The organism is Flavisolibacter ginsengisoli DSM 18119 (genome assembly GCF_900129295.1).
In the GTDB taxonomy this organism is placed as follows: domain Bacteria; phylum Bacteroidota; class Bacteroidia; order Chitinophagales; family Chitinophagaceae; genus Flavisolibacter; species Flavisolibacter ginsengisoli.
Genome location: NZ_FQUU01000004.1, coordinates 115343 through 173013, shown reverse-complemented (window position 1 = coordinate 173013; position 57671 = coordinate 115343). Strand labels below are relative to the sequence as shown.

49 protein-coding genes (2 of these 49 running past the window's edge) are annotated in these 57671 nt (G+C 40.3%); 29 read left to right on the top strand and 20 right to left on the bottom strand.

Going from position 1 to position 57671, the window contains the following annotated elements:
* The 3 genes from BUA53_RS06285 to BUA53_RS06275 all read left to right on the top strand — a co-directional run.
* A protein-coding gene (locus BUA53_RS06285) for a L,D-transpeptidase family protein (RefSeq protein ID WP_072834507.1) crosses the window boundary here: on the top strand, positions 1–16 show its final stretch. The gene continues 1673 nt to the left of window position 1, outside the view; the window shows 16 of its 1689 coding nt (coding positions 1674–1689); its start codon lies off the left edge, out of view; its stop codon occupies positions 14–16.
* 5 nt (positions 17–21) lie between these two features.
* The gene (locus BUA53_RS06280; protein ID WP_072834506.1) at positions 22–417 is read left to right on the top strand and encodes a septal ring lytic transglycosylase RlpA family protein; all 396 of its coding nucleotides are present in this window, start codon (positions 22–24) and stop codon (positions 415–417) included.
* A gap of 84 nt (positions 418–501) precedes the next feature.
* Positions 502–1839, top strand: coding sequence for an OmpA family protein (locus tag BUA53_RS06275; protein WP_072834505.1), 1338 nt, complete (start codon positions 502–504; stop codon positions 1837–1839).
* A gap of 56 nt (positions 1840–1895) precedes the next feature.
* Here BUA53_RS06275 and BUA53_RS06270 read toward each other — a convergent pair whose 3' ends face one another.
* Positions 1896–2783 (bottom strand): 3-hydroxyacyl-CoA dehydrogenase family protein, encoded by an 888-nt coding sequence (locus BUA53_RS06270; RefSeq protein WP_072834504.1) that lies wholly within the window; start codon positions 2781–2783, stop codon positions 1896–1898.
* A 93-nt stretch (positions 2784–2876) separates the two neighbouring features.
* On the opposite strand from BUA53_RS06270, the gene BUA53_RS06265 reads away from it, so the two are divergent.
* A complete protein-coding gene (locus BUA53_RS06265) occupies positions 2877–3767 on the top strand; it encodes an SDR family oxidoreductase (RefSeq protein ID WP_072834503.1) in 891 nt (296 codons plus the stop codon).
* Positions 3768–3812: 45 nt separating this feature from the next.
* Here BUA53_RS06265 and BUA53_RS06260 read toward each other — a convergent pair whose 3' ends face one another.
* From BUA53_RS06260 to BUA53_RS06245, 4 genes are all read right to left on the bottom strand, one after another.
* Complete coding sequence (locus BUA53_RS06260) at positions 3813–4403, bottom strand: DUF1684 domain-containing protein (protein ID WP_072834502.1); 591 nt, start codon at positions 4401–4403, stop codon at positions 3813–3815.
* Between the two features lie 5 nt (positions 4404–4408).
* Positions 4409–4813 (bottom strand): hypothetical protein, encoded by a 405-nt coding sequence (locus BUA53_RS06255; protein WP_072834501.1) that lies wholly within the window; start codon positions 4811–4813, stop codon positions 4409–4411.
* Entirely contained in the window at positions 4813–5760 is a 948-nt protein-coding gene (locus BUA53_RS06250; protein ID WP_072834500.1) for an arginase, read from the bottom strand. Before BUA53_RS06250 ends, BUA53_RS06255 begins: the two co-directional genes overlap by 1 nt.
* Positions 5761–5909: 149 nt before the next feature.
* Complete coding sequence (locus BUA53_RS06245; RefSeq protein ID WP_072834499.1) at positions 5910–6692, bottom strand: universal stress protein; 783 nt, start codon at positions 6690–6692, stop codon at positions 5910–5912.
* A 205-nt stretch (positions 6693–6897) separates the two neighbouring features.
* On the opposite strand from BUA53_RS06245, the gene smc reads away from it, so the two are divergent.
* Together smc and BUA53_RS06235 are read left to right on the top strand one after the other, a co-directional pair.
* The gene (smc, locus tag BUA53_RS06240; protein ID WP_072834498.1) at positions 6898–10422 is read left to right on the top strand and encodes a chromosome segregation protein SMC; all 3525 of its coding nucleotides are present in this window, start codon (positions 6898–6900) and stop codon (positions 10420–10422) included.
* Between the two features lie 138 nt (positions 10423–10560).
* Positions 10561–10893, top strand: a complete 333-nt coding sequence (locus BUA53_RS06235) for a DMT family protein (RefSeq protein WP_072834497.1) — start codon at positions 10561–10563, stop codon at positions 10891–10893.
* Positions 10894–10896: 3 nt separating this feature from the next.
* Here the strand turns inward: BUA53_RS06235 and BUA53_RS06230 are convergent, their stop codons facing one another.
* A complete protein-coding gene (locus BUA53_RS06230) occupies positions 10897–11688 on the bottom strand; it encodes a hypothetical protein (RefSeq protein WP_072834496.1) in 792 nt (263 codons plus the stop codon).
* Between the two features lie 744 nt (positions 11689–12432).
* Between BUA53_RS06230 and BUA53_RS06220 the strand changes: the two genes are divergently transcribed.
* From BUA53_RS06220 to BUA53_RS06180, 8 genes are all read left to right on the top strand, one after another.
* Positions 12433–12972 carry an SRPBCC family protein gene (locus tag BUA53_RS06220; RefSeq protein WP_072834495.1) on the top strand — a complete coding sequence of 180 codons (540 nt, stop codon included), beginning with the start codon at positions 12433–12435 and terminating at the stop codon, positions 12970–12972.
* A gap of 128 nt (positions 12973–13100) precedes the next feature.
* Complete coding sequence (locus BUA53_RS06215) at positions 13101–13712, top strand: dihydrofolate reductase family protein (protein WP_072834494.1); 612 nt, start codon at positions 13101–13103, stop codon at positions 13710–13712.
* 183 nt (positions 13713–13895) lie between these two features.
* Positions 13896–14273 (top strand): cupin domain-containing protein, encoded by a 378-nt coding sequence (locus BUA53_RS06210; protein WP_072834493.1) that lies wholly within the window; start codon positions 13896–13898, stop codon positions 14271–14273.
* Between the two features lie 412 nt (positions 14274–14685).
* The gene (locus BUA53_RS06205) at positions 14686–15285 is read left to right on the top strand and encodes a porin family protein (RefSeq protein WP_175546025.1); all 600 of its coding nucleotides are present in this window, start codon (positions 14686–14688) and stop codon (positions 15283–15285) included.
* A 295-nt stretch (positions 15286–15580) separates the two neighbouring features.
* Entirely contained in the window at positions 15581–15814 is a 234-nt protein-coding gene (locus BUA53_RS06200) for a hypothetical protein (RefSeq protein WP_072834491.1), read from the top strand.
* Positions 15815–16002: 188 nt separating this feature from the next.
* Positions 16003–16653, top strand: coding sequence for a DUF4919 domain-containing protein (locus BUA53_RS06195; RefSeq protein WP_072834490.1), 651 nt, complete (start codon positions 16003–16005; stop codon positions 16651–16653).
* A gap of 84 nt (positions 16654–16737) precedes the next feature.
* The gene (locus tag BUA53_RS06190) at positions 16738–17106 is read left to right on the top strand and encodes a hypothetical protein (protein WP_072834489.1); all 369 of its coding nucleotides are present in this window, start codon (positions 16738–16740) and stop codon (positions 17104–17106) included.
* 398 nt (positions 17107–17504) lie between these two features.
* Positions 17505–18089 carry a peroxiredoxin-like family protein gene (locus BUA53_RS06180; protein WP_072834487.1) on the top strand — a complete coding sequence of 195 codons (585 nt, stop codon included), beginning with the start codon at positions 17505–17507 and terminating at the stop codon, positions 18087–18089.
* A 99-nt stretch (positions 18090–18188) separates the two neighbouring features.
* On the opposite strand, the gene BUA53_RS06175 is transcribed toward BUA53_RS06180, so the two are convergent.
* Positions 18189–18725 carry a hypothetical protein gene (locus BUA53_RS06175; RefSeq protein ID WP_072834486.1) on the bottom strand — a complete coding sequence of 179 codons (537 nt, stop codon included), beginning with the start codon at positions 18723–18725 and terminating at the stop codon, positions 18189–18191.
* 44 nt (positions 18726–18769) lie between these two features.
* Entirely contained in the window at positions 18770–19348 is a 579-nt protein-coding gene (locus tag BUA53_RS06170) for an RNA polymerase sigma factor (protein WP_072834485.1), read from the bottom strand.
* Between the two features lie 498 nt (positions 19349–19846).
* Here BUA53_RS06170 and BUA53_RS06165 point away from each other — a divergent pair, with 498 nt between their 5' ends.
* On the top strand, positions 19847–20203 hold the full coding sequence (locus BUA53_RS06165) for a DUF6249 domain-containing protein (protein ID WP_072834484.1): 357 nt from the start codon (positions 19847–19849) through the stop codon (positions 20201–20203).
* A 53-nt stretch (positions 20204–20256) separates the two neighbouring features.
* Here the strand turns inward: BUA53_RS06165 and BUA53_RS06160 are convergent, their stop codons facing one another.
* A complete protein-coding gene (locus BUA53_RS06160; protein WP_072834483.1) occupies positions 20257–21849 on the bottom strand; it encodes a S41 family peptidase in 1593 nt (530 codons plus the stop codon).
* Between the two features lie 89 nt (positions 21850–21938).
* On the opposite strand from BUA53_RS06160, the gene BUA53_RS06155 reads away from it, so the two are divergent.
* The 7 genes from BUA53_RS06155 to BUA53_RS06125 all read left to right on the top strand — a co-directional run bounded on the left by BUA53_RS06155 (position 21939) and on the right by BUA53_RS06125 (position 31650).
* On the top strand, positions 21939–22790 hold the full coding sequence (locus tag BUA53_RS06155) for an N-acetylglucosamine kinase (protein WP_072834482.1): 852 nt from the start codon (positions 21939–21941) through the stop codon (positions 22788–22790).
* A gap of 76 nt (positions 22791–22866) precedes the next feature.
* Entirely contained in the window at positions 22867–23691 is an 825-nt protein-coding gene (locus tag BUA53_RS06150; protein WP_072834481.1) for an N-acetylmuramic acid 6-phosphate etherase, read from the top strand.
* The gene (locus BUA53_RS06145; RefSeq protein ID WP_072834480.1) at positions 23692–24258 is read left to right on the top strand and encodes a hypothetical protein; all 567 of its coding nucleotides are present in this window, start codon (positions 23692–23694) and stop codon (positions 24256–24258) included.
* An 86-nt stretch (positions 24259–24344) separates the two neighbouring features.
* Positions 24345–25061 carry a succinate dehydrogenase cytochrome b subunit gene (locus tag BUA53_RS06140; RefSeq protein ID WP_072834479.1) on the top strand — a complete coding sequence of 239 codons (717 nt, stop codon included), beginning with the start codon at positions 24345–24347 and terminating at the stop codon, positions 25059–25061.
* Between the two features lie 112 nt (positions 25062–25173).
* On the top strand, positions 25174–27147 hold the full coding sequence (locus BUA53_RS06135) for a fumarate reductase/succinate dehydrogenase flavoprotein subunit (RefSeq protein WP_072834478.1): 1974 nt from the start codon (positions 25174–25176) through the stop codon (positions 27145–27147).
* Between the two features lie 72 nt (positions 27148–27219).
* The gene (locus BUA53_RS06130) at positions 27220–27984 is read left to right on the top strand and encodes a succinate dehydrogenase/fumarate reductase iron-sulfur subunit (protein ID WP_072834477.1); all 765 of its coding nucleotides are present in this window, start codon (positions 27220–27222) and stop codon (positions 27982–27984) included.
* A 180-nt stretch (positions 27985–28164) separates the two neighbouring features.
* Entirely contained in the window at positions 28165–31650 is a 3486-nt protein-coding gene (locus BUA53_RS06125) for a hypothetical protein (RefSeq protein WP_245793022.1), read from the top strand.
* Between the two features lie 122 nt (positions 31651–31772).
* Here the strand turns inward: BUA53_RS06125 and ychF are convergent, their stop codons facing one another.
* Positions 31773–32870 (bottom strand): redox-regulated ATPase YchF, encoded by a 1098-nt coding sequence (gene ychF / locus BUA53_RS06120; RefSeq protein ID WP_072834476.1) that lies wholly within the window; start codon positions 32868–32870, stop codon positions 31773–31775.
* Between the two features lie 226 nt (positions 32871–33096).
* On the opposite strand from ychF, the gene BUA53_RS06115 reads away from it, so the two are divergent.
* Positions 33097–34497, top strand: a complete 1401-nt coding sequence (locus BUA53_RS06115; RefSeq protein ID WP_072834475.1) for a nucleoside recognition domain-containing protein — start codon at positions 33097–33099, stop codon at positions 34495–34497.
* Between the two features lie 67 nt (positions 34498–34564).
* Here BUA53_RS06115 and BUA53_RS06110 read toward each other — a convergent pair whose 3' ends face one another.
* From BUA53_RS06110 to BUA53_RS06095, 4 genes are all read right to left on the bottom strand, one after another.
* The gene (locus BUA53_RS06110; RefSeq protein ID WP_072834474.1) at positions 34565–36412 is read right to left on the bottom strand and encodes an outer membrane protein assembly factor BamB family protein; all 1848 of its coding nucleotides are present in this window, start codon (positions 36410–36412) and stop codon (positions 34565–34567) included.
* Positions 36413–36483: 71 nt separating this feature from the next.
* Complete coding sequence (locus tag BUA53_RS06105; protein ID WP_245793021.1) at positions 36484–38322, bottom strand: RagB/SusD family nutrient uptake outer membrane protein; 1839 nt, start codon at positions 38320–38322, stop codon at positions 36484–36486.
* Between the two features lie 8 nt (positions 38323–38330).
* Complete coding sequence (locus BUA53_RS06100) at positions 38331–41756, bottom strand: SusC/RagA family TonB-linked outer membrane protein (protein WP_072834680.1); 3426 nt, start codon at positions 41754–41756, stop codon at positions 38331–38333.
* Between the two features lie 85 nt (positions 41757–41841).
* Complete coding sequence (locus BUA53_RS06095) at positions 41842–42591, bottom strand: DeoR/GlpR family DNA-binding transcription regulator (protein ID WP_072834472.1); 750 nt, start codon at positions 42589–42591, stop codon at positions 41842–41844.
* Between the two features lie 275 nt (positions 42592–42866).
* Here BUA53_RS06095 and nhaD point away from each other — a divergent pair, with 275 nt between their 5' ends.
* Positions 42867–44150 carry a sodium:proton antiporter NhaD gene (nhaD, locus tag BUA53_RS06090; protein ID WP_072834471.1) on the top strand — a complete coding sequence of 428 codons (1284 nt, stop codon included), beginning with the start codon at positions 42867–42869 and terminating at the stop codon, positions 44148–44150.
* 32 nt (positions 44151–44182) lie between these two features.
* Here the strand turns inward: nhaD and BUA53_RS06085 are convergent, their stop codons facing one another.
* From BUA53_RS06085 to BUA53_RS06075, 3 genes are all read right to left on the bottom strand, one after another.
* Positions 44183–45748 carry an OstA-like protein gene (locus BUA53_RS06085; protein WP_072834470.1) on the bottom strand — a complete coding sequence of 522 codons (1566 nt, stop codon included), beginning with the start codon at positions 45746–45748 and terminating at the stop codon, positions 44183–44185.
* 1 nt (position 45749) lies between these two features.
* Positions 45750–46760: an MlaD family protein gene (locus tag BUA53_RS06080; protein ID WP_072834469.1), complete on the bottom strand. Its 1011-nt coding sequence runs from the start codon at positions 46758–46760 to the stop codon at positions 45750–45752.
* A gap of 287 nt (positions 46761–47047) precedes the next feature.
* Positions 47048–48067, bottom strand: a complete 1020-nt coding sequence (locus BUA53_RS06075) for an N-acetylmuramoyl-L-alanine amidase family protein (RefSeq protein WP_072834468.1) — start codon at positions 48065–48067, stop codon at positions 47048–47050.
* Positions 48068–48142: 75 nt separating this feature from the next.
* Between BUA53_RS06075 and BUA53_RS06070 the strand changes: the two genes are divergently transcribed.
* Complete coding sequence (locus tag BUA53_RS06070; protein WP_072834467.1) at positions 48143–50890, top strand: putative LPS assembly protein LptD; 2748 nt, start codon at positions 48143–48145, stop codon at positions 50888–50890.
* Here BUA53_RS06070 and BUA53_RS06065 read toward each other — a convergent pair.
* From BUA53_RS06065 to BUA53_RS21180, 3 genes are all read right to left on the bottom strand, one after another.
* Positions 50884–51618: a lysophospholipid acyltransferase family protein gene (locus BUA53_RS06065; RefSeq protein ID WP_072834466.1), complete on the bottom strand. Its 735-nt coding sequence runs from the start codon at positions 51616–51618 to the stop codon at positions 50884–50886. The two genes, BUA53_RS06070 and BUA53_RS06065, sit on opposite strands and share 7 nt — an antisense overlap.
* A 9-nt stretch (positions 51619–51627) precedes the next feature.
* The gene (ung, locus tag BUA53_RS06060; protein ID WP_072834465.1) at positions 51628–52299 is read right to left on the bottom strand and encodes a uracil-DNA glycosylase; all 672 of its coding nucleotides are present in this window, start codon (positions 52297–52299) and stop codon (positions 51628–51630) included.
* Positions 52300–52482: 183 nt separating this feature from the next.
* Positions 52483–52644: a hypothetical protein gene (locus BUA53_RS21180; protein WP_217652942.1), complete on the bottom strand. Its 162-nt coding sequence runs from the start codon at positions 52642–52644 to the stop codon at positions 52483–52485.
* Positions 52645–52984: 340 nt separating this feature from the next.
* Here BUA53_RS21180 and BUA53_RS06055 point away from each other — a divergent pair, with 340 nt between their 5' ends.
* The 4 genes from BUA53_RS06055 to BUA53_RS06040 all read left to right on the top strand — a co-directional run.
* On the top strand, positions 52985–54208 hold the full coding sequence (locus BUA53_RS06055) for a rhodanese-like domain-containing protein (protein WP_072834464.1): 1224 nt from the start codon (positions 52985–52987) through the stop codon (positions 54206–54208).
* Between the two features lie 125 nt (positions 54209–54333).
* Complete coding sequence (gene porG, locus BUA53_RS06050) at positions 54334–55167, top strand: type IX secretion system protein PorG (protein ID WP_072834463.1); 834 nt, start codon at positions 54334–54336, stop codon at positions 55165–55167.
* A gap of 51 nt (positions 55168–55218) precedes the next feature.
* Positions 55219–57147 (top strand): menaquinone biosynthesis decarboxylase, encoded by a 1929-nt coding sequence (locus BUA53_RS06045; protein WP_072834462.1) that lies wholly within the window; start codon positions 55219–55221, stop codon positions 57145–57147.
* A 14-nt stretch (positions 57148–57161) separates the two neighbouring features.
* Positions 57162–57671: the 5' portion of an ATP-grasp domain-containing protein gene (locus BUA53_RS06040; RefSeq protein WP_072834461.1), read on the top strand. The gene runs 531 nt beyond the window's last position; 510 of the gene's 1041 nt are visible here — the first part of the coding sequence; its start codon is at positions 57162–57164; the stop codon falls past the right edge of the window.

The window sequence follows — 57671 nt, the reverse complement described above, 5'->3', positions numbered from 1 at the left end:
TTTTTCAAATAAATAATTCCTATGAGATATGTTATACTGTTTTATTACATCTTTCATTTTTCCTTTGGTCTGAATTCAGAAGCCTGGCAATCTAACTCCCCCGGTCCAAAGCCCAAAGTGTATTATGGCATTGCCAGTTATTATGCCGATAAATTCAATGGACGCCCAACAGCAAATGGCGAGATATACGATCATAATAAATTAACAGCTGCCTGTAACATCCTCCCTTTAGGTACATGGATAAGGGTGACTAACCTGAAAAATAACAAATCAGTTATTGTAAAGACCAACGATAGACTTCACCCCAGGATGAAACGGATAGTAGATCTTAGCAAATCAGCAGCTAAAATTTTGGCTTATACAGGCAGGGGATTAACCCAGGTAAAAGTGGAAGTGCTGGAAAAAGATCCCGGTTGAGACCTTCCTTTAGTTTAAGGTTAAATATTTTCCTATTTTTATTGCAATGCTTTTATTTTTGTTCCGGATAAACCAAACTACTTTATGAAGAAAGTCGCGGCTTCGTTGCTTATAATTGGTTCTCTTTTTCAGTCCGTATCTGCCCAGGAAAATAATATCAGGCCTAAAGCCATAGGCGTCAGTTTCTTTTTTAATGATTTTGTAACTCCACAACGTATACGCCAGGGAAGTCTTTCCAGTGTATTTACCCATAATGAATGGGCTAAATTCAGTGAAATGTCTCCTGGTATTGCTGTTACCTACTTTAACGGGTTAAGAAAATATATAGATTTTGCAGGCACTATAGGCATTTCTTTCCCTACTATATCTCTTCCTGCCAAAAACACTACTACAAATAGCGCGGCTTTGTTCGAAGGTGATGCCTCTTTTAATTTTAAGCTGCTTCCGGAAAAGTACATCCTGACTCCTTATTTAATTGCCGGCGTTGGGGCCAGCAAGTATAAAAGTTATTATGGTGCATTTATACCGTTGGGCCTGGGTTTTAAAATAAACTTCTTTGATGAAGCCTCTTTATTCATCTCTTCCCAATATCGGGTGCCTGTTACAACTGAAACCAATAACTACCATTTTGTCAACAGCATTGGTATTTCAGGTGTTATTGCTAATAAAAAAGAGCCAGAGGTAAAAGCTACTGTTCCCCCTCCTCCAATTGATACAGATGGGGATGGCATTCCTGATAATTCAGACAAATGCCCAACAGTTGCCGGAACCCTTAAATATAACGGTTGCCCTGTTCCTGACACTGATAATGATGGCGTAAATGATGAAGAAGACGCTTGTCCTACAGTGGCCGGACTTGCAAAGTACAAAGGCTGCCCTGTTCCTGATACTGATAATGATGGCATCAATGATGAAGAGGATAAATGCCCTTCAGTGCCGGGCGTTGCACGTTATAATGGTTGTCCTGTTCCTGATACTGATAATGATGGTGTAAATGATGAAGAAGATAAATGTCCTACAGTACCAGGCTTGAAAGAAAACAATGGCTGCCCGGAAGTAAAACAGGAAGTTATTGCTAAAGTAAATTATGCTGCTAAGAATATATTCTTTATAACAGGCAGTGCAAAGCTCTCTTCTAAATCAAACAAGGCCCTGGATGATATAGTTAAAATATTAAGCGATGATAATAATCTAAAGCTTTCTATTGAAGGCCATACAGATAATGTTGGTAACGCTGATTATAATCAAAACCTTAGTGAAAAGAGGGCTGCAAGCGTAAAAGAATATTTAGTCTCCAAAGGTATAGATGAAGCCAGGCTCAACTCTGTTGGGTATGGTATGAATCGCCCTATAGCAGATAATAAAACTGCTGCCGGCCGGTCGAAGAACAGGAGGGTGGAATTGAAATTGGGTTACCAGTAAATTATACTTTGTACATTAATAAAAGAGGCTGTCTACATGGACAGCCTCTTTTATTATTACTTAAACCTGGGGCTTACCACCAGTTCTTTACTATTTGATTGGTATTGATAAAAACCTTCTCCTGTTTTTATACCAAGCTTTTTGGCAGTGACCATGTTAACAAGCAAAGGACAAGGCGCATATTTGGGATTGCCAAATCCATCATGTAGGACAGTTAAAATACTTAGGCATACATCCAGGCCAATGAAGTCAGCCAGTTGCAATGGCCCCATTGGATGTGCCATACCCAACTTCATCACGGTGTCTATAGCTTCAACGCTTGCCACTCCTTCATACAGGCTGTAAATAGCCTCATTGATCATAGGCATCAGTATCCGGTTGGCAATAAACCCTGGATAATCATTGACAATACAGGGTACTTTATTTAATTGTTTACTTAGGTTAACAATTGCATCAGTTACTTCTTTTGTGGTTGCATAGCCGTTGATGATCTCTACAAGCTTCATTACCGGAACAGGATTCATGAAGTGCATGCCAATTACCTGCCCTGGACGCGAGGTCACTGAAGCTATCTTAGTAATGGAGATAGAAGAAGTGTTGGAAGCTAGTATGCAGCCTGCCGGAGCATGTGTATCCAGGTTTTTAAAAATGTTCAGTTTTAATTCAATATTCTCTGTAGCAGCTTCTACCACCAGTTCTGCAAATTTTACACCTTCTTCCAGTGAAGTATGCGTAGTTATATTTTTCAAGGTATCTTCTTTAGCGCCCTGTGTAATTGTTCCTTTTGCTACCTGGCGATCCAGGTTTTTTGTAATGGTGGCAACGGCAGTATTGAGTTGATCTTTTGAAACATCAACCAGGTTCACAGAAAAACCATTCTGGGCAAATACGTGAGCTATACCATTTCCCATTGTTCCGGCACCTATTACGGATACTCTATTCATATATTCTGATTTATGGAAGGCAAACCTAAGCAAATTTGACTTCCATTATCATTTCTCACTTGCAGGCAGGAAGGTTGCAGTTAATTTTGAAAGATGAACAAAGTATTGATCACCGGGGCAAACGGTTTCCTTGGCTATTATCTTACAAAGCTGTTGTTGGAAAGTGCTTACACAGTTATTGCATCAGGAAGGGGCGAATGCCGTTTGCCATTTACAGGAGAAGGTTTTCAATATACCTCGCTTGATTTTACTCAAAAGGAAGAAGTGGACAGTGCAATTGCAAGATATCAACCGGGAATTGTGGTTCACTGCGGGGCCATCTCAAAGCCAGATGAATGTGAAAAAGACAGGGAAAATGCTTTTCAAAATAATGTAGTGGCCACCATTCATTTATTAAATGCCTGTGAAAGGATAGGAGCCAGGTTCATTTTTCTATCTACAGATTTCGTTTTTGATGGTAATAAAGGTATGTATGCAGAAGCAGAGGAAAGAAAGGCCGTAAATTATTATGGCCATACAAAGATCCTTGCTGAAGATGAGGTGATGCAGTATCCACATCCCTGGGCAATTGTGCGCACTGTGTTAGTGTATGGAAAACCTGTTGCCAGCAGGGATAATCTATTGACAGTAGTGGCAAAAGCTTTGGAAAAAGGTAAACAGCTCAGTATTTTCTCAGACCAAATTAGAACTCCCACTTATGTGGAAGACCTTGCTGCGGGCATCCTCCAGATCATAGAAAAACAAGTTACCGGCGTTTATCATTTGTCAGGCCCGGATATTATGTCGCCTTATCAAATGGCTGTTGCTGTAGCTGATTATTTACACCTCGATGCCAGCTTAATTAAATCTATCACTGAAAAGGATTTGAAAGAACCTGCAAAAAGACCTCAAAAAACAGGATTTAATATTTCAAAAGCGAAAGAGGAACTTGGCTACCAGCCTTTAAGTTTTGCTGATGGATTAGCCAAAACCTTCAGTACTTAGTACTTTGGAATACTATTCCCGCAGAGATGCATTATTCCTGTTTGATTATTCCTTGTTATAACTCATTTCGCCAGCCTTCACAGCAATGTGTAAATGGTTATCTGGCGGAGGAATAGGGCAATTATACCTGCCTGTTACATAGGCACAATATGGATTGTAAGCCTTATTAAAATCCAGTACCACCTCATTTCCTTGTATATCATCAAATGTGAGGTCAAGGTAACGGCCACCATGGTAGCTTTCGTATCCCGAGGTACTATCGGTAAATGGCAGAAATAAATAATCTTTATACTTTTCGCTTTGTAAAAGATCCTGGGATTGGTACACATTAAGCTGGAGCGGAGCTCCATCTATTTTAAAGTGCAGTACTCCATATAGCCTGTATGTTTTTTTAAGTGTACCTGAAGTAGGCATCAGGAACCATGAATTAGAAGTAGTTTTCTCGAATTTTGCTTTTACCCGGTATTTCTCGTTTACAGGAAAAAAACTCAGTTTTTTTCTGTCATCTCTATTTATCACTTCATGGGTATCCCTGTATTGATTTATGAACGATTGAATGGAATCTTTATAACTATGCTGGGCAGTAGATGCCAGGCATGAAAAACATAAACTAACAACGAAAAGTATTGTACGCATATCTTTTATTCTTCTGAAAGGTCTTGCACTTCCAGGTGATGGGGTGCTAAGTTAGATGAGAAACAGTACGGTCCCTTATCTGTCCACAATGAAAATTTCACTTTTTTGCCTACTTGTGCCATGCTGGCAGGCATAGAAAGAATATACACTGCATTGCCGCAATGGTAAATGGCCGAAGATATTATAGAAGTTTCTTTATTACACAGGAAGGAAAATCTTTTCGGGTCCGGATCTGTGAGTTTAATTAACCAGGCGCCTGGTGCACAACCTTGTTGCATTATAACAGTGCCTCTGACCAATTTCCTTTTTTCTTTTGAGCAGCCCTGGAAAAGAAAGGTAATGAGCAAAAGGAGGATGAACTTTCCCATTGTTTTTCTTTCCTGACAACCATAGGTTGCCGTGCGTTGCATTAACTCATTAATAAAACATTCACGCTTCGCTGCAATATGTTGAATGCTATTTCTGCCATCAGGTTTTCCTTATCAAGGGTGGGGTTCACCTCAGTTATTTCAAAACAGCATACTTTCCTGTTTTGCATGAATTTGCTGATCAGGTCTTCTGCCTCTCTTTCCTTTAAACCATTGCTTACCGGTGTGCCGGTCCCTTTGCTGATGGAAGAATCAAGGCTATCCACGTCCAGGGAAATATAGATATCCGAACAGTCGCTGAAATACCGTGTCACGGCTCTAACAATGTTCTCAGGTCCTTTACTGCGTACTTCCTTGGTAGTGATCACCTTCATCCCATATTTATCAATAAGGTTCTTTTCTTCTTTTTCGTAGTCTCTCAGGGAAATATATACTACATCTTCAGGCAGCACCTTGGGAGCTATCTTACCTATGGTTTTCAGGTAGTTCCATTGTTTCACTGTTTCAGCATCTGGTTCATGCACCGCACTTTCACTGTTATCTTCATTAATTGCCGTGGCCACTGACATACCATGCAGGTTTCCCGATGGCGTGGTAAAAGGTGTATGCAGATCAGCATGAGCGTCTATCCAGATTACCCCAAGTTTACTTTTGGGTTTTGCCATTTTTATACCGGCTATGGTGGCTCCCGCTATGGAATGATCCCCGCTTAATATTACCGGGAAGAAGTTGTTCTTTATGGAATCTGAAACAGCCTTGCTTACCTTATCGTACATGGATACAATGCCTTTGATACGTTTGGCATATGGCGATTCAATGGCCTCATACAATAGCTTATTCTCTGTAGGTATTTTTTCAGAAGGAAAATGAATAAAGAAATTACTCATAAAATCCAGTGCAGCGATCTTAATCGCCTCAATACCAAGGCTGGCACCTCTTGTTCCTGCACCAATTTCTGATGGAACTTCTATCAGTTTTATGTTCTTCATAAAAGCAAACAAACGTTAATAAAAAACCTCCAGGCCGAAATTAGGCCAGGAGGTTCGTAAAAAAAAGTTACCCGCCCTATAAAGACTGCCTGTTTCCAGGATTTGGGCATGCGCAATACAATTCCTTAAAACCAGGAAATTACCATGTATTACTCGTGTGCAGCCAGAACCGGGATGGCACTCTCCAATACCAATTTCTTCGTGTTATTACCTTTTATCAGGTTGTTGATAAATGAATGCTTACGCGGAAAAGTAAGTACCAGGTCTATATTTTTATCATCAATGAATTGGCGCAGGGTTTCATGAAAATCATAAGTGGTGATAAAATAAAACTCAGGATGAAATTCATGAAACATTTCCAGCATCATTCTACGCTGTTCCAGGTATTCTTCACTTAAAGAAACATAGATTTCACTGTTGATATTTACAATATGCAGGTTAGGCCCAAACAGGTTCAAAACCTTTTTCACCGGCACCAGGGGTATAGAATTCTGAACATCCTTGAAATCAGATGCTAAGGCTACATTTTTGATCTGGTTGAATTTTGCATTTTGAGGAATAACCAAAACAGGACATAAGTTCTTTTCAATCATCCTCAGGGAATTACTGCTGGAGATTACCTGCTCCAGTTTGTTCTTGTCGTTTATAGACATCACAAGAAGTACGGCATCCATATAGCGTACTTTACGATCAAGGCATTCAATGAAATCATCACCTTCTTCAGCAATAGTTTCAATTTTCACTACACCATCAGCTAAAAGTTGGGTTTTTAACTCCTGTAGTTTATTATTAGCATCTACGGCTTCTTTAGAATTACTGTAAACATGGTACAATACAAGGGTCGATTCATATTGACCCGCAAGCATTTTGGCTGCAAACTGGGCGGCATTCAGGGAAATTGGGCTAAAATCGGTAGGAACAATAATGTTCATAGTCGTTGGAATATTTGTTTCTATACAAAAGAAGGCAAAAAATTCTGAGAATAAAAACCGTCCGATCACTTAAACTCAAATTAAGCGACAGAATTGCAGTCCTTCCTGTGTAAAAATTGGGTATAAAGCACCGGCGCCTACTGTTAAATTGACTGATATTATACATTCATTCCGTTATATTTGCCGGTCATAAAATTGCTGAAGAGTGCGACTAAAATCACTGGAAATCAAGGGTTTTAAAAGCTTTGCTGATAAAACCCTGGTTAGTTTCGATGAAAACATCACTGGTATCGTAGGTCCCAACGGGTGCGGTAAAAGCAACATTGTGGACAGTATTCGCTGGGTTATTGGCGAACAAAAGATATCTCATCTGAGGTCTGAAAACCTGGAAAGCCTTGTTTTCAATGGCTCCAAAACCAGGAGCGCCAGTGGACTGGCCGAAGTAAGCTTGACATTTGAAAACACCAAGAATCTTCTCCCTACTGAATTTACCACTATCACCATAACGCGTAAATTTTATAAGAACGGTGAAAGTGAATACCGCCTGAATGATGTGCAATGCCGGCTAAAGGATATCCAGAATCTTTTCATGGATACCGGTATTTCTACCGATAGTTATGCCATTATTGAATTGGGAATGGTGGATGACCTGATCAAGGATAAGGAAAATAGCCGTCGCAGAATGCTGGAGCAGGCTGCCGGCATCTCCATCTATAAGACCCGTAAAAAAGAAGCGAAGCAAAAACTGGATGCCACAGAGCAGGACCTTGCCCGTATTGAAGATTTGTTATTCGAGATCAACAACCAGTTGAAAACACTTGAAAACCAGGCAAAGAAGGCCCAGAAATATTACGAGATCAAAAAAGATTACAGGGAGATAAGCATAGAATTGGCCAAGGCTGCCCTGGAAGGCTTCAACCTGACCTTCAGAGCACTTAATGAGCAACACGATACAGAAACCGATAAACGCATCGCTTTAGAGGCCCTGGTGGCAGGCGAAGAAGCCAGCCTGGAACAGGAAAGGGTAGGATTCATCACCAGGGAAAAGGAACTACACACACTGCAGCAGGGCTTTAATGAATTGGTTCAAACCGTACGAACCAGGGAAAATGAAAAGAACCTGGCAGCCCAGCGACTTGAATACCTGAAAGAAAGGGAAACAAACCTTACACAATTTTTAGGTAAGGCAGAAGGCCAGATAACGGGTATTGATGAAAGCATCAATTTTACAAAGCAGCAGTTGGGTGAAGAAGAGCAGACACTGGAATCTTTAACGGGCCAGTTGGAAGAATTGCGTTCACAGGTAGATGCCCGTAGAAATATCCTGGATGAGAACAGGAATAAACTAAATAACCTGCGTTCTTCTTACCAGCAGGTGCAACGCAGCCAGTTTGATGCGGAGAAAAAGGTGGCGGTTGCCGATACTTCCATACAAAACCTGCAAAGGACCATATTCCAGTTGGAAGAAGAGAAAGCCAACAGGCAGGACCAGATACAGCAATTGGAGATAGAAAAAGAGGAAAAGCAAAAGGCCCTCGAAGCCCGGCAGGTAGATTTGGAACAATTGCAACAGCACCATAATAATACCAAAGAACAGATATTACAAACACAGGCAGTTCTTGAAGGATTAAGATCCAAACTGGCCGAAGAAACAAGAAAGCTTGACTCCAAAAGGAATGAGCATGATCTTTTAAAGAGTCTTATAGATTCAATGGAAGGTTATCCTGAAAGCGTGAAATTCCTTCATAACAATAATGGCTGGAATCATAAGGCGCCTATTCTTTCTGATATCATCTATGTAAAAGAAGAATTCAGGGCGGCTGTTGAAAATGTACTGGAGCCTTACCTGAACTATTACGTGGTCAATGATTTGAAAGAAGGTTTACAGGCAGTTCATTTGCTGGATGATAACAAAAAAGGAAAAGCAAATTTCTTTTTGCTGGACAAGGTCAATGACGCGACACCCGTATCACCGGCCCATTTGCCTGGTGATACCATACCCGCGCTTGATGTCATAGAAGTAGATGAACAATACCGGAAGTTAGCGGAGCAATTATTAAGTAATGTATTTATTGCCAATGACGATTCAGCACTGGTAAATAGCAATGGATTTGTGATCCTGGAAAAGCATGGCAAATATGTAAAAGGTAGTTATACATTGTCTGGTGGTAGTGTTGGTTTGTTTGAAGGAAAAAAGATCGGTAGGGCAAAGAATCTTGAAAAATTAAGGGAACAGATAGCCTCGCAAAAACTGATCGTTGATGAACTGAATAGCCAGATACAGGCCCGTCATAATGAGGTGATCACCTTCAATGCAGATTTGAAAGAAAACGTGATCCGTCAAACCGAGCAGGAGATCCAGCAATTGAATAACCAATTGTATGGACAGCAGAATAAACTGGAGAACCTGAATCATTCACAGGCTACTGCACAAAACCGCATTGAGGACCTGCAATCCCAATTGGACAGTACACATGGTTCCATCGAGAATGTTCGTAATGAACTTACCCAATTAAATCAAACACTTTCTGAGTATACTGCTCAATTACAGGAAGCAGAAACAGCTTACCGGAATATTGAGCTGGAATACAACGAGATCAATACGCAGTATAACAACCTGAACCTCCAGGTGACCCGTGAGCAAAGCAAGATCACGGCATTAAAGCAGGAGCTTAATTTTAAAAGCAACCAGCTGAATGACCTCAAAAGCCAGGTCGAATTAAACACGGTACAACTCAAGGAAACAACAGAAAATATTACATCCTCCCAGGACAACCTGAAACAGGTGGAGGAAGGGCTTTTTGAATTGATGCGCCGGAAGGAAGACCAGGAGCATATTCTGAATGAAGCTGACCAGGCATATTACAACCTGAGAAATCAATTGGCAGCCAAGGAAAGTGAACTAAGACATAAGGTCAAGGAAAAAGAACAAATAGAACATTTGCTTTCTGAAATAAAAGATAAGCTCACGGATGTCAAGCTTCAGTTGGCCGGAATGAAAGAACGTTTGAATGTAGAATTTAGAATTGTCCTGGAAGATATTTTAGATGAGCCGCGAAACTCCGAAACGCCTGTGGAAGAATTGCAGGAAAAGAGTGACCGCATGAAAAAGCGCCTGGAAAACCTGGGCGAGGTGAATCCTACAGCTATCGAAGCTTTTGAAGAAATGAAAAAGCGTTACGAGTTTATCGTTGAGCAAAAAGATGACCTGGTAAACGCCAAGCAAAGTTTATTGCAAACCATTGCCGAAGTGGAAACTACAGCCAACCAGAAGTTCCTCGAAACCTTTAACCAGGTAAGGGAAAATTTCCGCCGTGTATTCAAAAGCCTGTTTACGGAAGATGATCAGTGCGATCTGATCCTGGACAACCCGGACAACCTGGCCGAAACTGGTATCGATATAATGGCTAAGCCAAAGGGTAAACGCCCCAGCAGCATTGGGCAGTTAAGCGGGGGAGAAAGGACATTGACCGCTACGGCCTTATTATTTGCCATTTACCTGATCAAGCCAGCACCATTCTGTATCCTTGACGAGGTGGATGCCCCGCTCGATGATGCCAACGTAGGTAAGTTCACCAATATGATCCGTGAATTCAGTAACAACTCGCAGTTCATTATTGTTACCCACAATAAAACTACCATGAGCACGGTGGATGTTATCTATGGAGTGACCATGCAGGAGCCGGGAGTGAGTAAACTGGTTCCAGTGGATTTCAGGAGCCTGAATTAAACAGAAAGAACTTTCATTATTTTAATAAAAGTCTTCCCCGGAAGACTTTTTTATTTTGGTCAATCGTAAGCAGAACTTAAACAATTACTGCATTCAGTAGTTTTATATAATATCGTATTCATTTCAATCATTCATTCCATGCTCAAAACCATTAGTCTATTAACGGCATCCAATATATTCATGACCACAGCCTGGTACTATCATTTGAAACATACAGGCTGGCCGCTTTGGAAAGCCATCGTCTTAAGCTGGCTCATAGCCTTGTTTGAATATATGCTGATGGTGCCCGCCAACCGCATTGGTTTTGCAGATGGCTACAGCGCCTTCCAGTTAAAGATCGTACAGGAAGTGATCACCCTGGTGGTCTTCAGCTTTTTTGCCGTGCTGGTTTTAAAAGAGCCATTCCAATTAAAATACCTGGTTAGTTTTTGTTTCCTGTTAGGGGCCGTTTATTTCATGTTCAGGAATTAATGGTCATGCTGTTACAAGTATCTTTCCACAGCCCGTGTGCTTTATGGTTTCAATGGCACCTGCAATGCCTGCTGCTCCCATCTCTATGCCAACAGACAGCACCAGGCTATAGCTATTGAAGGAGGGAGCAGCAGGAAGTTGAAGGTCCAGTTGTATGGCCTCAGACCCTGTCTTTACAACCAGCCATTCACTTACAACCTTTTCAGGAAAGATGGAAAATTCATCCTTCGGACCATAATCTTCCCCTTTGAAAAAAAGGTCGGGCAACACGGCCAGCACCGCGGCTATCCTGAAATAGGAATGGGAGCCGGGAGGAAAGAAATTCACCCTTGGTACCAGGGCTGGAAATAGTACAGAAGCAGATAAACTGTTCTTGTCTATGACAACTTGCGGCTGATGGCGCACCATGGTATCAAAAGGATTTCTTTGATTGATGTTAAAGCCTTCCAGTAAGTAAAGGGCATTGGAAATAAGTACACTTCGTTTACCATATTCACTGGATGTGTCCAGGGGCTGTATATGGTTCATGATGGAACAAATGGAAGGGCCGGGGTTGAAATCAGAAACTGACATCAATGGTTTAAAGCACCCTCGTACAAATTTGCCTGCCCTGGAGCGGCCTCCAAATTCATAATTGATCCTTCTTACGATATCACAGCTAGGTTTTGTCCTGATATCCTCCCTGGAAGGGCCACCAGGTTTTCTGATGATTGATTTTTTGACTCCTTTCATTTTATAGGCGGAAATACCACCCAGGCTACCCACAAAATCAAGGGGGCCGTTTAGCTTGGCCATAAGTACGTTTTACTAATGAATGCTAAATATAATAGCAATTTGCTAAAAAAGCAAGGGGTAAACCGAATATTTTCTGTACATCAGCCATAGATGACCCGGGGATATCCCGACCCTATAAGAGTCGGCTTATCGTCGGGATATCCTCGGGATATCTTCGGGATATCTATGGGATATCCGTAGGGTTGGTAGGGCTTGGGTTAGGTGTAAAATCAACAAAAAGTGGGTGAATCGGAAATTGTTGTTTGGAGTTGCTTTTGACAGAAGTAAGTAAAGTTTGGGGTGAATTTACAAGATGGTTGAAAAACCCGATTCACAGGATGAGTATAGGTTCATAGAGGGAGGAATATTAAAATAGTCATCACCTAAATTTTAAAATAAGCCAGGAATAAATTGCGAAACCAATAAGTTGCGCATATATTTGCAACTGAATAGTTTCATATTTAAAATTGCAGCAGTTGCGGGAAGAGATTTCTCCAGGCCATTGCAGGCAGGACAAGAAGGGCTAAGCTATATACCATTGCCGAACATTTTGACACGACCCGTCATGTTATTTACAGGCATTCCGGCGATTTAATGGAGTGTGAAACTGGTATATCAAGCGCACAAAGGCAAGGAAATATATTAACAGGCTGAAATAAACAAAATGAAAGAAATAGACAAATGGCTGGAGCAGCTCCGCAAAATCTGTGAAACACGTTTCAGCCAGTTGGACAAATTATTATCAACCATTAAAAAACAGAAAAAATGTTGAACAAAGAGAAATCCCGCCAGGCAGAGATCAACAATTTATTATTTGATTTCACCGTTGACAAAACAACAAGTATTGTATTCGTAAACAGGGAATTTGATGCCAGCCAATCGCTGGTTTGGGATGCTTTCACCAAACCTGAAATTCTTGACCAATGGTGGGCACCTAAACCATGGGAATCAAAAACAAAAGTTATGGATTTCAAAGTTGGTGGACGAAGATTCTATGCTATGGTAAGCCCGGAAGGACAGGAGCATTGGTCGATACAGGAATTTACTTCCATTAGCCCGATAACCAATTTCAAAATGTTGTCTGCTTTTGCTGACAAGGATGAAAACATCAATACTGAGTTGCCCACATCAGATTGGGATTTGAATTTTAATGAGCAAAACGGCACTACAACAGTAAGCATTATCATTAAACATAAAGAACTTGCCGACCTGGAGAAGATGATTGAAATGGGCTTCAAGGAAGGATTTACCATGACATTGAACTACCTGGATGATCTTTTAAATACTATTGCTAAACAGCAGTAAAATGAAAGATTGTTTTCCAAATTACTCAATACTGTCGCAGGACGAACATCCAGGTGGCTAATAGAAAATTTACATTCACTGTGGTTGAAAACCAAACCGTGTAAGCATTAAAAATTAAAACAAGTAAAATGAGGAAAATAGTTGTTTTATCGATGATCACATTGGATGGAGTGATGCAGGCACCTGGTGCTCCAAAGGAAGATACATCAGGTGGTTTTAAATATGGCGGCTGGACGGCAACCTATGGTGATGAAATGTATGGTAAGGTTGTTCAGGAAGAGTTAAGTCAACCTGCCGATTATCTTTTGGGCAGAAAAACATTTGAGATTTGGGCCGCCTACTGGCCTGAACATGGAGATTTTTGGCCGCGTATTAATGAAGGTGCAAAATATGTGTTTTCCAAAGGCATGAAAAAGTCAGATCCGCGGGTGACCGGGTGGAAAAACTCGGTGGTTGTAAAAACCTTATCAGATATTAAAAAGCTCAAGGCATCAAAAGGTCCTGATATCCAGGTTTGGGGTAGCAGTGAACTCATTCAGCTGCTGTTGAAAAATGATCTTGTAGATGAACTCAGGCTTAAAATTCACCCTCTCACATTAGGTAAGGGAAAAAAGCTTTTTGGCAATGGAGCAGTTGCTGCAGCTTTTACATTAACGGAAAGTATGGTTACAACGAAGGGAGTTATCATCACTCATTACAAGAGGGATGGAAAAGTGAAAACGGGTACTGTTGGCGTTTAAGGAGAAATAACGGGAAAAAATAATTGTTTCGTCCTGGCTTTTATCTGTAAAAACGTTTTAATAGTGTTTTATTTTTGCAATAGCAAGAAAGCCTTAAACCAATATCTCTATATTATTTGGTAGGATCATTCAATTCTAAATAGCTATTAGCTGTTGTCTTTCATAACTATTAAAACAGATTTTATGAAAGTAAAAAAAGAAGACATTCCTGTTACAATGGAAGCTCCTGGTACAGTAATGAGAGGACTTCCTGGTTGGGGAGGAATGACAGTCGCTTGTAATGAGATGCCTGCAGGCACAGACATTTCTCCTTTGTTGCAGGGATTAAAAAATAATAGTTGTCAGTGTCCGCATTGGGGATATGTTTTGGAAGGAGAGTTGTTGATGAAATATGATGATGGAAAAGAAGAAAAACTACAGGGAGGCGATGTTTTCTATATGCAGCCTGGACATACAGCTATCGTGGAGAAAGATGCAAAAGTTATTGATTTTAGTCCCGAAAGTGAATTGAAAGAAGTAATGGATCATATTGCCAAAAAAATGGCGGAGTTCAATCAATAATTTTCTGCTAACTCTAATTACGGTTCGACACATCCCGGTTACTTTGTGGTTCAAGCAAATAGCTGTTTTGTTTGAACTGGTGATTATTTCATTTTGATGTGCAAAAAACACTTTGGGATCTTGAGCCCAAAAATTAAGGACTCCATGGTCTTTTATCTAGGGGTAAATTATTACTGATTACAAATAGTAGTAGGAATTTTCCACAACTAGTAAAAAACAACAACATTTCTAACCCCGGTAGTTGCCATTTAAAGAAACAACTAGTTTCTTTAGGCCCATAATATTTTTTTCAAATACATTTTTGAGAAAATGTGTACCAGGCTAACCTGGGTATATTCCCAATACTTTGGGAACAAATCCAAACTGACATATGATCAATCATTTTTTTACAAATTCAAAAACCAAAAACTTTATGAGAACGAGATCTTTGTTTTTTTCAATTGCCGCATTTCTTTGCTGCAGCTTTACACTCCAGGCACAGGTGAATGTGAACTTTGGCTTAAAGGGTGGTGCTAATTTTTCTACATTCATCGGCAGTGAGGCTTTGACGGAAGAGACTTTAATAGCACCCCACCTTGGAGCACTTGCCCAGATCACCATTGGCGAGGATAATGAGGGGTTTCTTTCCTATGCGCTGCAACCAGAAATAGTATATTCTATGCAAGGTGCTAAAATAGACAATCAGAAAACGGTGCTATCGTATGTAAACATCCCTATTATGATCCAGCGCTATGTGGCCTCTTCTGGATTTTACATTGAATCTGGCCCGCAGGTTGGTTTCCTGGTTTCAGCCAAAGCAAAAGCAGATGGCATATCTGCAGATATTAAAAGCGAATTGAAGCCTGTGGACTTTGCCTTGAACGTGGGACTGGGGTATAAATTTGGTTCAGGATTTGGCATCAATGCCCGCTATAATATAGGATTGACATCTATTGATAAAAACGGTTCTGATGTCAAAAATGCTACAATTTCTGCAGGTTTATTTTATGTATTGGGTAGCGGCGGGGAGTGATAATTTACCAGGTAAAAATGATTATCGTTTTTTAACCCGCGAGTGAATTGCAAGGATGCAAATGAGACACGCGGAGGAAGAATATTTCCTTTTCCGATGAGTCACCGCAGGAGTATCTCACACTTTATGATATCCAGAGCGGGACTCATCTTGCAGAATCACTAGTACCTTTTATTCCATTTTACTATCTTTTCTCCTATGCGCAGTGTACAAATCTGTTACAAGAGCAAAAGCTAGATTACATGGACCAGAATCTGCGTGTTTCGATTAGGGTATAGCCATAATACCTATAACTATGTTTATGTATCTGGGGATTCTATTAAAGGGGCCAGGGGAACATATCGCTGCTTCGGGATTACCTGGAGTTCATTGGAGTGTTGCTGAATTGGAAGAAGGGGGAGCGGGAGGAACAGAATCGATGAGTCCCGCCGAAGAGTTTGGAGACGCAAGTTACTGCTGCGGTGACTCATCGGGCAAGGAAGAAGTAATGGATCATATTGCCAAAAAAATGGCGGAGTTCAATCAATAATATTCTGCTACACCTAATTGTCGTTTAACACAAGCTTTGTAAAATAGCACTTAACTAACTACATTTAAGCTGCAAAGTAAAAATCAACTACAGCAAGCAAGTGATTGTGCATATTTTTAAAAACAGCTACTTCACGAAGTCTCGTTCTGTTGGTTGCTATTTGCCCAACACAAAAAAATAACAACAGAATGACAGGCTTCAAAATGCTTCTACTTGCTATTTTAGCATTGCAATTAACACCAGTCGTTTTTGGACAAGACAGCAAAATTGAAATTCCATCTTTTAACGACAAGTACTCAAAGTATGTTAGCCAACTTGAAAGCGGGGAACTGGGTATTGACTATACCGATTTCCGGAACAGCTTTTTGGATAGCAGGCAGTTTAGTAAAAAAGGAACTAATTACAACAACCTGAAAAAACAAGTCTACGCAGAAATAAAAAGCAAAAATTATCTTGGCGTAGTGAGTTTATCGAAAGCAATGCTAAGCATTGACTATACAAGCATGTTTGCGCATAAGTACCTGCAGCAGACTTATAAAATTCTCGGGGACACAGTAAACCAAAAGAAATATCATGACATTGAATTTGGGCTATTGTATTCCATTACAACAAGCGGTGATGGAAAAACGTGTGAAACAGGATGGCATATCACTCAGATTGAGGAAGAGTATTTTATTATAAATATGATAGGTGCGGAGTTACAAAGTCAAAGTATCAGTAACGGTGGCAAAAATGCCTGTGACAAAATGGTTGTTAAGACCGAAGAAGGCGAGACGAAAACCTTATACTTTGAGGCTAACAAAGTATTTGAACAAGAGCAGAAGCTCTTTGGTAAATGAACTGCCACCAATAGGACTAATAATGTCAGGTGCTAAACTACATTAGGGCTATGAATACGATTAAACAGCAAAGCAAAGACTAAGATGAAATTTTTTTTATTAGTAGCCTTAATATTAGTTTATCAAAACGGTTTTGGACAAGGTGCCGACACTTCGGATATTTTTGAAGAAGACAAAAACTATGATTTGATCCTTAAGCCTGAGGTGGAGAAAAATATAAATAAAGCCATTTCCTTAGTTGTCAATAAAAAGCTTCAAGACTTTAAGGTTCGCAATAATAGTGATCTTAAATATTTAACGGATCGACTCAAAGAAGACGAAATCAAATTTGCTGAAGACACCATCCGTATTCAAGAGTTCTTATCTGAATATTATGGTTATTCTATGGCAAATACAACGATGGGTATGAATTGGGGCGAAAGCAAGCGTTTAGATGCATATGATAAACTTTAAAATAAGTATTACCTAAAGGCTCAATCTATCCTATTGCCGGAAATGAAAAGCAAGCTTGTAAATTCTCAAAAGAGATGGTTGGATTATTACATTAAAGAGAAAGAGTTTATTTATAACTTAAACGATTTTGGTAATCATAATTCCAGTCTCTATAATTGGGGATACTACTTTGAGATTTTGGAAAAACGAGTCCTTTTTTTGAAGGACATATATCATCAGAACTTCAATGGCTCAAAAACTTATAAAGAATAATCTACTTTCTAATAAACATACTTCAAATGGTTGGGCTGGAGGTGAGAGGTTTTCTGATCCAATCGTTCACCAAGATTGTGTTAATAATTCTTTCTTTTCTTTTATTTAAATAAAACAGCCAATAATTTTATAGTACAACCTATGATATGAAGAATCGGTTTTTGTGCTTTTTTATAATGGCTTCGGGAATGGTGGTGAATGCCCAGGAAAAGCCTGAAGGTCTGTTTATCAATTCCAAAGCTGCCGACTTCCAGGCTGTAGATCAGAACGGATCCCCGGTAGTATTAAAGGACCTCAGGAAAAAAGGGCCGGTGGTGGTTATGTTTTACCGTGGATACTGGTGTCCCTATTGCAATAAGGCCTTAAAGCGCATGAACGATTCTCTGCAATTGATAAAAGATAAGGGTGCAACACTCATTGCTATTACTCCTGAAGGAAAACAAGGTATAGATTCAACCGTTGCTAAAACGGGGGCTGCCTTTTCCATAATCAGCGATGAGGGCATGAAGATCAGTAATAATTATGGCGTTAGTTTTAAAGTTGATGACAGGACGGTGGGTCGTTATAAAAATGCTGGCATAGACCTGTTGGCGTTGAACCATCAAAAAGAAGCCTCCTTGCCTGTGCCAGCCGTTTATATCATCAACAGGGATGGAGCTGTCACCTTCAGGTATTTCAATGAGGATTACCGCAAAAGGATTTCAGTGAAAGAGATACTGGAAGCACTATAAGACCTAAATATTTTTACCTGCATTAAAAAGCCCTCCTGGAAACAGAAGGGCGTTACCGAACCTGAGATAGGCACCAGCTATTGAAAGCCGGCGAATCACTCAAGCTTCTTTCATTAATTTTTTCTTTTTATCATTCAGGTACCTGTCAAATAGCATCAGGCCCAATACCACATTAAGCATTATAAAGACATTCACAAAGGTGTTGTTAAATACTTTGGTGTAATCTGCATCCGTTATTTTATCAAGCACACCTGTGTTCACACTTTGCGATGTTGACCAGTCTATTTGTGCCAGGCCATACACCAGGAAGCTTACAATTACAGTGATAAAAAATCCCCCGATACCCCAAATGATCTTGCTGTTGATATATTGCTTCGCTGCGGGGGCTATCTGCAACCTGGCAATTTCTTCCATTACGTTTTTGGTAAAACGCAGTGAAGGTTGTTCCAGTTCAACAAGGTTCAATGATTCATGGACCTCCAGCAATTCCTGGTATTTAGCTTTCCATTCGGCATTTTCCTGCACCAGCTTTTCTATGGCAGACATTTCATCTGCTTTAGCCAGGCCATCAATATATTCCCAAAGCTTTACCTCTATTTCATCCTCTTCTAAAGGAATGTTGAACGTATCTTTCATATCTGTACCGTTTTACGGTTATCTAATTATTTTTAGCCTCATGATCAGATGTCTCTGACCTCGGCGCTGAAATATTTTTCCATTTTTTCTTTCAACCTGCCTCTTGCCCGGTGCAACTGTACTTTAACTGCATTGGGTTCTTTTCCCATTATCTGAGCTATCTCTTCCAGCGTTTGTTCTCCTTTATAAAACAAGGTGATCACCTGTGCGTCATCCGGGCTAAGCATCTTAATGGCTTCATTCACCATATTCACCTTGCTCTTTTGTTCTATCTGGTTAGCACTCATCCCACTGTCCACGCTATCAGCCACCTCGAATACTCTTTCATTATCAAGCGAATGCACCTCCAGTTTTTTCTTTCTCAAAAATGTGATGCAGGTGGTTGTTGTCACGGTATACAACCAGGTGCTGAACTTGGAATCTCCTTTAAATGCGGCTAAAGAACGATACGCCTTAATAAATACATCCTGTGCCACTTCCTCCGCATCCTCACGGCTTTTAATATACCGCAGCACTATGGTAAAAACATAGTTCTTGTAACGGTCTACCAGTATTGAATAGGCGTTTTGGTCACCTTTTAACACCAGGGAGATGATGTCCATATCAGCAGGCTCGGTATGCATTCTGAAGTATATGACTCTATTATATGCAGTTAGGTTACAGCTGCAAGTTAAGTTTAATAGGCTGCTTTTAAAATACTGGTCTATTCAATTATTCCCTGGAACCTTACCGTACGAATCGAAAGATCAGACTACTCCAGCGCTCCATCCTGGTGAACCTGGTTCGGGGCCAAAGGTTCCACTTCATTATTATAGAGTGGTTATAGGCATTATTATAAATTATTATATCTTCAATGCTTATCCTATATAGCCTGGGTTTACTCGCACCAATTGGGAGACTATATATAATAACCAGGTGGGGGATATTTCCTGATTTTTTTAAAATATCTTCCCAAAGCCTGTAACCGGGCAATAAAAGCTGTAGTCCTATATCTTGTAAACCAGTTCTTTAAAAAATATTTTGAATTACCTGTAACCTGGGTCGACAAGTTGTAGTCAGATAGTTCAAATGCCTTAAAAGGCTGGCAATCAAAATTTAATAAAAACTATAAATCTTATTTTATGCATGACGCTGGAATATTAGTACCAATCTTAATTTGCTTAGGAGCTTTCGCTATGATCTTTGGCATTTATTATTTGCGCACCCGGGAAAACCTTTCCATGTTGGAAAAAGGTATCAATCCAAAAGAATACAATAACCGCCCCGCACCATACCGTAGTTTGAAAACAGGATTATTGTTCATGGGTGCAGGTCTTGGATTATTACTGGCATACATTATCGATATCAATATGACCAATAGCCATCACGATAACCCTGCCATTTACTTCTCCCTGATCGCTATAGGCGGTGGACTGGGTTTGATCAGCTCCTATGCAGTAGAAAAGAAAGAGTGGCTCAACAAAAGAAGTGATATCTAAGCCTGATTGCTTATAAGTTTAATGGTTATCTCCTTAAAAAGAGATAGCCTTTTTTATTTCTCCAGGACTTCTTTGGCCTTTAATACGACAGGATCAGACATATTATAAACCTGGTAAAAACCTTGTGTTCTCCACTTTAGCCTGGCCAGGTAGGCCTTTATCCGGTCTTGCAAGATCTTTTTATCTTCCTCAGGAATCTTTGAAAGATTAATGCTGTCCTTCATCGCATAATTCACCAATTGAGCCCAGGCATCAGAAGTATTCTGGTATTTAGTGGCCAGGTCTGCCGGTACTTTATATTGTTCAAACTGGGGGATATGACTGATATAATATTGATAAACAAAATTATTAAAACGTCCATCCAGGTAAAGCCTGGTTACACTCTTTGTATACAGGCTTGTATCTATTGGCACAAACACATCAGGCATGATGCCGCCTCCACCATATACTGTTTTACCACCATTGGTCTTATAGGGATGGTCTTTAGATAAATGAATGGAATCCGCGGTGAGTAATTCGCCATTTTCATAGCGGTTATACAATTCTTCCATGTAAATCTTTTTGCCATGATCGTAAGGTCGCTGAATACAACGACCTGAGGGAGTATAATACCTGGCAACCGTTAATCGTATAGCCGAACCATCTGCCAATCCGTATTGTTCCTGCACCAGGCCCTTGCCAAATGTGCGTCTTCCTATAATAGTAGCACGGTCCCAATCCTGTAAAGCTCCTGCAAGGATCTCGCTTGCACTGGCTGTTAATTCATCTACTAATACTACCAGTTTGCCTTTTTCAAAAACTCCTTCTTTGCTGGCTCTATAATCCTGTCTTTTAATATTGGTACCCTCGGTATATACAATAAGCTTATTGCCATCCAGGAATTCATCGGCTATGTTGGTAGCCTGTGTTATAAAGCCACCTCCGTTGCCACGCAGATCAAGGACCAGTTTCTGCATGCCTTTTTTCTGAAGGTCTTCCATAGCCCTCATGAACTCCACATAAGTGGTCTCTGAAAACTTATTGAGTTTGATATAGCCGGTACCAGGCTCCAGCATATAGGATGCATCCAAAGATGGCAAGGGAATGGTGCCTCTGACCACATCATAATATTGAACTGTATTACCCCTTAACACAGTGAGTTTTACCTTTGAGCCGCTTTCGCCCCTGATCATCTTCCTGATATCCTCACTGGGAAGTGTTTTGCTTACAATAGAGGAGTCATTCACTTTAAGGATCTTATCGCCAATATGCAGACCTGCTTTATCACTGGGCCCATTAGGCACAACATAGAGCACATGTACCGTATCCTTAAAGATATTGAATTCAATGCCTATACCCTGGAAATTGCCTACCAGGTCCTCGGTCATTTCACCGAGGTTAGAAGCAGGTATATATATGGAATGAGGATCCAAATGATTCATGACATCGTTAATGGCGTCATTTTGCAGGGAGTCCATTTTTACAGAATCCACATACCTGTCTTGTATCAGGTCGAGCGCTTCCTGTAAGGAGGTCTTTTTAGCATTCTTAAAAAAGCCATCCCTGCTCCCGGTTTCCTGGTGCAATTTGAAACCGAAGAACATACCACTGATCATCACAATTGAAAAAATCAATGGAAGCCAAACCTGTAATTTTTTATTCCTCATCGTCTGCTGTTACTTTGTAAATTGTTGCAAAATAGCTGATTTGCAAGAATGATAGGCGATTCATAAATATTTCAACAATACTTTAAGCGATGTCAGTAACTCTAATAGCGGATAGCGGGGCCACAAAAGCAGAATGGGTGTTGATAGGCAATGGAAAGAAAAAAACCATATTTACCCAGGGCATAAGTCCTTACTTTCTGGATACAGTACAGGTTGGTGAACTTGTAGACCAGGAACTGAAGCAAAAGATCAAAAATATTGATGTAGATAGTGTTTACTATTACGGAACGGGTTGTTCGAACCCAGATAATGCCAAAAGCATAAAAAAGGCATTGAAGAAACTCTTTAAAGACGCAAAAATAGAAGTCAATACAGACCTGATGGCTGCAGCCAGAGCAGTTTGCGGAGACCAGAAAGGCATTGCCAGTATTTTGGGTACAGGATCAAATAGTTGCTTTTTCAATGGAAAGAATATTATAAAGAACAGCCCCGGGCTGGGGTATGTTTTGGGAGACGAAGGCAGTGGCGCCTATCTCGGTAAAAAGGTCATTCAGTATTATTTATACAACACCTTCGACGATGAACTGCGTGCTTTATTTGATGCAAAATTTGTTACCACCCAGGTAGAGATACTGGATAATGTATATAAGAAGCCATTACCTAACCGTTACCTGGCAGGATTTACCATGTTCCTGGCAGAGAACCGCGGCCATTATATGATAGAGAATATTATTGAAGATGGTTTGAATGACTTTTTCTTTCAACACCTGTGTAAGTATAATGAAGTTTGGAAATATCCTGTCAATTTTGTGGGGAGTGTTGCATATGGCTTTAAAGATGTAATACAGCAATTATGTAATTCCTATGAATTTGAATTAGGGAACATTTTGAAAAATCCCATGCAGGGATTGGTGAAATACCATGAAGTAACAACTGTGTAAATTTGAACAATTTATGGCATCCTGATGTTAGAATGAATCTATTACCCTAAATATTAAAACAATCTTGAACTTTTTGATGAACAATTTTGAAAAAATTACCGAGCAACCAAGCAGGTATAGGCATTTGGAAAAAATGTCTATCAGCGAATTGTTGACGAATATTAATAAAGAAGACAAAACTGTTCCTTTAGCAGTAGAGAAAGCAATTCCACAAATAAAAAGACTGGTGAATGCAGTGGCAGATAAAATGCTGGCAGGTGGGCGCCTGTTTTATATTGGAGCTGGCACCAGTGGAAGACTGGCTGTGGTAGACGCCAGCGAGTGCCCACCCACCTATGGGGTTCCCTATGGATTGGTCATTGCTGTTATTGCGGGTGGTGAGGATGCTATTACGAAGGCCATTGAAAATGCAGAAGATAATGAAGAGCAGGGCTGGCTGGACCTGAAAAAACATGCTGTTAACAGTAAGGATGTTGTGGTAGGCATTGCTGCCAGCGGCACCACGCCCTATGTCATAGAAGCTTTGAGGGAATGCCAAAAACGAGAGATCGTTACAGGCTGTATTACCAACAATCCCGGGTCTCCGCTAACTGATGTTTCAGATTTTCCAATTGAAGTGGAAGTAGGTCCTGAATTTGTTACTGGCAGCACACGGATGAAAAGTGGTACTTCTCAAAAACTCATCCTTAACATGATCTCTACAACTGTGATGATACAATTGGGAAGAGTGGAAGATAACAAGATGGTGAACATGCAGCTTACTAACGAGAAGTTGATTGACCGTGGCACGAAAATGATAATGGATAACTTAAGCCTTTCCGATTATGAGCAGGCTAAAAACCTATTGTTGAAATATGGCAGCGTGAAAAAAGCAGTAGATAATTTTAAACTAAAGGAATAAGTGCACGATATAGAGCCATTTTATAATTGGAGACATATATATGTCAGCGAGGAGGATGAAAGGTCGCCATTCTTCCAAAGGGAATATTCTGAGTTTGAATTTACTGCTACTGTATACAATTACTATATACATCCACAGTGGGATGAATTTGGCAGCCGCACATTGTATTTAAAAGTGTTGCAGGCCAACTATGAAGAAAATTACGTGATTATTGAACTGATTGGTGAATGGAATGATGCCATAGAAAATGATATCATGACTTTAAAACGGGATGTCATTGACCAGTTTGAACATGAGGGCATCAGCAAGTTCATTCTCATTGCTGAAAACGTGCTTAATTTTCACAGCGGTGATAAAGATTATTACGAAGAGTGGTATGAAGAAGCGAGCGAGGAAAATGGCTGGATCGTATGCCTGAACATGCCCGAAGCCACACAGTATGATTTTAAAAAAGCAAAGCTCAATTACTTTGTTGAACTAATGGATATCTCTAACTGGAGAATTTATAGTCCTTTCCATTTATACAAAAAAATAGATACAGAGTTGAATAACAGGCTGCCACTTTAGAACCTTTTATTTTATTTAATTGTTATAAATTTTAATAATCGGCACTTACCTTTGCGTCAAATTTTTTCAACCCCTTTTGTCATAATATGAAATGGTCCCACTTCTTTACATCTGCTGTTGGTAGAAAAATAGTGATGGCGTTAACGGGTTTATTCTTGATCTCTTTTTTGATTGTTCACGTCGGGCTAAATTCCTGCATCTTTAATGACCTTCCTTACTTTGATCATAATGATAATGGATCCATGTTTAACCGTGCAGCCCATTTTATGGGAGCTTCGTTAGTCATTCGGATCATGGAGATCGGCCTTTTAGCCGGCATTCTTTTACACATTATCCAGGGTTATGCTGTTGAAGTGAAGAACAGGAGTATGCGCAGTAAAGGTTACCAGGTTAATCTTGGTAGCAGGGGAAGTACCTGGATGAGCCGAAGTATGGCATTACTTGGAACACTTGTTTTTTTATACCTCGTTATTCACGTCGCCCAGTTCTGGTGGCCTTCAAGAGTGTCCCATGACCTTGAAAAAGTAACCTATAATGGTATAGAAATGCATAACCTGTACCTGAGAATGTACGAGGTGTTTCAACACGGCTGGGTAGTAATTCTATATTTAGTTGGTGTGGCTGCACTTGGTTTTCATTTACTACATGGTTTTCATAGTGCCTTCCGCTCTATTGGAGTGCACAATAAAAAATACCTGTTCATGCTGAAGAGCCTTGGATATGGATTTTCTATAGTGGTATGCCTGTTATTTGCCTTAATGCCTGTGAGCATGTATTTAAATTGGGTAAGTCCTTTTAATTAGCTTTTGACTGGTACGATGTGTTGTACCAGGATAAGAAAAGTGAAAGAAAAATAGAATTTATGACCGGTAATATCTTAACATTTCCGGCCATTTAAAAACAGAAATACGAATTATGCTTGACGCAAAAATCCCTGCAGGAAATTTAGAAAAGAAATGGGATGATTATAAAAGCCATGTAAAGCTGGTTAATCCTGCCAATAAGCGCAAACTTGAGATCATCATTGTAGGTACAGGTCTCGCTGGTGCATCTGCAGCAGCAGCTTTAGGAGAACTGGGTTATAAAGTGAAAGCATTTTGTTTCCAGGATTCTCCACGTCGTGCACACTCAATAGCTGCACAGGGTGGCATCAATGCAGCCAAAAATTATCAAAATGACGGAGACTCTGTGTTCCGTCTTTTTTATGATACCATAAAAGGTGGTGATTACCGTTCAAGGGAAGCCAATGTGCATCGCCTTGCCGAGGTAAGTGCTAATATCATTGACCAGTGTGTGGCACAGGGTGTACCATTCGCCCGTGAATATGGTGGCTTATTAAGTAACCGTTCTTTTGGGGGCACACAGGTGCAAAGAACATTTTATGCTGCAGGTCAAACTGGCCAGCAATTATTGATCGGCGCCTACCAGGCACTGGAAAGACAGGTTGCCCTGGGTAACGTTGATATGTATACCCGCCACGAAATGCTTGAACTGGTGACCATTGATGGAAAGGCTAGAGGCATTATCACCCGCAACCTGGTGTCAGGTGAACTGGAAAGGCATTTTGGACATGCTGTTTTGTTATGCAGTGGTGGATACGGAAATGTATTCTACCTGTCTACCAATGCCATGGGAAGCAATACAACAGCCATCTGGAAAGCACATAAGAAAGGGGCTTATTTTGGTAACCCCTGTTATACACAGATACATCCAACCTGTATTCCTGTTACCGGAGATCACCAGTCAAAACTGACCCTCATGTCAGAGTCATTGCGTAACGATGGCAGGATATGGGTACCAAAAAAACAGGGAGATACCCGTAAATCAATTGATATACCAGAAGAAGAAAGAGACTATTACCTGGAAAGAAGGTATCCTGCCTATGGAAATCTTGTTCCAAGAGATGTGGCTTCAAGGGCTGCAAAAGAAAGATGTGATGCAGGTTATGGTGTAGGTACATCCAGGCAGGCGGTATTTCTTGATTTTGCTGCCGCCATTCAGCGATATGGAAAGATAGAAGCTGGGAAAAGAGGTTTGGGCGATGTAGATGCAGCCACCATTACACTAATGGGAAAGGAAGTGGTAAAGGAGAAATATGGTAACCTTTTCGATATGTATGAGAAGATCACCGGTGAGAACCCCTATGAAGTACCTATGCGCATTTACCCGGCAGTTCACTATACTATGGGCGGATTGTGGGTGGATTATGAACTAATGACCACCATTCCAGGTTTGTATGCATTAGGTGAATGTAATTTCTCTGATCATGGTGCTAACCGCCTGGGTGCTTCTGCCTTGATGCAGGGCCTTGCGGATGGCTACTTTGTAATACCTTATACTATAGGCAATTACCTTGCAGACGAGATTCGTGTAAATGCCATACCTACATCTCATCCTGCATTTGAAGAAGCTGAAGCAAAAGTGAAGGCAAGGATTGAAGAACTGATGAATATTAAAGGTTCCCAGACTGTGGAGAGTATGCATAAAAGACTGGGAAAGATCATGTGGGATAAATGTGGTATGGCCCGTAATGCTCAGGGATTACAGGAAGCTATACAGGAAATAAGGCAGTTAAAAGCGGAATTCTGGAGTGATGTAAAAATTCCAGGCACTATCAATGAATTTAATCCTGAACTGGATAAGGCAGGTCGCGTAGCCGATTTCATTGAATTGGGTGAATTGATGTGCATAGATGCATTGGAAAGAAGCGAAAGTTGTGGGGGGCATTTCCGGGAAGAACACCAGACAGAAGAAGGCGAAGCATTACGTCATGATGCTGAATTTATGTTTGTCTCTGCCTGGGAATACCAGGCACAGCATCAATGGAAGCTCCATAAAGAGCCATTGTTGTATGATGTAGTGAAGCCTACACAACGTTCTTATAAATAAGGTAAGGCAGGCTATGCATTTGATGCCTGTAATAAACTATCAAAATTATCTGCGTTCTATAAAAATTTATTAATGGAACATTACAATATGAACCTGACGCTGAAGGTTTGGCGTCAACCTAATAAAACCAGTGATGGTAAATTTGAAACCTACCAGGTGAAAAATATTTCTTCTGAAATGTCTTTCCTGGAAATGTTCGACGTTTTGAATGAGCAACTGGTGATGGAAGGAAGAGATCCTATAGCTTTTGACCATGATTGTCGTGAAGGTATTTGTGGCATGTGCTCAATGTTTATCAATGGGCGTCCACATGGCCCCTGGCATGCCACAACAACCTGCCAGCTGCATATGCGTGCATTTAAAGATGGTGATACAATAGTTGTGGAACCATGGCGGGCAAACGGCTTCCCAGTTATAAAAGATTTGGTAACTGACCGTACATCGTTTGACCGCATTATCCAGGCTGGAGGATTTATTTCGGTTAACACCGGTAATGCAGTAGATGGTAATGCCATTCCTATTGAGAAGGATCATGCTGATGCATCCTTTGCAGCAGCGGCCTGTATTGCCTGTGGCGCTTGTGTAGCAGCGTGCAAAAATGCTTCCGCTTCCTTATTTCTTTCAGCTAAAGTGGCGCACCTGGGATTATTACCACAAGGTTATCCTGAAAAGAAAAACCGGGTATTAAGTATGGTGTCGCAAATGGACAAAGAAGGCTTTGGCAGTTGCACCTTCACCGGGGCCTGTGAGGCAGTTTGCCCTAAGGAGATATCTATCACCAACATTTCAAGGATGCATAAGGATTACCTTTTTGCAGGACTTTCTTCAGAAAAGTAATTAACTAAGGAATATTTCAATAGAAAGCAGGGCCGGATCCCTGCTTTTCTTATGTTGGTTCATTTGCGACAGTGTTGCAACTACCGCAAAAGCCTCGATCTGCCTGATTTTGAACAATTATTATTATGTTTAAGCGTTGAAAAACCTGGAATAACAACCATTCCTGAAAAACCTTTACTATTGAAGCTTTGGAGCTGTATACTGCTTTTGGGACTCATGCTGGCTTTTGTTGATCAGGGCAAGGCACAGGCACCATTTCCAGCTGCCACACATTCAAACTTCCGCTTCAAAAAGTTCGCCATCAATTCAGATAGTTTATTGCTCGATACAGTAAGCATTATTCCAAAAACATTCGCAATAGCAGGTGTTGATACATCCACTTATCATTTGGATTTTGTACAGGCAAGAGTGTATTGGAAAAAGCGACCAACTACTGATACTGTTTTAGTAACGTACCGTGTATTCCCTTATAAATTAAACTCCGTAGTTCAAAGGCTTAGTTATGAAAGTGTCATGAACAACTTTTATATGGCACCTTATGAGTTTAATGCAGGTGGTAATGAATCAAAAGGATTGTTTGATTTTGGAAGCATACAGTATAATGGAAGCTTTGGAAGGGCCCTTTCATTTGGCAACAACCAGGATGCGGTGGTTAACTCAACTTTTCAACTACAGTTAAATGGAATGTTGAAGGATAGCATTGAGATTGCCGCTGCCCTTTCTGATAATAATATTCCCATACAGCCCGACGGCACTACCCAGCAGCTCAACGAATTCGACCAGGTATTTCTGCAATTCAAAAAGAAGAACTGGCAATTGAACCTGGGGGATATAGATATCAGGCAGAACAACATGTATTTTCTTAACTTTTATAAAAGATTACAAGGAATATCCTTTCAAACCACATCACATCTTTCACCCTCAGTTCAATCAACTACGTTGGTTAGCGGATCTATTGCCAAAGGCAAATTTACAAGGAATGTATTGCAGGGAATGGAAGGCAACCAGGGGCCATACAGGTTGACGGGTGCTAACAATGAATTCTTCTTTATTGTACTGGCCAATACAGAAAGAGTGTACCTGGATGGTGAGTTGTTGCAAAGAGGAGAGGACAGGGACTATATTATCAATTATAATACGGCGGAAGTAACGTTCATGCCAAACCGGATGATCACCAAAGATTCCAGGATACAGATCGAGTTTGAATATGCCGACAGGAATTACCTGAATGCCAATTTATATGCTTACCAGGAAATTGGTATTAATGATAAGCTGAAATTGAAAGTCAGTGCCTTTAATAACAGCGACGCCAAGAATTCCCAGATCAACCAGACGCTGGATACACGCCAGAAACAATTTCTCTATGAGGTCGGAGACAGTATTGGGAAAGCACTATATCCCACAGTGGCATTGGACACTTTCTCAAAGGATAAGATCCTTTACGAAAGAGTTTATGATTCAAGTGGTATAACTATAGATTCTTTCTATAAGTATTCAGTGGATCCTGCAGTTGCCCGTTATACTTTGTCATTTACAGACCTGGGCCAGGGTAATGGTGATTATGTTCCGGAATTTAATGGTGCCAATGGAAAAGTATTTCGTTTTGTTCCCCGGGTGAATGGCATGAAGCAAGGGCGGTATGAACCGGTAATGATACTGGTAACCCCTAAGAAACAGCAATTGATAAGTATAGGGGCGGACTACCAGGTTGATAAAAACAATTCTATCAAAACCGAGTTTGCATTAAGTAATAATGATGTCAATACTTTTTCATCAAAAGATGGTGGTGATGATAAGGGTATAGCCACAAAGGTTCAATATACCAATGTCACTGCCCTGGGCTCACCTGGAAAATTATCACTGACTTCCAATATTGATGTGGAACATGTTGATAAAAAGTTCAAACCACTGGAACGACTAAGATATGTTGAATTCAGTCGTGACTGGGGGTTGCCATTATTAGTTCAACCCGCAACAGAAAACATTATCCGCTTTTCAACGGCTTTAAAAGATAAAAACAACCATGGATTGAGTTACCAGTTCATGAGTTATCAACGCAGTGACAACTACAAGGGCTTTCAAAACCTGGTCCAACATTCTGCCAACTGGTTTGGATGGAGTATTTCCAACCAGTTTGCTATAACACAATTCAATACTATTTCCTCTAAGGGTAGTTATATCAGGCCTGTTATAGACATTAGTAAGGAATTGAAAATGCTGGGCTCACTGAAGCTTGGGTTTAAATATGCATTAGAGAAAAACGATGTAAGGGATAAAGTAAAAGATACGCTTGGTCTCCAGAGTTTTTCATTTGATACCTATACTGCCTACCTGAAATCAAATGAGAAGAAAAAGAACAAATATGGGGTAACCTTTTTCACCAGGGCAGATAAATACCCCCGCAGTAAGGAAATGGTTAAGGCAGACAGAAGTTATAATGTAAATTTCCAGGCAGAGATAGTGCAAAGCAGCAAGCACCAGCTTTTATTCAATGCCACTTATAGAGTATTGAAAGTATATGATAATACTTTTTCCAGGCAAGAAAACGACAAGACCATTCTTGGTCGGACAGAATACCTGGTGAATGAATGGAAAGGCTTGTTAACAGGCAGTGTGCTTTATGAATTGGGAACAGGGCAGGAGCAGAGAAGAGATTTTGCTTACCTGGAAGTGCCGGCAGGACAGGGACAATATACCTGGAATGATTATAATAATGATGGCATCCAGCAATTGAATGAATTTGAGACAGCGCTTTTCCAGGACCAGGCCAAATTCATACGGATATTTATTCCTACCAATCAATTTACCAAGGCTAATTATACCACGCTGAATTACAACTTCTCATTCAATCCAAAAGCAGCGCTTAATTATGAGGGTGTAAGTAATATAGGGAAATTCATCAGCCGCTTTAACTGGCAAACATCCATGCAAAAAAGCAAGAAATCGATTGCGAAGGGTGACTTTGAATTCAATCCATTTAAGTATGAGATTTCAGATACTGCTTTATTAACATTGGCAACTTCTTTTATTAATACGGTTTCTTTTAATCGGTTTTCAAGTAAATGGGGTGTTGATATCAGTAATTTACAAAACACAGGAAAGGCCTTGCTAACCTATGGATATGAAAGCCGCAAGCTCAATGACTGGATAGCTAAGTTAAGATGGAACCTTAGCACATCACTTACCCTTGACATCAATTCAAAGAAGGGTTTGAATGCATTGTATACTCCTAATTCAAGCTTTTCCAATCGCAATTATGCATTGAGCATTTATAATGCTGAACCCAGGATTTCCTATATCCGTGGTACGGTATTCCGCATTCAAACCAGTTATCGTTACGAATTAAAAGAAAATTCCCCTGAATATGGCGGTGAGCGATCACTATCCAATGCATTGAACCTTGAGACCAAATACAATGTTTTGCAAAACAGCTCCATCAATGCAAAGTTTACCTACAACAAGATCAGGTATGATTATCCTGCCAATACTACTGTGAGCTATATAATGCTGGATGGTTTGCTTCCGGGCGCAAACTATTTATGGTCTATTGATTTCACCAAGCGCTTATTGAACAATGTGGAGTTAAATTTCCAATATGAGGGTAGAAAGCCTGGCGAAGCTCGAACGGTGCATGTAGGTAGAGCTGCCATCAGGGCCTTATTCTGAAAATTGCATTCTTGCGATAATCCTTACTTATAAATTCAAGTTATAGCAACAAATAATAAACAAAAGAGCCTTCATGTATGAAAGCTCTTTGTTTCTAGCAATTTAATTATTTCTAATATTTCTCACACATTAAACCTGAAATGCATCACATCACCGTCCTTAACGATGTACTCCTTTCCTTCAATGCGTAACCTGCCTGCTTCCCTGGCTGCAGCCTCTGATCCAAATTTTACAAAATCATCATAGCTGATCACTTCTGCTTTTATAAAGCCTTTTTCAAAGTCAGTATGGATAACACTTGCAGCCTGGGGAGCTTTCCAGCCTTCATGAATTGTCCAGGCCCTAACTTCCTGAACGCCTGCAGTAAAATAAGTTTGCAAAGTCAGTAATTTATAGGCAGAGTGGATCAAACGGTCTAATGCAGGTTCCTTCATACCATATTCTTCCATAAACATTTGCTGATCTTCTTTATTTTCCAATTCTGAGATCTGCGCTTCCACATTGTTGTTCATTATGATCACCTGTGCATCTTCATTTTTTACAGCCTCTTTCAACATCTCGGAATATTTGTTGCCTGTGTGCATGGAAGCTTCATCCACATTGGCAACATAAAGAACCGGCTTGGAAGTAAGCAGGAAAAGATCTGCAATAGCTGCCTGCTCATCTTTATCCAGGCCAAGAGAGCGAATACTTTTCCCTTGTTCAAGATGGGTTTTACAACGCTGTAAAATATCTAATTCCACCTTCGCCTTTGGATCTGTTTTAGCCATCTTTTCTGCACGGCTCAATTTCTTTTCTACACTTTCCAGGTCTTTTAATTGTAATTCGGTATCAATGATCTCTTTATCACTTACCGGGTTAATGGCTCCTTCCTCGCGCAGTACATTTTCATCCTCAAAACATCGGATCACATGAATAATGGCATCCACTTCCCTAATGTTTCCCAGGAATTTGTTTCCCAATCCTTCGCCTTTGCTGGCACCACGTACAAGGCCTGCGATGTCTACGATCTCTATTTGTGTTGGAACCACCCTGTTTGGTTGAACCAGTTCTGCCAGTTTATTCAATCGTGCATCCGGAACATCTACCAGTCCCACATTAGGATCAATAGTGCAAAAGCGGTAGTTGCTGGCCTGCGCCTTGGCACTATTGCTCACAGCATTGAATAAGGTTGATTTTCCTACGTTGGGTAGTCCTACTATACCTGCTTGTAACGCCATAATTCGAATTTCTTATTTATGTTTCGCCGGGATTAATCTTCATATAAGAACAATTAAGTACCAGTTAACCACCAGCTATTTTTTCGGGACGCAAAGATAAGCATATGCTGTTGCCGATTTCCAAATGAAACGTTTAACTTCAAACCCAAAAAAGGAAGGTGGTAAAGGTGACAACCAAGGGGTTGCACAACCTTAAATCCCTGGCCTTTAACCTCAAACCTTCAGTATGGCGTTAAGCAGAATCTGGTCGGCCTTTGTAATTATTGCAGTTTTAGTGGCCTCTATAAGGATTGTCGCATCGGACAATAAGGTAATTTTCAGCTCAATGGTTACCGGCAAAAGCGGGGATACGATACATCTAAGGCAAACTGATACCACAACTTTCTCTGAAATACAACTTCACCAGTTGGACTCCCTTGGATATATGGCTGTGGGTAATGCTTCAGTAAAACGAACAGGCAATGGCAAGCTGGAATATTACCAGTTACAGAATGCTGATGGAATTATTGAAACCTGCAAAAGCGCCGTGAACATCAGTATCGGATTGATTGGTATTATGGCTTTGTTTATGGGTTTTATGAGCATTGCGGAAAGGGCAGGGGGCATCAGGTTATTGTCTAAGATTATTGGTCCGTTTTTCTCAAAGCTTTTTCCTGAGCTTCCAAAAGGGCACCCCGCTATGGGCCATATGATGATGAATTTTTCTGCCAATCTTTTAGGATTAGACAATGCGGCTACGCCTTTTGGATTAAAAGCCATGCAAAGCCTGCAGGAAATCAACCCAAGTGCAGAAAGAGCATCTAATGCCCAGATCATGTTTTTATGCCTTCACGCCGCAGGATTTTCCTTAATACCTGTTAGTGTAATAGCAGTCAGAGCCGCTTTAAGATCTGCAAATCCTACAGATATATTTGTTCCCTGTATGATCACAACTTTTGTGGCCACTATGGCTGCCATGTTTATTGTATCATATAAACAAAAGATCAATCTTTTTCAGCCTGTTATAATAGCCTGGGTGGGTGGGTTTTCTGCACTCATTGTTTTGCTGGTCATTTATCTAAACAGGTTAAGTGTAGATGGTCTCCAGACATTCTCCAGTATTTTAAGCAATGGGCTTATTCTTTTGATATTCCTGCTGATCATTTTAGGTGCTCTTTATAAAAGAATCGATGTTTTTGATGCTTTTATTGATGGGGCCAAAGGAGGATTTGAAACTGCGGTCAAGATCATTCCTTACCTGGTGGGTATGTTGGTGGCTATAAGTTTATTACGGACCAGTGGCAGTTTCGATATGGTCATTGATGGTATGAAAACATTTTTTGCTTTCCTGGGAATGGATACCCGGTTCGTAGATGCCTTGCCAACGGCCCTCATAAGACCCCTAAGCGGCGGCGGTGCACGTGGTATGATGGTAAGTACAATGACCACCTTTGGTGCTGATTCTTTTCCAGGTAGATTGTCAAGCATTATGCAAGGCGCTTCAGATACCACTTTTTACGTGATCGCAGTTTACTTTGGTGCCGTAAACATCAAGGATACAAGGTATGCTGTAGGGGCTATGCTTTTAGCTGATCTTGTGGGAGTTATTACTGCCATATTGCTGGCTTATATGTTCTTTGGACGTTAGTAAATGAATACAATAAAAAAGAGGCAACAATCTAAATTTGTTGCCTCTTTTACTATTAATTTAAGTATTAAAACTGGAGTAAACTTATTTTACCATCCATGGTGGTGACTAAAATTTCTTTATTGCCAACAGGTAGCAGGTTAGTTATTAAACAGTTTGATGTTTTGTGTTTCCATAAAACCTTTCCGCTAACCCTGTCAAGCGCCACTGTTACACCTGATTGTGTTGGTACAAAAACAGTGTTATTCTTTTGAACAATTGCAGTAGGACATATCTCGTAGCCAAGGGAAACATCTGCTTTCCATATTGAAGTCATATCATTTGCAGTAGTAGAAATTCCTTCTACAAAGCCCTGCATTGTTTTTACAAATACCATGGAACTGTCCTTTGATAATCCCATAGATTCCCTAACTTTTATTTCAGGTATCTGTTTTCTCCAGATGACGTCACCGGTAGCTGCATCCAGTGCGGTCATATACCTGTCTGGTGCTACAATGAATATTCTGTTATGCGTGGCAACGGGAAAACAGGCAGCAGGTGAGAACATCCGGTTTGAACTTCCATTGTTCCATTTCCATATTAAGTTACCTGTTGCTATATCCAGGCAATAGAAATCATTATTCCAGCAACCGAATAGAATTCTGTTATTATAGATTAATGGCTTGGTTACCACAAATCCTTTAACATTAGCAAAGTCCCAAAGAAGGATGCCTTTATGGAGGTCCAACTTCCTGAAGTGCCCATCAGAACCTCCAATATAAACGGCATTTTGATGGATTACAGGGTTGCCTAGTACAGCTTTTTCTGTTTTATATTTCCAGGCAAGTTTGCCATTTTTAGCTGAAAGCGCATAGATATAGTCATCTGAGGAGCCTGAGATTACCAGTCCATCTTTTACCGCAGGTATGGAATAGATCTTTCCACCGGTCTTAAACTTCCATTTAACCTTTCCGTTTTTCTTTTTAATGGCCAATATCTCTCCATTGGTATTAGTGGTGAATACAAGGTCATCATAATATGCCGTACCTGAACCAATATCACTGTTGTCCTGGTAATTCCATTTTTCCTTTACCTGTGGGAAACTATCATTAACAGCATAGGAGGGACGCGGATAATTTACAGTAGCATTTGCAAAATCATGGTCTTCCAATGGAAGTGTTAACCATACAGGTTTTGTTTGTACTGCAGGTATCCTGACCTGGTAGCTGACCTGGTTGTTAGAGATGTTCACAATATTGTATCCTCCCACTTCATCCTTTGCCCTCAGGTTTGACCGGCCCATTACTGCAGGTATACCCTCAAAATTGAGTTTATGGTTGGCATGGCCGTGACCACATAGTATTAACTGAATATTCTTCTTTTTCAACCTGTCGATGGCTTCAAACCAATTGTTCAATGAAGAATCCTGGGGATAGTGGTTTACGAATATAATGGGTGCATTACCGGGTATGGTTTGCAGGGCAGAATCAAGCCAGACAATGTTTTCCCTTGGAATTTGCCCGGGACCCATTCTCATATTAGGCCCGCAATTGGTTCCAATAAAATAATATCCACCTTTTTGGAAATTAAAGGTTTCATTACCAAATACTTTCTTGAAGGTATTGGCGCCACTTTCTGACCAGTTGCCATCATGGTTGCCTGGAATGATATACCAGGGTTTATTCAGGCTGTCAAGGATTTGTTTGGCCAGCTGTATTTCAGCATCAGCGCCAAACTCTGTTATGTCGCCGGAGATGACAACAAATTGTATTGAATCATTTTGATTGATGTCTGTAACAGTTCTGCGCAGATCTTCTGCACCGGTGCCGCTACCCACATGAGTGTCAGTCAAATGAACGAAAGTCAGCGGGGTATTTTGTGCAAATAATTGGCTTAAAGAAAATAATATGAGAAGGGATAAGAGAAGCTTTTTCATGGTTATAGATAAGTAAAAGAAAAATCGGAAGTCTTTCTGAGACTTCCGATTAGAATAATAATTATGAACTTTTACCAGCCCGTTGTCTGGGTAAGGGTATAGCCCTTTTCCTGGTATTGAATGATCTGCGATTGTCCAACAGGTGACAAGTATGATTTGTCAGTAAAAGAAAGCCTGTTTTGGGCATTCTCTACCATCCAGTAGCCTACCATTGCATCTGCATTAGTACCATCCCAGGTAACAATGGTGCCATCTTCCTTCTTGACTCTTACTTTACCCTTGTTTGCTGTTGTAAGATAGCTGGGTATTTCAGCTTTAACGTTCACCCAAGGGCCAAGGAAATAATCAGGATTGGTGCTGAAATCCATATACTGCAATTTTTTCCAACGCTTAAGATCTAATAACCTTGTATGCTCAAATACAAATTCCATTCTCCTTTCTCTACGTATTTCCCAAATCAAGGCTGGGACATCTGCATCGCGGGCAGGATCATCTGGAAGAGCAGCCAACATAAGGGGAGCAGTCTTTTTCACGCCTTTTGCAATAGCTGCTGCATCTAAAGGACGATTACGAATGGCATTAATTGATTTATCAAGGTCGCCCTGGCTAACTGCAGGACCACCGTAGTATTGTGCTAAAACGGCTTTAGCTTCGATCCAGTTCAATACTACCTCCGCCAGGCGCATAACAGGAGCATCACTGGTATTGGTATTGCTTCCCCATGCAGCAGGATATGTTTTTCCAATATAAGTTATTGCTTCCCTAGATGCAAACTTATAGCCATAAAGAAGCGTTGCTGACGCTCCATTAACTTTATCAATGAAAGAAGCTTCGAAACGAGGGTCTCTTGTTTTTACTAAATCAGCAATCTCAAAGCTACTTGCTTCAGGAACATCAGAATTTTGCCAAACTTTTCCATCATTGGCAATAAATGATTTGATTAAAACCAGATTGGGATCAACACCAACTACCTCGGTTCCGTTTGAATAAGAACCAATACTGTGGGTAATATTCAAAGCGGCATCATATACCCTGTAAAGAAGTACCTCAGGATGTCCGGCCAGGCTTTCAGAGGCGAATAAAGATTTAAAATCCTTGCTGAAATTGTATTTACCACTATTCATTACAATTTCTGCAGCTTCCACCGCAAACTCAAGGTATTTCTTTGCTCTGGCGGCGTCTAAGTTGTGATAATGCTGGTAGGTACCTTCAAACAGCATGAACCGTGAAATAAAAGCAGCAGCAATGTTTTTATTCAAATTCTGGGGCCCATCATCAACCCGAATGTTGGCGAGTACAAATTTGAAATCATCATAGACTTTATCCATCACAACTCCCCTGTCATCCCTATCCTTGTATAAAGTGGCTAGATCAGTGTTTGATACTTCCTTATCAAAATAGGGTACATCTCCAAACACACTAACCAAACGACTGTATTCAAATCCCCTGAAGAATTTTGCTACAGCCATCCAATGGTTATAAGCCTCTTCAGAGATCTTAGGTTTTACTACATTGTCCAGCCGGTCAATAAAAATATTTGATTTGCGCACCCATGCGAAATCCCACGTAGGCCCTGCATACTGAGTCATCCATGAAGCAGCTTCAGAAGTGGAGCCCCTTGAAGTGGGAACACTGCTTTCAAAATTTGACTGCACATTCTTACCGGTGAGATCATCGGAAAACGTATATCCTCTTACCGGTGTATAATCTGCAGTAAAAGATGAATTATAACCAGTAAAATAATTGGTATAAAAAGCATTGGCATACAAGCGGGCATCGTTCTCATTCCGCCAAAAGTTGGGGCCATCAATAATATCAGTAAGAGGTGGTCGGTCCAATACTTCCTTATTACATGAAAGGAAGACTACACAAGCTAATAAGCTATAGAGATATTTAGAAAATTTCATCATGATAGTTTTTAAAAATTTAATTGTGCACCAACTGAAACACTTTTAAAGGCCGGAACTCCCATTCCTGTGCGACCTGAATTATAGTTCGAACCATTCCACATAGAGTATCCGCTGATAGTTTCAGGATCTATTGGCAGATCTCCTAAATGATCCCATGTAATAAAGTTTTCAAGACCTACATATACTCTTAAGGAGTTAATCCTGGCTTTATTCATCAGGGATTTTGGCAGAGAATAACCCACTGTGAAGTTTTTCAAACGGAGATAGGACATATCCAAAAGATACCTGTCCTGAACCTGCATGTTATTGGCAGCATTACTACCTGCATTATTATATGCAGCAGGATAAAATGCTCCTGTATTATCAGGCCTCCAGTAATTGCCAGCAAAAGCTTCAGGCATGGCACCATCACCGGAATTAAATCCTGCGATAGCAAGCATTCCGTCACCCCATATTTGGCGGCTACCTACGCCCTGGAAAAAGGCACTGATATCAAAACCTTTAAAGTCTGCTCCCAGTCTGAAACCATACTCGTAACGAGGTGTTGAATTACCTATCATTTCAAGGTCACCATGATCAGCTAAAGTACCCTTGCCATTATTGATTTCACCATCGCCATTTACATCCCTGAACTTCACATCGCCAGGGCCGAAAAAGAAGTTGGATGAATTTTGTAAAAAGGCCTGATAAACCGGCATCTTACCATTAGGACCTGCCTTTAATTTATAAGCTTTTTTCCCTGCATATAAAGCACTTTCTGCAGGAGTAAGTGTAATTAAAATAGGCTTACCATTTGCATCCAGCTCAAAATCTTCATTCTGGTACAACCTGTCTGTGCGATATCCCCATATTTCACCTATCGTTTTACCATTATAATTACTGGTCACCTGGGTGCCTGAACCATAAGAGGTTAAAATGCTTTTTGCATCCGAGATATTTCCTCTAACATTAATGCCTAGGCCATTATCAAACCTGTGGTTAAAATCAAGGGATAATTCCCAGCCTTTTGTTGACAGGGCGCCATAATTTCCAAGAGGTGCGTTCGTTCCAAAAGTTAAAGGAATGCCTTCCTGCGGCACGATCATGTTTTCAGTGTTTCTTTCAAAGAGATCAAAAGAAATATTGATTTTATTATTTAGAAGTCCAAGATCTACACCGACATTTTTACTAATAATATCCTGCCACTGGATATTGGCGTCAATGGCAGCAGGGGAGCCTACATAACTTACCCTTGATCCATTGATCCATGTTGATTGACCGTTAGGCATGATAGGCAGGTATAATCTGTTGGACACACTTTGATCTCCAATTGAACCCCATGAGCCTCTGAACTTAAGAGAACTCACTACAGGTTTTGTCCATTTCATAAAGCTTTCTTCGCTCGCTACCCAACCTGCTGAAACTGAGGGATACCATCTCCACCATAATTCCTTCGGGAATTTTGAAGATCCGTCGTAACGTAAGTTTCCTTCCAAAAGATATTTGTTTTGGAAAGCATAATTGATGCGTCCGAAATATCCTAATTGTGATTCCCATCTTTTATCACCATCAATAGTTGCCGTTCCGATACCAAATGGAATTTGTGGATTAGAGATGTCCAACATATTGGTTACCTGTGAAGATTGCCACTCTGTTGTAGCAGTAACCCGGTTAATACCCAGTATAAATTTAAAGGCATGATCTTCCTTAAATTTCAGGTTATATGTGGTTAAAGCATTTATAGTATTACTGAAAAAGTTGGTTGCTGTCCGTGCAAAATGATCCGGGTTTGATCCAGCTGAGGTATAGGTATCATATGACAGATCAAAAGCGCGTGTGGCACCAGGAGCAGTGCTGGAAACAACTTTTCCGGTACTATCTACGTATACTGGATTACCATCTGCATCTAAGCGGGCCTTAGGGGCTGCCCAGGAGTTCCTTGCAGTGAACCTTGTTCCCGGTCTTTTCCAGGTTTCGTCCTGGTTAGAAAAAGTATAATCAAAATCTACTTTCCAGTTGTTCGTAATGTTTACAGTTGCTCCAAGGCTATAATTCGCATAATTCTGTAAAATATTAGCTGTGTTGGCTGAGGCTATCTCACTATAGGGGCTGCGGATCAGGTCCCCGTTTTCATCGCGACCCAATGGGTACAATGAACTCCAGCGGTATAAATAATACCAGGGATCAGCCGTTGTAGAGCTGGTAGCATAAGCGTATTCTTTATTTCTCCTGGAATACAGTGCGCCACCCCGAATGGTGAGGTACTTATTGATATCACTGGATATTTTCATTGAAACATTATAACGGGAAAACTTATCTGCTTTAGCAGGTCTCATCATACCGCTTTGATCCAACAAGCCAAGTCCCAGGTTATATGATGTTTTGCCCTGCGTAAGGCCTACAGACAGATCGTGTTGTTGGGTAGGAGCCCACTCCCTAACCATATAATCGTAGGGATCATAAGTTCTAACACCCATTTTCTGGTTGGAAGGTCCCTGGACATACCAGTCCCTGCCAAACACCGTAGGGTCGTTTGCACCTACAGTACTGCCATATTTTTCCTTCCATTCAACTGCTCTTTCATAACTAGCCCTGTCTACATAATAAAATGCACCAGTAGGAGTAGTTACACCTATACGTTCTGCTGCATCTACAGTGTATCTCAGGCCATCCACATCAGCCATTTTAAGATCTTTCCATACATTCTGGAATGAAAAATTGTTGGAATAGTTTATTTGTGGCTTTCCAGTTCCTGAACCTTTTTTTGTTGTGATCAGTATCACTCCGAATGATGCTTTGGAACCATAAATAGATGCAGAGGCGGCATCTTTTAAAACAGTAATGGAAGCAATGTCATTAGGATTTACTACCTGGATACTTGGAATTTCAACATTATCCAGCAATATCAATGGAGAGCTTCCGCCCTGCAATGATCCTAGCTGTCCCCTGATTTTAATAATAGGGTCAGATCCTACTTCTCCACTGGGAATTGTTACACTAAGTCCTGTTGCAGCACCCTGTAAGCCTCTTCCTACATCAGCTATAGGTCGGCCACCTAATGTTTTCTTAACATCAATAGTTGATACAGCTCCAGTCAGGTTCCCTCTTTTTTGAGTACTATACCCTACAACAACAACATCCTCAAGAGCATTACTTGAAGAGGTAGTAAGTTTCATGGATACCACATTTCCTTCACCTATAACTGCATCCTGTGCATTATATCCTACAGAAGAGAAATGAAGGGTCTGCCCAGTGTGGGCGGAAATAGTGAAACGTCCTTCCGCATCAGTTTGTGTGGCCCGGTCAGTACCTTTAATTAATACAGTTACACCTATCAGGGGTGTACCATCATCCCCGGTAACCTTACCGGAAATGGGTCTTTCCTGTGCAAGACCGGAAAAACCAAATAATAGCATTCCAATACTTAGGAATGCCAATTGTAGAAGTCTTCTCATGTTAAGCGGTTTAAACTTTAATTGTCCAATAAAAAAATGTCTGCTTGTAACACTCATCCTTTTTAAATATATAGCTCCGTTATTATTATAATACTGTAATTCCTGCTTTTATGTAAGGTTCTAAAAGAGGGTCATCAGGTGGTAATTCAGTAATTAGCGTATCAATCTTCTGTATATCACAAACCTGTATCGGTTGTTGGGAATTGATCTTTTCAGAAATAGTCAGGCATACCAGCTTTTTTGAAGATTCGATCATCGCTTTTTTGATCTGAACTACTTCCCAATCATTATCAGATACGCCATTCTCAAGGTTAATGGCATTGATACCTAATATGCAGAGATCTGCTCTTAATGACCGGATTCTTGAAATAGCCTCAAGCCCAACAGTGATTTTTGAATTCTTGGAGATCTTGTCACCAATTACGATAACATCAATGTTAGGATGGTTCATATATTCATATATAGCTGGAATACTGCCGGATATAAACGTTGCATGTAATTGGCTGGGTAATACCCTGGCCAGCTCAATGATGGTTGTTCCACCGCCTGTTAATATGAACATGCCATCCTGTACTAAGGAAACAGCTTTTTGGGCGATGATTTTCTTTTGAGTATAAGAGTAGATCTCACGGGAAGATTGGTTTCCATGATGAAAGGAGGGAGAAAGGGCTCCGCCATGAACTTTGATGAGTTTGCCAGATTCAGCTAATTCCTGAAGATCCCTGCGAATTGTATCATCTGATACATTTATATGGTGGCTGAGGTCAGCAGACAGAACTTTATTATGCAGGTTCACCTGGTGAAGAATATAGGCCTGTCTTTCTCTTTTAAGCATTCGTTAGTACAATTCGCACCAAAATAAAGTAAATAGCTGCAAAAAACCGCAAGATTTTTATGTAAATATTAAGATTTGTGGATAAACACGCAAAATGACCCCAAAACTTGCGTGTATATGCAAGTAGCCCTGTCTGGATAAAAATTATAGAAAAATCTATTTCTCAACATGGTTATGTAGAAACTGCAGCTCAAACCCGACTGTAAATTTCATTATGCGTTTATTTGCATGAGTTCCAAATGTTAATCTGAATTATTGATCACAACAAAAAGACTATGGCAGGGCTGTTACTATCTATTTTCCTAATTGGTTACCTGGCTATTGCACTGGAACACAAAGTGCAAATTAATAAGGCGGCCATTGCTTTAATTACCGGTATACTTTGCTGGACAGTTTACATACTGTATGCCAGTGATGTTAAGGTGGTAGAAAATAACCTTAGCCGTCACCTCGGTGAGGTTTCACAAATTCTTTTTTTCCTGCTGGGGGCAATGACTATAGTTGAACTGATTGATGCACATGATGGTTTTGAGATCATTACCAGGCGTATTACCACAGTTAATAAGAAAAAACTTATATGGATCATTTGCCTGCTAACTTTTTTTCTATCGGCATTATTAGACAATCTTACCACAACCATTGTAATGGTATCACTGGTGAAGAAACTAATGGACGAAAAGAATGATCGATTAATGTTTACTGGTGCGGTGGTTATTGCAGCTAATGCCGGAGGTGCCTGGTCACCTATAGGTGATGTCACCACAACAATGTTGTGGATAGGAGGGCAGATAACAGCATATAACATAATAATCAAATTATTGATTCCTAGTATGGTGTGTCTGCTTGTTCCATTGATTGCGTTGAGGTTTATCCTCAAGGGGAATGTGACAAGACCAGCCGCAGACATAGATACAAATGAATCTGAACCACTGGAAAGAAACCGGAACATTGTATTTTTTTCTGGTATTGCAATTCTTTTGCTGGTACCGGTTTTTAAAACAGTAACCCATCTTCCCCCTTTCATGGGTATTTTATTAGGTCTCGGTTTGTTATGGGTTATAGTTGAAATATTGCATCGGGACAAAGATGAGGCTGACCGCAAATTTTATACAGTTACCTATGCACTAAGAAAAATTGATGCACCCAGCATCCTGTTCTTCCTGGGCATTTTACTGGCCATTGCGTCCCTCGAATCCACCGGGCAACTGACTATCCTTGCAGGATTTCTGGATGCCAACATTAAGGATATGAACATAATTGTTCTTTCCATTGGCCTTATTTCTTCTATTGTGGATAATGTGCCATTGGTAGCTGCATCTATGGGAATGTACTCTTTAGATAAATATCCCACAGACCATTATTTCTGGGAGTTCCTGGCATATTGCACGGGCACGGGAGGAAGTGCGCTTATTATTGGATCAGCGGCAGGGGTGGCTGCTATGGGTATAGAGAAAATAGATTTTATGTGGTATCTCAAAAAGATCAGTTGGCTGGCACTTATGGGATACTTTTCCGGGGCATTAATTTATATACTGCAGGCAAAACTATTTGGTATATAGACTTTGATTTCGTAAAATATCAACAATATCCTTTACTCGAATAATTCATACTTTGTTTTAGGCCTTTTTTCTTCCAACCACTGAAAATTCTGTAAGTGCATTTCGGAAGGATGCTTTTTAGATATTGGGAAAAGTGTTCCTTTTACTGAGCTTCTTAGTATTACTTTATAAACTTCTCCCTTCAAAAAGAATACATCCAGGACATCACTGCTGGTTTTATTAACACTTGTAAAAGCACTATCCTTGTCCTGGATAAAATATACGGATTCTGCAGCACCACGGGCACGCACAGAATCTATAACACCTTCTTTAAAATATCCATCCAGGCGTGTGGACTTTACCTGGTTATAAACTCCTGGCTGCACCTCATTTACCATGAAGCTATTCTCGAAAGTCCTGATCTTATCGGCTTTCTTGTTTTTGGTATACAGGTAAATAGTATCACCGGTCATCTGGCTTTTTCTGCTCCAAACTACCGGGTTTTGATATAAATGGAAAATGGAATCTTTGAAAGAATAAAACATGCTGTCACTTACAGCCTGCATGGAATCTGAGAATATCCTGACATGCCTGAAGGCTTCAAAATACCTGTTGGTACTGTCTTTTTCCTTTACACCGATAAGCTTTAACAGGCTGTCCGAATTTTTATAAAGGTCTGTTAGCCTGGCAGAGAATAAGGTATCTGCTGTTACATACAAGGAATCCTTTTCCTGTTTTATGATCATCAGCGGTTTTTGCGTGGCAAGGTAGGCACTGGTCTTTTTGTTGGCAAAGATGCGATTGGCCAAAATATTTACTCCCTGTGCAGTATCTATTAATACTCCCCGGCCTTCTATCTGAATAATTCCTGTAGAATCATCACTTGCTATCCTGTCGCCGGTGGCAGTCATTGCCTTATCTTTTATTGTGGTGCGTGAAGTAAATTCCGCCCGGCTATGCGCAACATCGTAATAACCTTCCTTTGTGGTTATAGTTTTGCCTGCACTGTCTTTAATAAATGTTTCAGCTATAAATCTGGCTACCTGTGTTTCTGTATTATACAGCAGTGAGTCGGTTTTTAAATAATATGCCGGATCCTTCAGCTCAACATTGTCTTTAAAATAAATGTCACGTATATCAGTATAATAAACACCTTCTCGACTGGTTAGCACTGATTTTTTATTGACTACCTTACCTCCATTATGATATGTTCCAATCTTTGATGCTACATCATAATCCAATTGTTTTGTAGTCAGTGTAGCATGTCCGTCGCTGAGTCTTACATTGCCATTCAGATAGGCCATTTTTTTATTGCCGACATAATTCAGGTGGTTAGCATATACATTAGTGGTGTCACTGTCATTAATATGAACATTGCCAAATGCTTCAAATGTATTGGCACTGCTGTTTATAATGCAGCTATCACAATAAAATAGTGTATTGTTCTGGCTTAATTGCACATTGCCTGACAATATTTGAAGTTGACCTTCTGGCTTCAGGTATAAAAAATTTGCCCTGATGATATTGACCTTATTAGTATCAGTTGTAGCAACCTGTGCATGCGCAAACGAAAAAAGAAAGAAAAAAAAGAATAGGAGAGAAGTGAACTTTTGTTTCATCTTATTGCTTGACCACAAGGGTATCTTTGGCTACAGGCGAAGTTAGAGGCTCACCCTTGTTCTTTCCACCAAAAACTGAAATATTAACGTAGCGTTTGGGGTGAACACGAATGTCATCAAACAATATTTCTGCACTTAAAGCCACAGTATTTAACCTGTTTGTCATATTGTCCAGCCTGTCATAAATACCTCGGTCATTCATCAATAATCCTAATGTTCCTTTACTGCTGTTAAAGCTTGAAATAGTATTTTTTAATTCATTGATCGTTGCCTGCATGGCAGCTACTGTACCATCAATATTAGAATTAGCTAATTTGGAAGTTGTCACCTCAACATTTCTTATGGAACTGGTAATAGCATCATTATTCGCAGCCAGGTTACCGGTAATGGAGTTCATGTTACTGAGCGACTTTCCCAGCATACCGCTTTGTACATTAAGCATTTGTTGCAGGTGACCGGAAGAGATAGCCAGGTTGGCTATCAGGCTACGCATATTGTTTTTGGTATTTGGATCAAAAATATCATTCATCGCTCCAATGGTTAGCTTTAGCGAATCAAGTGTCTCATTTACACGAGTGATGGTAGGAGTTATCTGTGCTTTGATATCACTGATCAGTCCCTGGTCTAGTTTAGTAGATATAGTATCTCCGGAGGCCAGGTATACATTTGCATCTCCTTTGGTAATATTAATAAATGCCCCCCCCACTAAAGGACCATCAATAAAAGCTACAGAGTTTTTTGGAATGTTGACCTCACGGGATAAATGAATTTCAACAATGATCTTGTTGACTTCCATATCTTTCGGCACCATAGTATATACAGTACCTACCGGGAGTCCATTTATTTTTACCTGGTTAGATTTTTCCAGGGTTCCAATATTTGAGAATTCCGCAAAAAGGACAGGTGTTTTAGAAAATAAGCTTTTCCCTTTTAGAAAGTTAAAACCTAAAACGAGGACAACTATAGAAACAATAGCCAGTAAGCCTACCTTAGTTTCATTGGTTAATTTCATGTATAATCTTTATTTTATCCATCCCTGTCATAATATTCTCACAGGCTATTTTCTAATCACTAATTGAATTACAGATTTCTGTCCCAAAATAAGAAATAAATTCCCAACCTTATAATACGACCTCTTACTGCCTCAGGGTTGTTTAAAAAATCATACCAAGTATGTAATGCAATAAAAGCCTGGAATTGCAGGCTAAAATTCAAATAGCATGGAGTATTAAAAACAGCAGGACAATTGAGTTATCTCAAACCATGACTATTTCCTATAGAGGTAATTATTATATAATATTACCGGGAAGCATGTTTTCTTTCAGCCAGTTCTACATCCTGCAGGAAAGAATCAGCACTAATAGATTTTTTGGGAGAGCTAAAGCTGGTTACAGCATTATTGTTCTGTTTCTTTTCCAACCAGTCAACGTAATTCTTCAGGGCATTGGTAATACATTGAGCAATTTCTGTTTGTCCTGTTTCACTATTCAGGTATTCTTCTTCCTGGGGATTGGTTATGAAGCCAGTTTCTACTAATATACTGGGCATAGCAGTGGCTTGTAATACCCATATACCAACCTGGCGCTGGTGGGCTCCGCCACTGATACGCCCAACTTTAGAAAACTGATCTTCAACCATTTCAGCAAGGGTTACACTTCGTTTAGCAAATTGCCTTGTTTTTACCAGTGAAAGTGCAACAAACTCAGGGGAGTTAGGATCTATATCCCCATATTTCTCCTTATAGTTGTCTTCAGCAAGCATTGGGGCATTTTCTCTCACCGCCACTTCTTTGTCTTCACTTTTGTGTGCACCCCAAATATAGGTTTGAGTACCACGTGCTGATGTATTGGGTACTTCATAGTATCTATACTGGGCTACCTTACTTGAGTGCTTTCTCTTTTTCTTGCCTTTGCCCGTATAATATACATGGGTTTTATATCCAAGAAATTCCCTTTTTTGAATAGGAGGCATTGCATTTACATGGATAGACACAAATAGATCGCCCCTGTTCTGGTTAGCTATATCTGCTCGTTCATGCAGATCTGTTATATATTTTGTTGGCCTGGTTTCAATGATCTTAATATTGGGAAGATCTTTGGCAACCATTGCCACTAATTTCTTTGAAACTGAAAGACAGATCTCGTCCTCATAAGAATAAGAACCACGAGCTCCATTGTACCCACCATTTGACATAATACCATGGCCGGCATCAATAATTATCGTCTTTAAAACCTGTTGGTGTGGAGTAACTTTAGTAAATGAATAGAGAAGAGCAGAACCTGCAAGGAAAGAAGCAAGCACTAAAGTTTTTTTAAGCATATCAGATTTTGTTTGACGGTTTAATCTTCACAAATTGTTTAAGTTTCAAAGGGTTACTTTTGTTTTAACATCCTTATGGCTCAACTGCACAAATTTAGGCCAAAATATTTCTGTTTTGTATTTGCAGCTCTTGCATTTAGCATTGCCATAACGTGTAAAACCCAGGCCCATGGTTTATTCACGCCTGAAATTTACAGCACTTTAACATCCGACACAATACCAGTTCGTAAAAATAACCTTAGGGACAGTGTTACCAGGAATGATTCTATTTCCCGCAGCACTGATACATTACGCGATTCCTTACAACGTTCTGATACACTTCCCCCGACTCCTAAAATAGATACATTCTCAATAAGAATGTCAAAAGATACATTGGATGCTCCTGTTGAATATGAAGCTGAGGATAGCGCAGTATTACTGGTTAAGGATAAAATGTTCATTCTCTACGGAAAAACGAAAACTATCTATAAAGATGTAACACTTACTGCACCTAAAGTGTTGATCAACCAGGAAACAGGCATCGTTACGGCTTATAATTCCAGGGATAGCCTTGGCAATGTGGCAACGCGGGCACGCTTTCAGCAGGGTACGGAACAGAATTTCGAAAGCGATACCATAACCTATAATTTTAAAACACAGCGTGGATTGACGTTCAATACCTACACCAAGCAACAGGATATGTGGGTGCAAGCCAATCTTATAAAGAAAGTTAACGCCAATACCACATTTGCAAAGCATGTCATCATGACTACCTGCGATTATGATGAACCTCATTTTGGTTTTGTAAGCAGTAAAGGAAAATTCATAAATAATAAAATAGCTATTACAGGGCCCATTCATCCGGAATTTGAAGGCGTTCCCATACCTATTTATTTGCCTTTTGGATTATTCCCTTTGAATCCCGGTAGGCATTCGGGTATATTGGCGCCAACTTTTGAGGTAAATGAACAATATGGTATAGGGCTGATCAATGGCGGCTATTACCATGTGCTGAATGATTATGTAGATGTAACACTCAGGGGGAATATCTATTCTTATGGTGGCTGGATGGTTAACCTGACACCTACCTACAGGAGACGCTACCATTACTATGGATCGCTGAATATAAGCCTGATACGTAATAAGCAGAATTTTAAAGGTGATCCGGATTTTAGTGTTAATAAGACCTTTAATATTTCCTGGAATCATTCTGTTGACAGTAAGGCAAAACCCGGAACCAACTTCGGTGCAAATGTGAATTTTGGATCCTCAAAATACAACTCGTATATATCAGATAATCCTATTCGAAATGTAACAAACACCCAGCAATCTTCTATCAACTATTCCAGGACCTGGACCGGGACCACACCCATGAATTTTACCATGAGTGCGAACCAAAGCCAGAATAGTGTTAACCATTTGATGAACCTTACATTGCCGGATGCAGGGTTTAATATCAGTACTTTTTATCCATTTCAGCGTAAAGAGGTGATTGGCTCTCCCAAATGGTATGAGAAAATAGGATTGGGCTATACTGTTTCAGCCAGGAATCAATTATCTTTTTATGACACAGCTTCTAATACCATTAGCAGTCTTTTGGATACATTAGAATGGGGTGCACAACACCGTTTTCCCATTAGTCTTTCCTTGCCACCATTAGGAAAATTCATAGTATCTCCTTCAATATCGTATGAAGAGACCTGGCTTACCCATAGATTGAGACGCCAGTGGAATCCTGTTGCAGGTAAGGTGGATACCCTCTCAAATGAAAAAGGTTTTTTTACAGACAGGCGTATGAGCTTTTCACTGGGGGTCAATACAAATATTTATGGAACCCTGGCATTTAAAAAGTCCAGGCTCATGGCCATTCGTCACGTGATACGCCCAAGCTTTAGTTTAAATTATACGCCTAATCTTTCCAAAGGAAAATATGATGTGATACAGGTTGATACTTTTGGACATATTTCAGCGCTGCCCCAATTCGTTAATAACAGGATATTTACCGGCTACAGCTATGGCAGGTTCGGGGGCATCAGTTTTGGGGTGGATAATAACCTTGAAATGAAATGGCGCAGTAAAAAAGATACAGGCGATGCGGCCATTAAAAAGATCAGGCTGATAGATGGTTTTGGTTTCCAGAGCGGGTATAACTTCCTTTTGGATTCCTTCAAATTGCAACCTTTTAATCTTTACCTCAGAAGCACACTGTTTGAAAAACTAAGTCTTTCCGCACAAGGTCTTTTGGATCCTTATTTATATGACACATTGGGTAGACAAACTAAAAGATATGCCTGGAGTGATGGTCGTGTAAATATTGGGCAATTGAGATCAGGAAGTATCTCCATGTCCACTCAGTTTCAGAGCAAACCCCGCGATCCGAAACAGGGAACCAATCCAAATGCACAAATCGGGCGACATATTAATGACCCGGCGTTGATGGCAGATGAACAGCGATTGCAGGATTATATGCGAAGGAATCCAGCCGAATTTGTAGATTTCAATATTCCCTGGTCAATTGGATTATCTTATTCTTTGAGCTTTTTTAAGCAATTTGACCGTGAGACAAAGAAGTTCAAGACTTCTGTCACTTCCAGTGCTTCCTTTAATAACAGTTTCAGCCTTACTCCCAAATGGAATTTTACTACAAATGGCTTTTATGATTTTAAAACCAAGCAGCTGACCACCTTTACAATGTCCATTTCCAGGGACATGCATTGCTGGCAAATGGCCATTAACGTTACGCCCATTGGTAACTATCGCTATTTTAATATTAGCATTAGTCCTAAATCTTCCATTCTCCAGGATCTGAGAATCAACCGTACCAGGACCTTTGTTAACTATTGATGATTTAAGTAATAGTTCTTCATTACTTCAAACACTTCCTCCTTTAATTCCTGAGTAGATCTGCCCGGGGATTCAATGGCAGGAAGGAAATGCATTTCAACCTGCTGAGGCCAGAAGAAAAAGGTCTTGTTCGTTGGGAGCACTTTGGTTGTATTAAATATAACTGCTGGTATAACCGCTTTCCCCGTTTCCACAGCCAACTTAAAGGCACCATCATGAAAACGTTGCAGTGGTTGCGATGTTTTATTACGGGTTCCCTCCGGGTAGATGCACATATGTAAACCCATTTTTAGTACTTCTTTCATTTTGGTGTAGCTGGCCCTACGACTTTCTTCGCTTTTCCGGTTTACAAGCACGCTGCCTCTTTTATAAATAGTGCCAAATACCGGAATTTTTGCCATTTCATCCTTTGCTATGGTTTTATTAGCCCCGGGAATTGCTGAACTTGATAGTGGCACATCCATGAAAGAATTGTGATTGCACACCACTACGTAAACCTGCCCTTTTTTAAAGTTGTCTTTACCTGTGATCTTTCTTTTTACACCTGAGAAAATAAAAAAAGTAGTCATCCATATATCAAATATCTTAAACACATAAATAGTTCTTTTTGGTTCCGGCCACAAGCCTGTTATCCATATGGGTATAAAATAAACAAGTAGCGAAACAGCAAAAACCAATAAAGACCACAATGCAAAGACTCTTCCCAGTATATTCTTCAATAAATTCATGTGCAAATATTATAAAGCCCAATCAATTGGATCCAAATTCTGTTTCATTAAATAGGTATTTGTTTTAGAAAAATGCCTGCACCCGAAAAAACCGTTATGAGCACTAAGCGGAGAGGGGTGTGCTGCCTTTAATATATGGTGCTTTTTTGTGTTGATCAACTCCACCTTTTCCTGTGCAAACTTCCCCCATAACAGAAATACAATATGCTCCTTTTTGTTCGACAGTGTCTGGATCACACAATTGGTGAAGGTATGCCAGCCAATTTTAGAATGACTCATCGGCTCCCCGGCCCTCACGGTAAGAGAAGCGTTTAATAAAAGTACACCCTGAAGCGCCCATGGGGTCAGGTCACCATCTTTCGGAATGGGTATGCCTACATCATCCTGTAGTTCTTTAAAAATATTTACCAGTGATGGTGGTTCAGGTATGCCTTTAGGCACAGAAAAACTTAGTCCCATAGCTTGTTTTGGACCATGGTATGGGTCCTGTCCGAGAATGACCACCTTTACTTTATCAAAAGGAGTTTTATCAAATGCATTAAAGATCAATGGGCCTGGAGGATAAATAACTTTGCCCTGCGCTTTTTCCGTCTTTAAATGTTCTGCAATATTCTTAAAATAGGGCTTTTTGAATTCATCCTTTAATTGGGTTTTCCAGGACGATTCAATCTTGACATTCATCTGTTCTTACTATTTAAAAAGGCTGAAGGTATCAATTATTGAATTATCTGTGCACTATCAACCAGGTTCATCCGGAGTTGCAGAAATAATGACCTCAAATAAAAAGGTATGTAAAGTATATTTTGAAGTATCTGAAAGGGAACAAATTTCAGCACTTTTTCTACTGATGTAGTTGCAGTAGGATCAGTTGTCATTTAAAAAACCATCTATCATTTCCTGTTTTTCCTGTTCTTGTGTAAAGCGTTTATACTCAAGCAGGAATAATCCTGAAATAATGATAGATAATCCAAAAGCAATTTCCTGGATCCTTTCAGTAATATCCCCGGCAATTTCCATTAAGTACATAACCAATCTTTTTTTGTATTGATTCAAAAGCTTTGCCACGAAAAATTGGTAAAAAAACAGCTTTTTGCAGGATGCTGGAGTTGTATTTTAAAGTTACAAAGAAAGGCTTGTTTTCCCTAAATAATTGTGCAAAAAACCGACGTTCCGAAGGAGCGCATCACCCGGTTTAATTGTGACGGGGGAATTCATTTTTGTCCTTTACCCTCTACAGCTGTTTCCCCTTATCCAGAATAATCCTGGGAATGATTACAATAATAATTACTGGAAGGGTTTCCATTCATAACATTAGGGCTCAAATTGTTCCCTAACTTATATATATTAATTAATAAAAACATTGAAGATGAAAAAGACGGTACTATTATTTCCCTTCCTGTTGATTATTTTTTGTTGCCGTGCTCAGTATAAAAATGATAACCTCCTTTTTAAAACAGTGTACCCGGAAAGCTTGTGCGGGGAATTGAAGAAATACCCTGGTGCTCTTATACTTGATGTAAGATCAGCGGGAGAATTTAATGACACTTCTTTCAGCACAGGATTGAATATCGGGCGTTTGAAAAATGCCATAAATATAGATGTGCGGGAGTTGCCAAAACAATTGCATTCATTGGACGCTTATAAAGACAAACCTGTTTTTGTTTATTGCTCGCATAGCCAGCGGAGCCGAAGAGCCAGTAAGTTGCTAGCAGATAGTGGTTTTCATTATGTCATTAACATCAATGGCGGTATGACAGCAATCAGGGCTCTGGATGATGACCAGGTGCCTTGCAGCAAAACCTTGCTGGAAACGAAAAATAAATATGCAGTTATCCCCGCTACAGATCTGTGCCGTCAGTGGAAGGATCATCAAAAGAATATCATATTACTGGATGTGCGTCCTGATTCAGCCTGGCAACATATTACTTCCAATCCAAAGGTCAATGCCATGGGAAGTTTTAAAAACACCATGCATATTGCCCTGGATGAACTATCATCACAAATCAATAATCTCCCAGGGAACAAAGAAATCATACTGACAGATAATTTTGGTGCTGATGCAGCAAAAGCAGCCAGCTTACTGGTTGATAAAGGCTTTGCAAAAGTTTCAGTTTTGCTGGAAGGTATTGACAGGTGGTTATTGACAAGCAATAAAAACACGTCATGTAAAGGCTTATATATTCCTGCCGTCAGTTACAGCATTATCAGCTCTGCTGAATTTGGAAATCTGGTAAAAGATAAAACAGATCACCTTATCCTTGATGTAAGAACCCAGGATGAGGTTTCTAACAAAGCAAAAGAAAGTTATAAGAACATTGGCCATATGAAAAATGCAGTCAACATTCCCTATACAGAATTAGCTTCCCGGGATAATGAGATTCAGTCTTATCGAAATAAACCTGTTTACGTGTATGCATTTTCCGGTTCACCCGAGGCTTACATGGCTGCAAATACATTGGTGCAAAAGGGATTTACAAATATTAAGTTGTTAGCCGGCGGCTTGTTTAATATCAGGTGGACAGCAGCCAACGTAGTGAATATGAATCACCTGGATGATTTGGTTACTGACGTTCCTTCAGAAAATAAATAAGACACGTATGTTGTCTGCTGCTGGCCGTTTGAATTGCAGAAACTTGATTCTCAAAAGTGCTTTTAATGCCTTTAGTACAATAAAGCGGCCTTAAATTTGTTAAATAGGAATAAAATTTCCCTTTGATGCGAAAAACCATTGTTTATTTTCTTGTATCCATTATCACTTTACCATCATTTAGCCAGGTTAGATTGGGAATTTTCGGGGGCTTATCCAATTACCAGGGCGACCTTACCGATAAATTATATAAAAGCTCAAAAGCTGCTTTTGGTATCACCGCATCTTTTCCCATTGCACAAAGATTCAGTATCAGGACAGGTTTGACCCTGGGAAAAATTGCAGGTGCAGATAGCCTTAGCGACAAGCCTGAATTAATAGCCCGCAATTTAAGTTTCCAGTCAAAAATCACTGAATTCAGTGTGCTTGCTCAGTATGATATTTTTAATATAGATGATACCCGCTGGACGCCTTATGTTTTTGGTGGTCTTGCTCTTTTTCATTTCAATCCTTTTACTTACGACTCTACCCAAACTAAAGTGTACCTGCAACCTCTCAGCACCGAAGGCCAGGGTTTGCAAGGATATCCGGAAAAACCTTACACATTGACGCAACTCTCGCTTCCTTTTGGCGCAGGTATAAAATATGCCATTAGCGACAGGGTGCAAATAGGCCTTGAAGTGGGCCTTCGCAAAACCTTTACTGATTATCTTGATGATGTAAGTGGTGGCTATGCAGATCCTGCCGATCTTTTAGCAGGTAAGGGCCAGCAGTCCGTGGATCTGTCCTACAGGGGTGATGAAATAGGCAATCCAGCTTACCCAACCAAAGGGTTTACACGCGGCAATCCCAAGGCAAAGGATTATTACTATTTTTCGGGTCTGCATCTTTCCTTCGCCCTTGGTGGAGGGGAAGGCAAAAGTGGTGGACGTGGAGGTTATGGATGCCCTAAAGTTTTCTAAATAACAATTCTCATGAATTTATAAGTCATCGGTTCCTACTTTTGGGGTCTCATGGCATATAAAAATCAACAGCAGTTCATAGATGTATTGGAACGTGAGGGCGAACTGGTTCGCATCAAAGAATACGTCGATCCCAAATTGGAAATAGCAGAGATCACAGACCGCATCAGCAAAACTCCCGGCGGTGGCAAGGCCTTGCTTTTCGAAAATACCGGCTACGATTTTCCTGTATTGATGAATGCCTATGGCAGTGAAAAAAGAATGTGCCTGGCATTGGGTGTCAATCACCTGGATGATGTAGCTCATGATATTGAAGCTCTTTTTAAAATGCTTGCTTCTCCTAAAGAAAGCATAGTTGATAAATTAAAATTGCTGCCTAAGCTCGGGCAGTTCGCCAGCTGGATGCCGAAGGTCCGATCAGGAAGAGGAGAATGCCAACAGGTGGTTTGGCAGGGAAAGGATGCTGATATTTCCAAATTGCCAGTAATTACCTGCTGGCCTAAAGATGGTGGTCCGTTTGTTACACTCCCCGTGATCCATACAAAAGACCCATCTACATCTACCCGTAATGTGGGCATGTACCGTATGCAGGTATTCGGACCACAATTAACCGGGATGCACTGGCATAAGCACAAAGTTTCAGCAAAGCATTTCAATGAATATAAAAAGCTCGGTAGGAAAATGCCTGTAGCTGTTGCATTGGGTGGAGATCCTGCCTATGCTTATTCAGCCACAGCTCCTTTACCAGAGAATGTTGATGAATACATGCTGGCTGGCTTCCTTCGTAAGAAAAAAGTAGAGCTGGTAAAATGTATAACACAACCTGAAATAGAAGTGCCTGCAGATGCTGATTTTGTAATTGAAGGTTATGTTGATCCCGCAGATGAACTGATCTGGGAAGGTCCTTTTGGAGACCATACCGGCTATTATTCTTTGCCTGATTGGTATCCTCGCTTTCATATTACCTGCATCACGCATAAACAAGGCGCTGTCTATCCTGCTACAATTGTTGGAATACCCCCGCAGGAAGATGCCTGGCTGGGAAAGGCTACTGAGCGAATATTCCTGGCACCAATGAAAATGACCATGGTGCCTGAGATCGTGGACATGGATATGCCGGTGGAAGGTGTATTCCATAACCTGGTCATTGCCCAGATCAAAAAAGAATATGCAGGGCAGGGACAAAAAGTGATGAATGCTATGTGGGGAGCAGGGCAGATGATGTTCAATAAGATACTGGTGGTGGCAGATACCGGGGTGCAGATACAGGACTATGAGAAATTAGCCCAATATGCATTCAGCAACCTTGACCCGGCAGCAGATATTTATTTTTCCCAGGGACCAATGGATGTCCTGGATCATAGCTGCAGCAAGCTTGGATTTGGTGGCAAAATGTGTATCGACGGTACAGCAAAGTATGAAGAAGAAAAAGATGATACAAGCGCATGGAAATCTATAAATAATGACTGGCTGAATACTATTGCTGACAAGTTTGATGAGGTACACGCAGTAAATACTTCCCTGCTGAAAAAAGATATCCCGGTATTGGTGATTTCTGTAAAGAAATCAAAGAAAGGCCAGGTCAGGGATTTACATCAACAGCTTTGCCAGGCTCCTGAAATGGAAGCAGTGAAAATGGTGCTTTATGTAGAGCATACTGTCAATGCCAATGACCTTACAGTAGCCTTATGGCGCTTTTGCAATAACCTGGATCCTAAAAGAGACAATACCCTCGTTCAACGTCCTTCTAGTATTGATGAATCAAAAACCTATTCCTGCATGGGCCTTGATGGAACCATTAAAAGCAAAGAAATGGACAACTTCCAGCGGGACTGGCCAAATATTATCGTTTCAGATGAAGCTACCATCAAATCGGTAGATGCCAAATGGGATAAGCTTGGATTAGGAGAATTCTTACCTTCACCTTCACTCAAGTTCCAGGACCAGGTGTATGGATTGGAAGCTGTGGTCCAGGCTTAATCAAAAACCAACAGATGCCAGCAAAAGCATTGAATGTATTAATGACAGGTGCAGGAGCACCTGGTGCGCCTGGTATCATCAAATGCCTGCTTAGCGATCCTTCCATAAACCTCCTGGTAGCAGATGCAGATCCTAATGCCATAGGCAGGTATCTGCATCATCAATTTATCCAGGTGCCAATGGCTGATGATCCGCAGTATACGGATAAATTGTTGGAGATATGTCATGATCAAAAGATCGATATTTTGTTGCCCCTGGTCACCAAAGAATTATTCCCGCTTTCAATAAATAAACAGGCATTTGAACTACAGGGTACGAAAGTGTTGGTGTCATCTGCAGAGGCTATCAGGAGCTCCAATGATAAATCAGCCTGTTACCGTTTCCTGCAAACAAAAGGATTCGAGCTTCCTGGATTTCATATTGCCAGGACAACAGAAGAATTTATACACGCCGCCTACGAACTGGGGCATCCGCAACGATCATTTTGTTTTAAGCCTTCTCTTTCCAACGGCAGCAGGGGCTTC

What these genes read in the sequence shown, in the direction of transcription:
- BUA53_RS06195 (WP_072834490.1), top strand. Translation starts at nt 16,003, where the DNA reads ATGACAGGCTTCAAAATGCTTCTACTTGCTATTTTAGCATTGCAATTA.
- BUA53_RS06210 (WP_072834493.1), top strand. Translation starts at nt 13,896, where the DNA reads ATGAAAGTAAAAAAAGAAGACATTCCTGTTACAATGGAAGCTCCTGGT.
- BUA53_RS06265 (WP_072834503.1), top strand. Translation starts at nt 2,877, where the DNA reads ATGAACAAAGTATTGATCACCGGGGCAAACGGTTTCCTTGGCTATTAT.
- BUA53_RS06165 (WP_072834484.1), top strand. Translation starts at nt 19,847, where the DNA reads ATGCATGACGCTGGAATATTAGTACCAATCTTAATTTGCTTAGGAGCT.
- BUA53_RS06230 (WP_072834496.1), bottom strand. Translation starts at nt 11,688, where the DNA reads ATGGCCAAGCTAAACGGCCCCCTTGATTTTGTGGGTAGCCTGGGTGGT.
- BUA53_RS06215 (WP_072834494.1), top strand. Translation starts at nt 13,101, where the DNA reads ATGAGGAAAATAGTTGTTTTATCGATGATCACATTGGATGGAGTGATG.
- ychF (WP_072834476.1), bottom strand. Translation starts at nt 32,870, where the DNA reads ATGGCGTTACAAGCAGGTATAGTAGGACTACCCAACGTAGGAAAATCA.
- BUA53_RS06105 (WP_245793021.1), bottom strand. Translation starts at nt 38,322, where the DNA reads ATGATGAAATTTTCTAAATATCTCTATAGCTTATTAGCTTGTGTAGTC.
- BUA53_RS06260 (WP_072834502.1), bottom strand. Translation starts at nt 4,403, where the DNA reads ATGCGTACAATACTTTTCGTTGTTAGTTTATGTTTTTCATGCCTGGCA.
- BUA53_RS06270 (WP_072834504.1), bottom strand. Translation starts at nt 2,783, where the DNA reads ATGAATAGAGTATCCGTAATAGGTGCCGGAACAATGGGAAATGGTATA.
- BUA53_RS21180 (WP_217652942.1), bottom strand. Translation starts at nt 52,644, where the DNA reads ATGTACTTAATGGAAATTGCCGGGGATATTACTGAAAGGATCCAGGAA.
- BUA53_RS06275 (WP_072834505.1), top strand. Translation starts at nt 502, where the DNA reads ATGAAGAAAGTCGCGGCTTCGTTGCTTATAATTGGTTCTCTTTTTCAG.
- BUA53_RS06130 (WP_072834477.1), top strand. Translation starts at nt 27,220, where the DNA reads ATGGAACATTACAATATGAACCTGACGCTGAAGGTTTGGCGTCAACCT.
- BUA53_RS06070 (WP_072834467.1), top strand. Translation starts at nt 48,143, where the DNA reads ATGGCTCAACTGCACAAATTTAGGCCAAAATATTTCTGTTTTGTATTT.
- porG (WP_072834463.1), top strand. Translation starts at nt 54,334, where the DNA reads ATGCGAAAAACCATTGTTTATTTTCTTGTATCCATTATCACTTTACCA.
- BUA53_RS06220 (WP_072834495.1), top strand. Translation starts at nt 12,433, where the DNA reads ATGTTGAACAAAGAGAAATCCCGCCAGGCAGAGATCAACAATTTATTA.
- BUA53_RS06065 (WP_072834466.1), bottom strand. Translation starts at nt 51,618, where the DNA reads ATGAATTTATTGAAGAATATACTGGGAAGAGTCTTTGCATTGTGGTCT.
- BUA53_RS06045 (WP_072834462.1), top strand. Translation starts at nt 55,219, where the DNA reads ATGGCATATAAAAATCAACAGCAGTTCATAGATGTATTGGAACGTGAG.
- BUA53_RS06200 (WP_072834491.1), top strand. Translation starts at nt 15,581, where the DNA reads ATGTTTATGTATCTGGGGATTCTATTAAAGGGGCCAGGGGAACATATC.
- BUA53_RS06175 (WP_072834486.1), bottom strand. Translation starts at nt 18,725, where the DNA reads ATGAAAGATACGTTCAACATTCCTTTAGAAGAGGATGAAATAGAGGTA.
- BUA53_RS06205 (WP_175546025.1), top strand. Translation starts at nt 14,686, where the DNA reads ATGAGAACGAGATCTTTGTTTTTTTCAATTGCCGCATTTCTTTGCTGC.
- BUA53_RS06080 (WP_072834469.1), bottom strand. Translation starts at nt 46,760, where the DNA reads ATGAAATTAACCAATGAAACTAAGGTAGGCTTACTGGCTATTGTTTCT.
- BUA53_RS06085 (WP_072834470.1), bottom strand. Translation starts at nt 45,748, where the DNA reads ATGAAACAAAAGTTCACTTCTCTCCTATTCTTTTTTTTCTTTCTTTTT.
- BUA53_RS06280 (WP_072834506.1), top strand. Translation starts at nt 22, where the DNA reads ATGAGATATGTTATACTGTTTTATTACATCTTTCATTTTTCCTTTGGT.
- nhaD (WP_072834471.1), top strand. Translation starts at nt 42,867, where the DNA reads ATGGCAGGGCTGTTACTATCTATTTTCCTAATTGGTTACCTGGCTATT.
- BUA53_RS06140 (WP_072834479.1), top strand. Translation starts at nt 24,345, where the DNA reads ATGAAATGGTCCCACTTCTTTACATCTGCTGTTGGTAGAAAAATAGTG.
- BUA53_RS06250 (WP_072834500.1), bottom strand. Translation starts at nt 5,760, where the DNA reads ATGAAGAACATAAAACTGATAGAAGTTCCATCAGAAATTGGTGCAGGA.
- BUA53_RS06100 (WP_072834680.1), bottom strand. Translation starts at nt 41,756, where the DNA reads ATGAGAAGACTTCTACAATTGGCATTCCTAAGTATTGGAATGCTATTA.
- BUA53_RS06075 (WP_072834468.1), bottom strand. Translation starts at nt 48,067, where the DNA reads ATGCTTAAAAAAACTTTAGTGCTTGCTTCTTTCCTTGCAGGTTCTGCT.
- BUA53_RS06180 (WP_072834487.1), top strand. Translation starts at nt 17,505, where the DNA reads ATGAAGAATCGGTTTTTGTGCTTTTTTATAATGGCTTCGGGAATGGTG.
- BUA53_RS06135 (WP_072834478.1), top strand. Translation starts at nt 25,174, where the DNA reads ATGCTTGACGCAAAAATCCCTGCAGGAAATTTAGAAAAGAAATGGGAT.
- BUA53_RS06055 (WP_072834464.1), top strand. Translation starts at nt 52,985, where the DNA reads ATGAAAAAGACGGTACTATTATTTCCCTTCCTGTTGATTATTTTTTGT.
- BUA53_RS06095 (WP_072834472.1), bottom strand. Translation starts at nt 42,591, where the DNA reads ATGCTTAAAAGAGAAAGACAGGCCTATATTCTTCACCAGGTGAACCTG.
- ung (WP_072834465.1), bottom strand. Translation starts at nt 52,299, where the DNA reads ATGAATGTCAAGATTGAATCGTCCTGGAAAACCCAATTAAAGGATGAA.
- BUA53_RS06115 (WP_072834475.1), top strand. Translation starts at nt 33,097, where the DNA reads ATGGCGTTAAGCAGAATCTGGTCGGCCTTTGTAATTATTGCAGTTTTA.
- BUA53_RS06170 (WP_072834485.1), bottom strand. Translation starts at nt 19,348, where the DNA reads ATGCATACCGAGCCTGCTGATATGGACATCATCTCCCTGGTGTTAAAA.
- BUA53_RS06245 (WP_072834499.1), bottom strand. Translation starts at nt 6,692, where the DNA reads ATGAACATTATTGTTCCTACCGATTTTAGCCCAATTTCCCTGAATGCC.
- BUA53_RS06150 (WP_072834481.1), top strand. Translation starts at nt 22,867, where the DNA reads ATGAACAATTTTGAAAAAATTACCGAGCAACCAAGCAGGTATAGGCAT.
- BUA53_RS06235 (WP_072834497.1), top strand. Translation starts at nt 10,561, where the DNA reads ATGCTCAAAACCATTAGTCTATTAACGGCATCCAATATATTCATGACC.
- BUA53_RS06110 (WP_072834474.1), bottom strand. Translation starts at nt 36,412, where the DNA reads ATGAAAAAGCTTCTCTTATCCCTTCTCATATTATTTTCTTTAAGCCAA.
- BUA53_RS06160 (WP_072834483.1), bottom strand. Translation starts at nt 21,849, where the DNA reads ATGAGGAATAAAAAATTACAGGTTTGGCTTCCATTGATTTTTTCAATT.
- BUA53_RS06155 (WP_072834482.1), top strand. Translation starts at nt 21,939, where the DNA reads ATGTCAGTAACTCTAATAGCGGATAGCGGGGCCACAAAAGCAGAATGG.
- BUA53_RS06255 (WP_072834501.1), bottom strand. Translation starts at nt 4,813, where the DNA reads ATGCAACGCACGGCAACCTATGGTTGTCAGGAAAGAAAAACAATGGGA.
- BUA53_RS06190 (WP_072834489.1), top strand. Translation starts at nt 16,738, where the DNA reads ATGAAATTTTTTTTATTAGTAGCCTTAATATTAGTTTATCAAAACGGT.